The sequence below is a fragment of the Streptomyces aureocirculatus genome, assembly GCF_000720475.1.
In the GTDB taxonomy this organism is placed as follows: domain Bacteria; phylum Actinomycetota; class Actinomycetes; order Streptomycetales; family Streptomycetaceae; genus Streptomyces; species Streptomyces aureocirculatus.
In genome coordinates this window covers 57,407-115,077 of the sequence record NZ_JOAP01000016.1, presented here as the reverse complement: position 1 = coordinate 115,077, position 57,671 = coordinate 57,407, and the positions used below count along the sequence as shown (strand labels likewise).

Sequence of the window (57,671 nt, the reverse complement as noted above, 5' to 3'; positions counted from 1 at the left end):
ATCGGACCCTCAGGAGTTGTACGTGCTCTGCGCCCGCTCCAGACCATCGGTGACCAGGCACTCCACGGCGTCCGCCGCCCGGTCCACGAAGTAGTCGAGCTCCTTGCGCTCCGCGCCCGAGAAGTCCTTCAGGACGAAGTCGGCGACCTGCATCCGGCCCGGCGGACGGCCGATGCCGAAACGGACCCGGTGATAGTCCGGACCCATCGCCTTCGTCATGGACTTCAGACCGTTGTGACCGTTGTCGCCGCCACCGAGCTTCAGGCGCAGCGTGCCATGGTCGATGTCCAGCTCGTCATGGACCGCCACCACGTTCGCCGTCGGCACCTTGTAGAAATCGCGCAGCGCCGTGACCGGGCCGCCCGACAGATTCATGTACGACATGGGCTTGACGAGGACGACACGACGGCTGCCGGGACCCATCGGGCCGATCCGGCCCTCAAGGACCTGCGCCTGCGCCTTGCCCGCCCGCTTGAAGCTGCCGCCGATCCGCCCCGCGAGCAGATCCGCGACCATGAAGCCCACATTGTGCCGGTTCATGGCGTACCCCGGGCCGGGGTTGCCGAGGCCCACGATCAGCCAGGGGGCGCTGGGGTCCGTCGTCATCTGTGTGTCTCCTTCATGGCACCTTCATAGCGCAACCGCCGCCCAGCGCCTGGGCGCTGAGCGGCGGTCGGAACTGCGAGGAGTGTGCGGATCAGGCCTCGGCGGCCTCGTCGCCCTCACCCTCGGCGGGGGCCTCCTCGGCCTGCGCGGACAGGATCTGCAGAACGACGGTGTCGTCCTCCACGGTCAGGGAGACACCGGAAGGCAGCTTGATGTCCTTGGCGAGGACCGCGTCACCGGCGGTCAGGCCCGCGATGGAGACCGTCAGGGACTCCGGGATGTGGGTGGCCTCGGCCTCGACCGGGAGCGTGCTGAGGACGTGCTCCAGGAGGTTGGCGCCCGGGGCCAGCTCGCCCTCGGCGTGCACGGGGATCTCGACGTTGACCTTCTCGCCGCTGCGCACCAGAAGCAGGTCGACGTGCTTCAGGATGCCCTGACGGAGAGCGTCACGCTGCACGGCCTTCGGGATGGCGAGCTGGGTCTTGCCGTCGATGTCCAGGGAGATCAGGACGTTCGACGTACGCAGGGCCATGAGCAGGTCGTGGCCGGGCAGCGCGATGTGGACCGGGTCGGCACCGTGGCCGTACAGAACGCCGGGGACCTTGTCCTCACGGCGGATGCGGCGGGCGGCGCCCTTGCCGAACTCGGTACGGGTCTCGGCGACGAGCTTGACCTCAGACATGGAGCACTCCTCGTAGAAAAGGTGAACTGATGAAGTCACCCGGCCACGACTGGCCTGCTACGAAGAGCGCGTCGATAACGGACCGCCACACACCGCGCCCCTGCGGACACGAGTGCGGCCTCCCTCGCCGAGCAACTTCGACAGTCTACTCGGCGACGGAGGCCGCACCAAAAGGATCTTGCACCCGCTGCTTGCGCCGGTGCTTGCGCCGCTGCTTACGCGTAGTCGCCCTGCTCCTCGAAGAGGCTGGTCACCGAGCCGTCCTCGAAGATCTCCCGGACGGCGTTGGCGATCGTCGGCGCGATCGAGAGCACCGTGATCTTGTCGAGCTCCAGCTCGTTCGGCGTCGGCAGCGTGTTGGTGAACACGAACTCGCTGACCTTCGAATTCTTCAACCGGTCCGCCGCGGGACCCGAGAGCACACCGTGCGTGGCCGTCACGATGACATCCTCCGCACCGTGCGCGAACAGCGCGTCGGCAGCGGCGCAGATCGTGCCACCGGTGTCGATCATGTCGTCCACCAGGACACAGACCCGGCCCTCGACATTGCCGACGACCTCGTGCACGGTGACCTGATTGGCCACGTCCTTGTCACGCCGCTTGTGCACGATCGCCAGCGGAGCACCCAGACGGTCGCACCAGCGGTCGGCAACCCGCACCCGGCCCGCGTCCGGCGAGACGACCGTCAGCTTGTCCCGGTCGACCTTGGTGCCCACGTAGTCCGCGAGGATCGGCAGCGCGAAGAGATGGTCCACCGGACCGTCGAAGAAACCGACGATCTGGTCCGTGTGCAGATCCACCGTCACGATCCGGTCCGCACCCGCGGTCTGCATCAGGTCGGCCACCAGACGCGCCGAGATCGGCTCCCGGCCACGGTGCTTCTTGTCCTGACGGGCATAGCCGTAGAACGGCACGATCACCGTGATGCTCCGCGCCGAGGCCCGCTTCAACGCGTCGATCATGATGAGCTGTTCCATGATCCACTTGTTGATCGGAGCCGTGTGGCTCTGGATCAGGAAACAGTCGGCCCCGCGCGCCGACTCCTGATAACGCACATAGATCTCGCCGTTGGCGAAGTCGAAGGCCTTCGTCGGTACGACACCGATACCGAGCTGGTGCGCGACCTCCTCGGCAAGCTCGGGGTGGGCGCGGCCGGAGAAGAACATCATCTTCTTCTCGCCGGTCGTCTTGATCCCGCTCACAGCACAGTCTCCTCAGACGTGTTCCCTGGCCGCGAGAACTCTCGCGCCAACCAGCCGAAATTTCGTGCACCCATCAGGTTTCGTGCGCCTATCACGTTACGCGGTGTCTGGCGCACCTGTTTCCGGTCAGCTTTCGCCAACCGGCTTCCCGGCAGCCTCCGACGCCCCGGACGACGCCGCCTCGGCAGCCTTCGCCGCGGCACTCCCCGGACGCTTACGGGCCACCCAGCCCTCGATATTCCGCTGCTGGCCACGGGCGACGGCCAGCGAACCGGCCGGCACATCCTTGGTGATCACAGAGCCGGCAGCGGTGTAGGCACCGTCGCCAATCGTGACAGGAGCCACAAACATGTTGTCCGAACCCGTCTTGCAGTGCGACCCCACCGTCGTGTGGTGCTTGGCCTCACCGTCATAGTTCACGAACACACTCGCGGCACCGATATTGCTCTGCTCACCGATGGTCGCATCACCCACGTAACTCAGGTGCGGCACCTTCGTACCCGCACCGATCGTCGCGTTCTTCATCTCCACATACGTACCCGCCTTGGCCTGCACACCGAGCCGGGTGCCCGGCCGCAGATACGCGTACGGGCCGACACTCGCCCGCTCTCCCACCACGGCACCGTTCGCCACCGTGTTGTCGACCCGCGCACCCGCACCCACCTGCGTGTCCAGCAAGCGCGTGTTCGGCCCCACCTCACAGCCCTCACCCAGGTGCGTGGCGCCCTGGAGCTGAGTGCCCGGATGCACCACGGCGTCCCGCTCCACCGTCACGGTCGCGTCGATCCACGTGGAAGCCGGATCGACCACGGTGACCCCGGCCAGCATCGCCTCCGTGAGCAACCGGTCGTTCAGGACCCGGCGGGCCTCCGCCAGTTGCACCCGGTTGTTGATCCCGGCGATCTCCCGGTGGTCACCGGCCACACACGCACCGACCCGGTGCCCCGCCGCACGCAGAATGCCGAGGACATCCGTCAGATACTCCTCGCCCTGACTGTTGTCCGTACGCACCTTGCCGAGCGCTTCCGCCAGCAGCCGCCCGTCGAAGGCGAACACACCCGAGTTGATCTCCCGGACCGCACGCTGCGCGGCGGTCGCGTCCTTGTGCTCCACGATCGCGGTCACCGCGCCGGACGCGCCGTCCCGGATGATGCGGCCGTAACCCGTCGCGTCGGGCACCTCGGCGGTCAGGACCGTCACGGCGTTGCCGTCGGCCGAGTGCGTCTCCGCGAGCCCGGCCAGCGTCGCGCCGGTGAGCAGCGGGGTGTCGCCGCAGACCACGACGACCGTGCCGTCGATGCTCTCGGGCGTCCCGCCCAGCGCCTCAAGGCCCATGCGCACGGCGTGACCCGTGCCGTTCTGCTCGGCCTGGTAGGCGGTCAGGACCTCGGGGTCGATCGCGGCGAGGTGCGCCCTGACGCGCTCGCTCTCGTGCCCTACGACGGCGACGAGCCGCTGCGGCGAGAGCTCACGGGAAGCGGCGAGCACATGCCCGACGAGGGAACGGCCGCAGATCTCGTGCAGGACCTTCGGAGTGGCCGACTTCATACGGGTGCCCTCACCCGCTGCAAGGACGACGACGGCTGCCGGGCGATTGGCGCTCACAGGGGTGCCCTTCGGCTTCGGATGCTCTGGGGGTGGTCATCCGCAGGATACCGGGGCGTAGGGGGGCGGAAATGAGGGCGGGTCCCGACCGCGCGGTCAGGACCCGAACCTGAGCCTTGTGTGACGTGGCTCCCCTGCCAGGACTCGAACCTGGAACAAATCATCCAAAGTGACCCGTGTTGCCTATTACACCACAGGGGATAGCAAACGCCCCAAAACGGACAAACAATCAGTCCGTTGAGCTGGCGGCCTCTACTATGCCGCACCAAGCGCCCTCGATGCGACGGTACAAGTCGGCGCTCTGCCGCACTTTGATCACCAGGCAACCGCGATAGGTGTCCCCCACGTTCTTGCGGACGGTCTTCGGGTTGTGCTTCTTGATCGTGGTCTTGTTGAAGGCGGTGGCGTCCGCGCCGACGAGATCGGCCCAGTAGCGCTCGGCGCCCGTCACGTCGGCGGTTTCGTGGATCATCACGCAGAACCGCACGCGTCCCCGCTCCACTCCCATCAGGTCGAGCCAGGCGAGGAAGGCCTTGATCATGCCGGGGTCGCTGTTGACGAACGTGACGTTCTCCCGGCGGTCGTACGGCTTGTCCTTGCCGCCCTCGGCCCAGTAGAGGCCTACTCCCACCAGGAACAGCTCGCGCTTCGACATGTGCCCGACCTCCTGCCGGGCCGCCTCCTTCGTGCTTCGCCGCTCCTCGTCCCGCATCGCGGACTCGTGTTCCCAGCGCTTGCGAGCCGCCAGCCTGGCTTGCTCCGAGGGGTCCCGCCGCGGTGGCTTCGGCAGATCTCGGACCCACAGGGAGACCGAACTCCTGGAGCAGCCCAGCTCCATCTCGATCTGGTCGTACGTGAGCCCTTGGAGCCGCAACTCCCGTGCCCGCGCCCGCAGATCGTCCTTGGCGTTGGGCCGCCGCGTCCACTCCGGTGGCGGTTCGCCCTGGACCAGGCGTTGGAGGAGGTCGTTGTTGTAGACCTTCAGCTCGTCGCGGATCTGGCGCAGGCTGTGTCCCGCGCGCCGGAGCGCGACCGCCTGGTCGCGGAGGGTCTCGTAATCGGCGTACCGGCCGATGATCTCGGTCATACGGCCACCCTCGTCCGGAATGCGGACGTCCGGCTCGAATATGCGGGCGATTCACCTGTTCGAGGATTACTGGGCGGTTTCGCTGCCGCCGAGGCTCCGCGGGCCCCGCCGTTCCCTGGATCACGGAGCCCGAAACTCACCGGAAAAGGGAGCGCCGGCGCCCGTACGCTGGAAGGCATGACCACGACGGGGGACAGCGACACGGCGGCCGGGACCGGGCCGTGGTGGTGGGAGCGGCGGCGCAGTGCCGTCCTGGATGCGGGCCTCGGCCTGGCGTCCGCGGCGGAGTGCGGTGCCGAGGGCGTGCAGTTCGCCTCGGACGCGGGCATCCCGGCCGCCGTGGGTGTGGTCTTCGGGGTGCTCGCGGGGTCCACCCTGGTGCTGCGGCGCCGCTGGCCGATCGCGGTCGTGCTGTTCTCCGTCGCGATCACCCCGGCCCGGATGGGCATTCTGATGGCCATCGTCGGTCTCTACACCCTCGCCGCCTCCGAGCTGCCGCGCCGCATCATCGGCGCCCTCGCGGGCATGTCCCTGGTGGGCACGCTGATCGTCACGCTGGTCCGCGCCAACCAGGACATGGCCGACGGTGACGTGACGATAGGTGAGGGGTTCATACCGTTCATCGCCATCACCACCTCGCTCGGTGTCACCGCCCCGCCGGTCCTGCTGGGTCTGTACGTGGGGCAGCGGCGCCGTCTGATGGAGTCGTTGCGGGAGCGCGCCGACAGCCTGGAGCGTGAGCTGCAGTTGCTCGCCGAGCGGGCCGAGGAGCGTGCGGAGTGGGCGCGCGGCGAGGAGCGCACCCGTATCGCCCGGGACATGCATGACGTGGTGGCGCACCGGGTGAGTCTGATGGTGGTGCATGCGGCGGCGTTGCAGGCCGTGGCCCGCAAGGACCCGGAGAAGGCGGTGAAGAACGCGGCTCTGGTCGGGGACATGGGGCGGCAGGCGCTGACGGAGCTGCGGCAGATGCTGGGTGTGCTGCGGGCGGACGAGGCGCCGCCGAAGCCTGCTCCGGTGCCCGTTCCGGTGCCGCTTGCCGCTGTGGGTGAGGCCGCCGCGCAGGCCGCGTCGCGTGCCAGGTCCGTCGATGAGCCTGAGCCGGTGGACGGGCCGTGCCTGGCGGAGGTCGACGAGTTGGTGGGTCAGTCGCGGGCCGCGGGCATGGCTGTGGACCTGTCGGTGGAGGGCGAGACGCGGGCGTGCGCGGCCGATGTGGAGGAGACGGCGTACCGGGTGGTGCAGGAGGCGCTCACGAACGTCCACAAGCACGCGGCGGGTGCGAAGACGTTCGTGCGGCTCGCGTACCGCTCGGCCGAGATCGCCATGCAGGTGGAGAACGGGCCGCCGCCGGAGGCGGGTCCTGGAGACGCGCGGTTGCCGAGCGGGGGGAACGGCCTGGTGGGTATGAAGGAGCGGGTGACCGCCCTTGGCGGGGTGTTCGTGTCGGGTCCGACGGATGCGGGCGGTTTCAGGGTGTCGGCGGTGCTTCCGGCGGCCGTCGGGCAGTGATCTTCCTCACCGGACGCTGAAGTCTTCGCGTCGGCTCGTGGGGCTCAGCCCACAGGGGTCAGCCCGTAGTGGTCAGCCCGTAGTGGTCAGCCGTACCGGCTGGGTTCCCGCGACGAGGGTGGTGAGGGCCTGGTCGATGTGCTGGCCGAGGTACCAGTCGCCGCTGTGGTCGAGGCTGTACACGCGGCCCTCCACGTCGACGGCGAGCAGCGCCTGGGTCTCCGTCTCCTCGCCGATGGGGCAGACCTCGGTGCCGAGGGCCCGGCCCAGGTCGCCGAGGGTGCGGGCCAGGTGGAGTCCGTACATCGGGTCGAGGTGCAGGGTGGCGGGTGCGATCTGGCGGCCGGGTCCCTGGGGGGTGATGTGCAGTCCGCCGAACTCCGCCCAGGCCTCGACGGCGGCGGGGAACACGGAGTGCTCGTGGCCCGCGGGCGAGGTGTGCCTGCGCAGGACGTCGGCCCAGATCTCGGCCTGCTTGATGTCCCAGCGGCCGGGGCGCCAGCCGGCGGTGCGCAGGGCGGCGTCGACGGGGACGGGGAAGCGGGTGGAGTTCTCGGTGTGCATGGCTCGGCCCTCGTGGTGCGGGTGCGGATGGCGGCGGCCGGCGTGGTGGGCGCCGGGGGTCGTCAGGCGGCGGGCGGCCCGCGTCACGCGTCGGGGGTGGGTGGTTCGACGATACGGACCCCGAAGTGCGCGGTGAGGGCGGTGCAGGAGCGGCAGGGCCGGGCGAAGGCGCCGTGCAGGGGGTCGCCGTCCTCGCGGATGCGGCGGGTGGTGAGTTTGGCGTGCTTGAGGGCCTTGCGGGCCTCGCCGTTGGTCATGGGTTTGCGCGAGGCGCGTTTGGAGCGGGTGGCGTCGGCCGCGGCGATGTGCCGGGAGATGAGGACGGCTTCCGCGCACCGGCCTGTGAAGCGTTCGCGCTGGCCGCTGGTGAGGGTGTCGAGGAAGTCCTGTACGAGCGGGTGCAGCTCGGGGAGGTCCTCGCCGCGGCGCGGGGTGCCCGTGAGGGTGGTGCCGCGTACGGAGAGCGCGGCGGCGACGGTGGGCAGGATGCCGTCGCGGCGGTGGCGCAGGACGGGGGCGCCGACGGGTTCGCTGCTCCAGCCGACGCGTGGGTCGCCGGCTTCGGCGGTGGCGGTCCTGCCGGTGCCGGGTGCCGGGTGTGCGGCCGCCCGGCCGGTGGCGGGTGTGCCGGTGCTGCCGGGCATGCTGGTTCGTGCCGTATGCATGTGGTGTTTCCCTCCCCGTCCCCGCGGCGTCAGCCGCCGGTGCCGCGCCCCCGCGTTGCGGGAACAGATTGCCAAATGGGGCGCGTGGTGCGGAAGCTGGGGCTGTCCGACACGCCTGGCAGGGGTCCCGGTTTCGGCTCTGGGTGACGGTCCCGTGGCGGGTGGTCACGGAATCGGCGGCCCGGTGACCGGTGTCGTGCTTACGCATAGGCTGTCGCTGTCCGTGAACCTCACAGTGCCGCAGGGGGCAACCGCCATGACGACAGGTCGGCTCGGGGAGCAGGCCGCGCCGCCGAACGCGGCCTACGCAGGTCAGGTGGTGCACTTCCCTGACCCGGTCCGTGCCGCCCGGCATCCCAGAGGTGTGCGCGTCGACGGTGTGGGTTATCCGGACTTCTCGCCGTACGCGCGCGGGGCGGCGGAGATCGCGGCGCCGCCCGAGGGCTTCGGCGTGGACGAGCTGCGGCTCACGGACTACGTCTCGGCGAACGCGGCGCTCGCGGCGTCGGGGCACGAGCTGTGGGACACGATCCCGCCGGTGGCGACCCCGCACGGCTGGACCTGGCACCACGTGCCGAACAGCCGCCGTCTGGAGCTGGTCCCTGTGGAGGTCAAGGCGCTGCTGCGGCATCACGGCGGTATCGCCACCGCGCCCGTCGACCATGACAAGCGCGGCACCCGTCCGCTGCAGGAGACCCGTCCCGCGCACCTGGCCCTGCCGAAGGCGGCGGTGGCCGTCACGGAGAGCCAGGTCGTGGGCGTGGAGGAGGACTTGGGGTACCGGCTTCCGGGCGCCTACCGCTCCTTCCTGAAGGCGGCGGGCGGCTGCGCCCCGGTCGGTACGGCGCTCGACGCGGAGCTGGGCCTCCTGGTGGATCAGCCGTTCTTCACGGTCCGCGACGAGGCGGCCGTCAACGATCTGGTGTACGTCAACAAGTGCCTGCGCGACCATCTCACCAAGGACTATCTGGGCGTGGGTTTCGTCCAGGGTGGTCTGCTCGCCGTGAAGGTCAAGGGTGACCGGATCGGTTCGGTGTGGTTCTGCGCGTACGACGACGCGCGGGACGTGGACCCGTCCATGGCGCCCGCCGAGCGCGTCCGGCGGCTGCTGCTGCCGTGCGGCGACGACTTCGACGCGTTCCTGTCCCGGCTCGCGGGCAGCCCGCCGGAGCTGGAGACCGTGGCGAACCTGATGGTGGACGGCGGCTTCGCGCACGCCGTCCCGGTGGGAGTGTGAGCTGGCCGTGGTGACTTTCGCGCAGGCGCAGGAGCGCGCCGAGGAATGGATCAACGGCGAGGTGCCCGGGCCCGGGCACCGCGAGGTGCGGGTGCGGGAGTTCGAGCTCGGCTTCGTGGTGTGGGCGGAGGACCGCGAGGGTGGCCCCCGTTCGGACGGTGGCCACCAGCGGCTCGTCATCGCCCGGGACAGCGGCGAGGCGACGCTGTGGCCCGCGCTGCCGGTGGGTGAGGTGATTCGTCGGTACGAGGAGGAGTACGGGGTGCCGGACGCGGCGCCCGAACCGGCTCCCGCAGCGCCGCAGCGGATGGATCTGAACCAGACGTCGTTCCTGTTGACTCCGCCGGAGTGGTTGCAGGAGGCGGCGGACAAGCTGGGGATCCCGGACCGCAGGAACGCCGACTCGCCGTCCGGCGCGCCCGCAGCGCCTTCTGCTTCCGCAGCGCCTTCTGCGCCCGCCGCTCCTTCTGTGTCCGCTGCTTCCGCTGCTTCCGCTGAGCCCGCAGCTCCTTCTGCATCCGCCGCGTCCGCTGCTCCCTCCGGTCCGTCGGCTTCTTCGGCGGCGGCGGGTGCGTCCGGCGGTTCCGACCCGGCGGCCGTGTCCGAGCCGTACGGTGCCGCTGCCGCGTCCGGCTCGTCCGCGACGCCGACGCCCGCACCCGGGTCGGCTCCGGCCGCGCCCGCCGCTCCCGGCAGTGGCACGCCCTGGCCCGCTGCCGGTGCGCCCGGCGGTGCGTCGGTGGCGGGGGGCGCCGACGGTGGCCCGGCCGCGCCGAGCGTGCCCGCGTCGTCGACGCCGTGGGCCGGTACGGACACGAACACGGGCATCGACGACGAGGACGTCGCGGTGCCGCTGCCCGCGACGGTGTTCTCGCCGCCGCTGCGCCTCGACGGCGGGGGCGCCGCCGCGGACCACGACGACGAGCGGCCGCCCGCGGTGTCGCCGGAGGCCAAGACCGCGCTGATGTCGGGCGGCAGTCAGCTTCCGCGGACGGCGATCGCCCCGGCGTTGGACGAGCCGCAGGGGGGCGCGCAGGGTGCGCAGGGCGCGGATTCGCAGGGTGCGGGTGCGGGCGCGGGTGCGCAGGGTGCTGGCGCGCAGCTCCCGCCACCGGCCCCGGGAGCCGTGGTGAGCGGTCCCGGCGCCCCGCCGCCGCCTGCTGGTCAGGTGCCGGGTGGTCCTGCGGTGCCGCCGTCTGCTGGTCAGGCGCCGGGTGGCTCCGCCGTGCCGCCGCACGCCGCGCAGGTGCCGGGCGGTCCCGCCGTGCCGCCGCCGTCTGCTGGTCAGGTGCCGGGTGGTCCTGCGGTGCCGCCGTCTGCCGGTCAGGTGCCGGGTGGCCCCGCCGTGCCGCCGCCTGCTGGTCCGCCGGTCGGTGGTCCGAACACTCCGCCGCCGCCCGCCGGTTCGGCACCGGCCGGTTCCACGCCGCCGCCGGCGCCGACGTACGGCTATCCGCAGGGCGCGGCCGCTTCCGGCGCGGGTGCGCCCGGTACACACGGGGCGCCGGGTGCTCCTGGTGCTCCTGGTGCTCCGCAGCCTCCGGGTGCGCAGGGTGCCCCGGGGGCGCCCGCGGGTGGCTACGTACCGACCCAGCTCATGTCGCCCCTCGGCCCCGAGGGACAGCAGCCCGGCGCGCCCGCGGCACCTGGCGCACCGGGTGCGCCGCAGCCTCCGGGAGCCCCGGGTGTTCCGGGTGCCCCGGGTACGCCTCCGGGTGGCGTGCATCATGCGGCGACGATGCTGGCGGATCCGAGCCTGGGTGGCGGAGTGAAGCCGCCGGGCGCGCCCGCTGCCCCGCAGCCTCCCGGCCCGCCCGGTGCCCCGGGTGCCCCGGGGACGCCGCCGGGCGGTGTGCACCACGCGGCGACGATGTTCGCCGACCCGAGCCTGGGCGGGGGCCTGAAGCCGCCGGGTGCTCCTGGTGCGCCGGGTGCGCCTGGCGCCCCGCAGCCTCCCGGCCCTCCCGGCACGCCTGGCGCTCCGCAGCCTCCCGGAGCCCCCGGTGCTCCCGGCGCCCCGGGCCCGGGCGGCGTCCACCACGCCGCCACCATGCTCGCCGGACCGGCCGTCGGCGGCCCGGGTGCGCCTGTGCCGCCCGGCGCGCCCATGCCTCCGGGCGCCCCGGGTGCTCCGGGCGCCCCCGGTGTTCCCGGCGCCCCCGGCGGTCCGGGGGCCCCCGGCATGCCCCTGCCCGCCCCGGGCATGGGCCCGGGCCCGCTCCCCGGCCAGGCGTACGGCTATCCGCAGCCGCCGACCGGTCAGCCCACCGTGGGCCCCGGCTACCAGGCCGTGTTGCGCTACCGCGCGCCCGACGGTTCCGAGCAGCAGGTCATCCGGCGCTCGGCGCCCGGTACGCCGCACCCGGAGTGGCAGATCTTCCATGAGCTGCGCGGCCTGAACATCCCGCCGGACCAGGTTCTGGAGCTGCACACCGAGCTGGAGTCCTGCGAGCTGCCCGGCGCGTACTGCGCGCGGATGATCAGGGAGACCTGGCCGCAGGCGCGCATCACCTCGATCGCGCCGTACGGCAAGGACCACGCGTCGCGTCAGCAGGGCATGCACCAACTGCTCGCGCACCAGGGCGAGCTGCACCAGGTGGCCGACGGCCCGGCGCGGCCCGCGCCGGTGCGGGCGCCGCTGCCGCAGGTGCCGCCCGCGCCCGCGGTGCCGCCGGAGGGCGTGGCGCAGGAGCTCGCCGGGGCTTTCGGCCCCGGGGTGTTCCGGTTCGACCAGCGGTCGGTGTCCCGGCAGGGGGTGCCGGACGTGGTGGCGCACACGCTCGTCGTGGCGGGTCTGCCCGTCGACTTCGGTCCGTTCTTCTGGGCGCAGGCCCAGTTGGGGCGGCCGGTGCCGACGCTGGCGGAGATGGCGCAGGAGCGGGGTGTGCAGCCCGCGTCCGACGCCGGTTCGTACCTGGTCATGGGCAGCGACTTCGGGCGGGCGATCTGTGTCCAGTACGGCACGGCGAACATCGTCGCCGTGCCCGTCGAGGCCGGTCCCGGCGGTGCGCCGGTGCCGCCGCAGTTCGTGAACACCGGGCTGCCGGAGTTCGCGCGCTGCCTGGGCCTGCTCGGCCGGATGTGGCGGCTGCGCTACGGGCTCAACCAGGAGCAGGCGGGCCGCTGGACGGTCGACTTCCAGACGCAGCTCGCCGCGCTCGACCCGGCGGCCCTCGCGTCGCCGGAGAGCTGGTGGTCCGTACTGCTCGAGCAGATGTGGGACGGCCTGCTGTAGCCGGGTGGCGGCGCGCACCGCGCCGGCGCCGCGCGTCGGACGGTGCGGTATCCCGCGTACGGGGTACGGGGAACAGGTGAACGAGACCGTGCGTGGCCGTGCGATGCCGAGGGTGAGGCGTCCGACCCGGGGGACCGGGCGGGCGCCTCGCTTGTTCGCGTGCGCGTACGCCGGTCGCCCGCGGGGTGCCCTTCGGGGGTCGCTCAGGTCTTCGTCGTACTGCGGAACGACAACCCGATTCCGACTTCTGCCGCCAATTGACGCATCCTTGACCGGATGGGATGGGTGGAGTGTCGCGTTATGACCAGTTTCGCTTGATCCATCAAGATGTGCGCCAATCGCGTTGTACGCGGTCGGCGCGACGGCGAGAGTCTGTGTGGGCGAAAGAGGGGATCAAGGATGAGCGGCAGCGGTGTGTCGGTGTCACCTCATGGCTTCGTCGCCGTGCGCGGGCGTGGCTACCGTCCCGAACAGGTGGAGGCGTACGCCGACGCGTTGTCCCGGGACCGCGACGCGGCCTGGGAGCGGGCGGCGCGGCTCACGGTGCTCGCCAAGGAGATGGGCGTGGAGGCCGAGCGGCTGCGCGAGGTGGTCGCGCGGCTCGCTCCACAGACGTACGAGGAGTTGGGCGAGCGCGCGCAGCAGCTTCTCGCGCTGTGCGAGGAGGAGGTCGCCGCGGTGCGGGACGCGGCCGCCTCCTCGGCGCGCGGGGCCGAGGAGGCGGCGGCCGCCGAGGCCGCGGCCCTGCACGAGTCCGCGCGGGCGTATGCCGCCTCGGTGCGCGACGAGGCGGAGGGGTGGGCGCGGCGGCGACTCGGTGCGGCCGGGGCCGCCGCCGAGGAGTTGCGGGTGGCCGCCCGGACGGATGCCGAGGAGTGGTGCGGGGCGGCGCTCGCCGCGCTGCGGGAGATGCGGGAGCGCGCCGGTGCGCTCCTCGCCGACCAGGAGAAGGAGCACACCGAGCGCCGGGAGGCCGCCGAGCGGGAGATCGCCGAGCGGGAGGCGGCGGCACAGGCCCACGAGATGTCCCTCTTCGAGGCCGCCGCGGCGCGGCTCGCCGAGGCCGAGCGGGATCTCGCCCAGGCCAGGGAGTCCGCGCGGCACGGGCAGGAGGACGCCGAGGCGCGGGCGGCGGAGCTGCTCGCGCGGGCGCGGATGCGGGAGGAGCGGGTCGGGCGGGAGACGGATCGGGTGTTGCGGGAGCACGGGGAGCGGTGGGACGAGGTGCGGGCGCACATGGAGCATGTGCGGAGCAGTTTGTCCGCTTTGACCGGGCGGGGCGCCTCGAGCGGGGGGTCCGGCGCGGTGCCGGGTCCCTCCCCCGAGGGGGGCGCCTGAGTCCCTTCCCTCCAGAGGGAGGGGGTGGCGCAGCCCGCTGGGCCTATCGTCCCGGTGTGCCTGTTGTCGTTCGTCCGCGGGCCGTCGGCTTCGGCCCCGCCGCTTCGCGGCGGGATGCTTCCCACCCACCCACCCACCCACCCACCCGTTGCTGCCGGGTGCCGGGGTGGGTGGGGGGACTGCCCGAAGGGGACAGGGGCGGTCGTGCGGACCGCCAGGAGCGAGGGCCGAGGAGGGTACTTGCTGGTAGGGGAGGTGCGCGGGGTTTTCCCCGTACTGGTCAGTCGGTACGGGGTTCCTCGGGGGGTGTATGCGTCAACTGTGCTGTTTGGGGGGAGGGTTCGGGTGCGGGGTCAGGGGCCTCCTGGATGACGGGGAAGCGCCGCGGGGCCAGGAACACCAGGACAAGGAGGCAGACGACCGCCGCGCCCGCCGCCCCCAGGTACACCGCGTCGACGGCCGCGTCCACCGCGCGCCGCAGCTTGTCCGCGTCCGCCACCGAGTCCGGGTCGTCGAGCGCCTTGGCCACCGCGTCGAGCGAGCCCGACCCGCCGAGGCGCGCGCTGAGCACCCCGTTGGCCACCGCCCCGAACAGCGCGGCGCCGACGGTCTGCCCGATCTGGCGGCAGAACAGTACGGAGGCGGTGGTCGTGCCCCGCTCCGCCCACCCCACGGTCGACTGCACGCCGACGATCAGGGGGAGTTGGAAGAGCCCGAGCGCGGCGCCGAGCAGCAGCATGAGCAGCGCGGGCTGCCAGGCGGAGCCGGGGTAGGGCAGGAGGGGGAAGGCGAAGAGGACGCAGGCGGCGGCGCCGATGCCCAGCATCGCGGTGTCGCGGAAGCCGATGCGCCGGTAGACGTGCTGGCTGAGCGCCGCCGAGACGGGCCAGCTCAGCGTCATCACGGAGAGCACGAACCCGGCCGCCATCGGCGCCAGTCCCAGCACCGACTGGGCGTACGTGGGCAGGAAGACCGTGGGCGCCACCATCACCAGGCCGAGTGAGCCGAGGGCCAGGTTCACGGCGGCGATGGTGCGCCGCCGCCACACCCAGCCGGGTATGACCGGGTCCGCGGCGCGCCGCTCGACCACCACGACCACGGCGACGCACGCCAGCCCCGTAGCGAACAGGGCGAGAGACGGCGCCGACAGCCAGTCCCAGGCGACACCGCCCTGCACGAGCGCGGTGAGCAGCACACCGCCCGCGGCGAAGACGGCGAGCGCCCCGGGCCAGTCGATGCGTTTCCACACCCCTGCGCGGGTCTCCGGCGCCGGGGTGTCGCGCGCGGGTTCGTGGAGGTGGCGGACGATCAGCCACAGGGCGAGCGCGCCCACCGGCAGATTGATCAGGAAGATCCAGCGCCAGTCGGTGTACGCGGTGATCAGACCGCCCACCGCGGGGCCCGCGACCGCCGAAGTCGCCCACACGGTCGACAGCTTGGCCTGTATCTTCGGCCGCTCCTTGAGCGGGTACAGGTCGGCGGCGAGGGTCTGGACGGTGCCTTGCAGCGCGCCGCCGCCCAGGCCCTGTACGACGCGGAAGGCGATCAGGGCGGCCATGTTCCAGGCGAGGGCGCACAGGGCCGAGCCGAGCAGGAACAGGACGCAGCCGACGACCAGGACGGGTTTGCGGCCGAAGGTGTCGGAGAGTTTGCCGTACACCGGCAGGGTGACCGTCGCGGCGAGCAGATAGCCGGAGAACAGCCAGGAGAAGACGGAGAAGCCGCCGAGCGCGCCGACGATCTGCGGGACCGCCGTGGAGACGATGGTGGCGTCCAGGGCCGCGAGCGCCATGACGAGCATGAGCGCGGCGACGACGGCGCCGCGCCTGTCGGTGGCCTGTGCCATCCCCGGATTCCTTTCCCCCTGCACCTATTGCCTCGGGTCACTTTCTCACCGGGCGGGCTTCCGGGGGAGGGGTGAACTCCCGGAGGGAGACGAACTCTCGGGAGGGAGACGAACTCTCGGGAGAGAGACGAACTCTCGGGGGAGGGTGGAGGGCCTCTCGGCTGGTGGGGCGGGAGATCGCGTGTCGGGAGGGTGGAGCGACCCTGAGAAACGCTCCACCGGCGGGTGGAGAACCCCTAGGGGGACCTCCGTACTACGGACAGGGCGATGTTGGTACCGACGGATGACGAGACCCTCTGACCTGGTCCTTAGATTGGCTTTATGCCCGCAGGGTGGGGGCGGGGGCGCGGGGCGAGGAGACGAACCACAGTGCCGGGGGTGGGGTTTTCCCCAGCAAAAGACTGCGCTCTGCACCAGGGCGCCGGGACACCCCGGCGACCAGAATCTTCACTGTGAGCGAGCGGCGACGCGAACGGCATCGCACCGGGCTCATCTCATCACCGACATAGGAGACTTACCGTGACAACGGCTGTGACCACTCCCAGGCACGGGGGTACTGGAGGGCGTACGGCCGTGGCGGCTCGGGCACGCCAGGTCGTCAAGGCCTACGGCACCGGCGAGACCCGCGTCGTCGCCCTCGACCACATCGACGTGGACATCGCCCGCGGTCACTTCACCGCGATCATGGGCCCGTCCGGGTCGGGCAAGTCCACGCTCATGCACTGCCTCGCGGGCCTCGACAACGTCTCCTCCGGGCAGATCTATCTGGACGACACCGAGATCACCGGCCTGAAGGACAAGAAGCTCACGCAGTTGCGCCGGGACCGGATCGGCTTCATCTTCCAGGCGTTCAACCTGCTGCCGACGCTGAACGCCATCGAGAACATCACGCTCCCGATGGACATAGCGGGCCGCAAGCCCGACCGCGCCTGGCTCGACCAGGTCGTGGACACCGTCGGCCTCGCGGGACGCCTCAAGCACCGCCCGACCGAGCTGTCCGGCGGCCAGCAGCAGCGCGTCGCCGTGGCCCGTGCCCTCGCATCACGGCCGGAGATCATCTTCGGTGACGAGCCGACCGGGAACCTGGACTCCCGCGCCGGCGCCGAGGTCCTCGGCTTCCTGCGCCGCTCGGTGACCGAGCTGGGCCAGACCATCGTGATGGTCACCCACGACCCGGTGGCCGCCTCGTACGCGGACCGCGTGCTGTATCTGGCGGACGGCCGCATCGTCGACGAGATGTACAACCCCACCGCGGAGCAGGTCCTTGACCGCATGAAGCACTTCGACGCCCGGGGGCGCACGTCATGACCGTCCTCAAGACCTCGATGCGCAACTTCTTCGCACACAAGGGACGCATGGCGCTCTCCGCGGTCGCCGTGGTCCTCTCGGTGGCCTTCGTGTGCGGCACGCTCGTCTTCTCCGACACGATGACCACCACCTTCGACAAGCTCTTCGCGGCGACGTCCGCCGACGTCACGGTCAAGCCGAAGAACGCCCCCGAGGCCGACGACGACGGCCCGAAGAACGGCAAGCCCGAATCGCTGCCCGCCTCCGCGATCGCCCGGGTCGAGAAGGCCGCCGGGGTGAAGTCCGTCGAGGGCGGCGTCTCCAGCGACAGCGTCACGGTCGCCGACTCCAAGAACAAGAACATGGGCCCGACCAGCGGCGGCCCGACCCTCGCGGGCAACTGGACCAAGAACGAACTGCGGTCCATGGAGATCACCTCCGGACACGCCCCGCGCGGCCCCACCGAGGTGATGGTCGACGCCGACACCGCCGACAAGCACGACCTGAAGCTCGGCGAAGAGCTGCGCACCATCACCGCCAACGGCGACTTCAAGGCGAAGATCTCCGGCATCGCCACCTTCAAGGTGACCAACCCGGGCGCGGCCGTCTTCTACTACGACACCAAGACCGCCCAGCGTGAACTCATCGGCGCGAGCGGCCGGTTCACCCACCTGAGCGTCACCGCCGCGAACGGCGTCAGCGACGCACAGCTCAAGCAGAACGTCACCAGGACCCTGGCGGGCGACGCCGCCGCGTACAAGGTCAAGACGCAGAAGGAGAGCGCGGACGACGACCGCAAGTCCGTCGGCAGCTTCCTGGACGTCATGAAGTACGCGATGCTCGGCTTCGCCGGAATCGCCTTCCTGGTCGGCATCTTCCTGATCATCAACACCTTCTCCATGCTGGTGGCCCAGCGCACCCGCGAGATCGGCCTGATGCGCGCCATCGGCTCCAGCCGCAAGCAGGTCAACCGCTCGGTCCTGGTCGAGGCGCTGCTCCTGGGCGTCGTCGGCTCCGTCCTCGGCGTCGGCGCGGGCATCGGCCTCGCGGTCGGCCTGATGAAGCTGATGTCCGGCATGGGCATGGAACTGTCCACGAAGGACCTCACCATCGCCTGGACGACGCCCGTGGTGGGCCTCGCCCTCGGCATCATCGTCACCGTCCTCGCCGCGTATCTCCCGGCACGCCGGGCCGGCAAGATCTCCCCGATGGCCGCGCTGCGGGACGCGGGGACACCGGCCGACGGCAAGGCGGGCGCGGTGCGCGCGCTGTTCGGCCTGGTCCTCACCGGCGCCGGTGCCTTCGGGCTCTACACCGCGGGGCAGGCGGACAAGGCGAGCGAGGGCTCGCTGTTCCTGGGCGGCGGTGTCGTCCTGACCCTCATCGGCTTCGTGGTTATCGGACCGGTCCTGGCGTCCCTCGTCGTCCGGGTGATCAGCGCGGTGCTGCTGCGGGGCTTCGGGCCCGTCGGCCGCATGGCCGAGCGCAACGCGCTGCGCAACCCGCGCCGTACGGGTGCCACCGGCGCGGCCTTGATGATCGGCCTCGCCCTGGTCGCCTGCCTCTCCGTCGTCGGCTCCTCGATGGTCGCGTCGGCCACGGACGAGCTCGACAAGTCGGTGGGCGCGGACTTCATCGTGCAGCCCGCCGGTGACAGCGGAAAGCCCCTCACCCCGCAGTCTGTGCGGAATCTGCGGGACGCGCCGCACACCGGGCACGTCACCCGGGTGCGGGAGGTCCCGATGAAGATCACGACCCCGGCGGGCAGGACCGAGAGCGAATCGCTGGTCGCCACGGACCCGACGTACACGAAGGACCTGCGCCGCGAGGCGGTCTCCGGGAGCGTGGCCGGGGCCTACCGCGGGAACGCGATGGCGGTGGGCGAGGAGTTCGCCCGCAAGCACCACCTCAAGGTCGGCGACAAGCTGACGGTCGACTTCGACCACGGCAGGACGGTGAAGCTGAAGCTCGTGGCCGTCATGTCGGACGACACCGCGTTCGACAAGGGCGCGATGTACACGAGCATCGCCACGGCCGAGCGCTATGTGTCCGCGGGGCGGATGCCGCTGGACTCGATGCTGCTCGCCTCGGCGGACAAGGGGCAGGAGGACGCGGCGTACAAGGCGCTGAAGGCCGCCGTCGCCGAGGACCCCGCCGTGCAGGTCATGAACCAGGCCGACTTCAAGGACGACCTGAAGGACCAGGTCGGGCAGATGCTCAACATGGTCTACGGCCTTCTCGGCCTCGCCATCATCGTCGCCATCCTGGGCGTGGTGAACACACTGGCGCTCTCGGTGGTGGAGCGTACCCGCGAGATCGGCCTGATGCGGGCCATCGGCCTCTCCCGGCGGCAGTTGCGCCGCATGATCCGCATGGAGTCGGTGGTCATCGCCCTCTTCGGTGCCCTGCTCGGCCTCGGGCTCGGCATGGGCTGGGGCGCCACGGCCCAGAAGCTCCTCGCCCTCGAGGGCCTGAAGGTCCTGGAGATCCCGTGGCCGACGATCCTCACGGTGTTCGTGGGCTCGGCGTTCGTGGGCCTGTTCGCGGCACTGATACCCGCGTTCCGGGCGGGCCGGATGAACGTCCTGAACGCGATAGCGACGGAATAGTCCTCACCGGACGGGGGAACGGGGGAGGGCCGGGGCCAGGGGAACATTCCCCTGGCCCCGGCCCTCGTACAGGGGAACGTTCCCCTGTACCTGGCCCCGGCCCTGTACCTGGCCCCGGCCCTGTACCTGGCCCCGGCCCTGTACCTGGCCCCGGCCCTGTACCTGGCCCCGGCCCTGGCCCCGGCCCCGGCCCTGGCCCCGGCCCTGGCCCCGGCCCCGGCCCAGGCCCCGGCCCCGGCCCCGGGGGCTGCACCCCTCGCCCGCAGTCCGGCCTCGCCTCCGGACGCGCCGGACGGGCTGCACACGTGCCGGTGCGGCAGTGATCTCAGCCCGTCCGGCGTTTGAGGACGAGCCGCGGAGCGGCGACACGACCGCCCAGGGGCGGAGCTCCCCGCGCCGAGGGGCGCCCCGCGCAGAGAGGAGCCCCGCGCCGAGGGGCGCCCCGCGCAGAGAGGAGCCCCGCGCCGAGGGGCGCCCCGCATCGAGAGGCCCCCGCATCGAGAGGCCCCCCGCATCGAGGGGTGCCCCCGCACAGAGGGGTGCCCCCCGCATCGAGGGGTGCCCCCCGCCCCGCCGACGTACCCTGGGAGGCCCCCGGCCCGTCCCCCCACGAGTCGGGCCGTTCGCGTTGTCCGCATCGTTCTCTGCCCCGGACTGGATGCCTCTTCATGAGCCTGCACGGACTGCTGGACGCCGTCGTCAAGGACGCGGCCCTCACCGAAGCGGTGAAGGCCGCGTCGGACGGCAACCGGCACCACATCGACCTCGTCGGCCCCCCGGCCGCCCGCCCCTTCGCCGTGGCGGCCCTCGCCCGTGAGGCCCGCCGCACCGTGCTCGCGGTGACGGCCACGGGCCGCGAGGCCGAGGACCTTGCGGCGGCGCTGCGCACGATCCTGCCGCCCGAGGGGATCGTGGAGTACCCGTCGTGGGAGACGCTGCCGCACGAGCGCCTCTCCCCGCGCTCGGACACCGTCGGCCGCCGCCTCGCCGTGCTTCGGCGCCTGGCGCACCCCAGCGCGCCGGAGGCGGGGGACCCGGAGACGGGACGGGTCTCCGTGGTCGTGGCGCCGGTGCGTTCCGTGCTCCAGCCACAGGTCAAGGGGCTCGGCGACCTGGAACCCGTGGCGCTGCGCACGGGCGAGTCGGCCGATCTGAACGAGACCGTGGAGGCCCTGGCCGCGGCGGCGTACGCGCGGGTGGAGCTGGTGGAGAAACGCGGTGAGTTCGCCGTGCGCGGCGGCATCCTCGACGTCTTCCCGCCCACCGAGGAACACCCCTTGCGGGTGGAGTTCTGGGGCGACGACGTAGAGGAGATCCGCTACTTCAAGGTCGCCGACCAGCGGTCCCTGGAGGTCGCCGAACACGGCCTATGGGCGCCGCCGTGCCGCGAGCTGCTGCTCACCGAACAGGTGCGGGGCCGAGCCGCCGCCCTCGCCGAGCAGCACCCCGAGCTGGGCGAACTGCTCGGCAAGATCGCCGAGGGCATCGCGGTCGAGGGCATGGAGTCCCTCGCCCCGGTCCTCGTGGACGACATGGAGCTGCTGCTCGACGTGTTGCCGAAGGGGTCGATGGCGCTGGTCTGCGACCCGGAGCGGGTGCGTACGCGCGCTGCGGACCTGGTGGCGACAAGCCAGGAGTTCCTCCAGGCGAGCTGGGCCGCGACGGCCGGTGGCGGGGAAGCGCCGATCGATGTGGGCGCGGCCTCGCTGTGGGGCATCGCGGACGTCCGCGACCGGGCCCGGGAGCTCGGCGTGATGTGGTGGTCGGTGAGCCCCTTCGCCGCCGACGAGACCGCCGCGGACGGCGACGCGGACACCCTCAAGCTGGGCATGCACGCCCCGGAGACATACCGGGGAGACACCGCCAAGGCCCTCGCCGACACCAAGGGCTGGCTCGCCGACGGCTGGCGCACGGTGTACGTCACCGAGGGCCACGGCCCCGCGGCCCGCACCGCCGAGGTGCTCGGCGGCGAGGGCATCGCCGCCCGCCTCGACGCCGACCTCGACGAGCTGACCCCGTCCGTGGTGCACGTGGCGTGCGGCTGCATCGACTACGGCTTCGTCGACCCCGCCCTGAAGCTCGCCGTGCTCACCGAGACCGACCTCACAGGACAGAAGGCGGCCGGTAAGGACGGCACGCGGATGCCCGCCCGGCGCCGCAAGACCATCGACCCGCTCACCCTCGAAGCCGGCGACTACATCGTGCACGAGCAGCACGGCGTCGGCCGCTACATCGAGATGGTGCAGCGCACGGTGCAGGGCGCGACCCGCGAGTACCTGGTCGTGGAGTACGCCCCCGCCAAGCGCGGCCAGCCCGGCGACCGCCTCTACATCCCCACCGACCAACTGGAGCAGATCACCAAGTACGTGGGCGGCGAGGCCCCCACGCTGCACCGCCTCGGCGGCGCCGACTGGACGAAGACCAAGGCGCGCGCGAAGAAGGCCGTCAAGGAGATCGCCGCCGACCTGATCAAGCTGTACAGCGCCCGGATGGCGGCGCCCGGCCACGTCTTCGGCCCCGACACCCCCTGGCAGCGCGAGCTGGAGGACGCCTTCCCCTACGTGGAGACCCCCGATCAGCTCACCACCATCGCGGAGGTCAAGGAGGACATGGAGAAGTCGGTCCCGATGGACCGGCTGGTCTGCGGCGACGTCGGCTACGGCAAGACGGAGATCGCGGTCCGCGCGGCCTTCAAGGCGGTCCAGGACGGCAAGCAGGTCGCCGTCCTCGTCCCCACCACCCTCCTGGTGCAGCAGCACTTCGGTACGTTCTCCGAGCGCTACTCGCAGTTCCCCGTGAACGTGCGGGCGCTCAGCCGCTTCCAGAGCGACACCGAGGCCAAGGCGACCCTCGAAGGGCTGCGCGAGGGCTCCGTGGACGTCGTCATCGGCACCCACCGTCTGTTCTCCTCCGAGACCAAGTTCAAGGACCTCGGCCTGGTCATCGTCGACGAGGAGCAGCGGTTCGGCGTCGAGCACAAGGAGCAGTTGAAGAAGCTGCGCGCGAACGTCGACGTCCTGACGATGTCGGCGACCCCCATCCCCCGTACGCTCGAAATGGCCGTGACCGGCATCCGTGAGATGTCCACGATCACCACGCCCCCCGAGGAGCGGCATCCGGTCCTGACCTTCGTCGGGCCGTACGAGGAGCGGCAGATCGGCGCAGCGGTCCGCCGTGAACTCCTGCGCGAGGGCCAGGTCTTCTACATCCACAACCGCGTCGAGTCGATCGACCGCGCCGCTGCCCGGCTCCGCGAGATCATCCCCGAGGCGCGCATCGCGACCGCCCACGGCCAGATGTCCGAGCAGGCCCTGGAGCAGGTGGTCGTGGACTTCTGGGAGAGGAAGTTCGACGTGCTCGTCTCGACGACGATCGTCGAGTCCGGCATCGACATCTCCAACGCCAACACGCTCATCGTGGAGCGCGGCGACAACTTCGGCCTGAGCCAGTTGCACCAGCTCCGCGGCCGGGTGGGCCGTGGCCGCGACCGCGGCTATGCCTACTTCCTGTACCCGCCGGAGAAGCCGCTCACCGAGACCGCCCACGAGCGCCTTGCGACCATCGCCCAGCACACGGAGATGGGCGCGGGCATGTACGTGGCGATGAAGGACCTGGAGATCCGCGGCGCGGGCAACCTCCTCGGCGGCGAGCAGTCCGGGCACATCGCGGGCGTCGGCTTCGACCTCTACGTACGCATGGTGGGCGAGGCCGTGGCCGACTACCGCGCGTCCCTGGAAGGCGGCGTGGAGGAGGAGCCGCCCCTGGAGGTCAAGATCGAGCTGCCGGTGGACGCGCACGTCCCGCACGACTACGCCCCCGGGGAGCGGCTGCGGCTTCAGGCCTACCGCGCCATCGCCTCCGCGAACACGGAGGAGGACGTCAAGGCGGTCCGCGAGGAGCTCACCGACCGTTACGGCAAGCTGCCGGAGCCGGTGGAGAACCTCCTGCTCGTGGCGGGCCTGCGGATGCTGGCGCGCGCCTGCGGCGTCGGCGAGATCGTGCTCCAGGGCAGCAACATCAGGTTCGCCCCCGTGGAGTTGCGGGAGTCCCAGGAGCTGCGCCTCAAGCGGCTCTACCCCGGCGTCGTCATCAAGCCGACGGGCCGGCAGGTGCTCGTGCCGCGCCCGAAGACGGCGAAGGTCGGCGGCAAGCCGCTGGTCGGCCGGGAACTGCTCGGCTGGGTCGGGGAGCTGCTGGCTTCGGTGCTCGGGTCGTAGCCGGAAGCTGACCCGGTACCGCCTCAGGGAGTGCAGGCCGCCGCGATGGACAGGCCGTCCTCGTAGAGGTGGTGCCGGGTGATCCGGCCGTCCTCGACGGTCAGGCGCAGGGCGAAGGGGCCCGCGTAGGACTTGCCGGTGGCGCGTACGGTCCCCGACAGATGTCCCATGAGGACGGCGTCCGGTCCTTCGACCAGGAACGTGTCCACGGACGCCCGCGCGTCCTCCGCGACGGTGTGCCGGTTCAGGTCCGTGACCTGGGCGGCGCATTCGGCGGCGGTCGCGCGCGGGCGGATCCAGGGGCACGCCGGGTTCTCGGCGAGCAGCCAGTCGACGCGGTCCGCGAACAGCGCCGTGAGCCGCTCGGTGTCCCCGGCCATACGGGCGGCGAGGAAGGCCTGGACGGTGGCGCGGGTGGCCTGGGCTTCGGTCTCGGCCCCGAGTCCGGCTGCGGCTTCGGTCTCGGCCCCGAGTCCGGCTGCGGCTTCGGTCTCGGCCCCGAGTCCGGCTGCGGCTTGGGCCTCCGCCCCGAGTCCGGCTGCGGCTTGGGCCTCGGTGGGCCCGGTGGCGTTCATGGTGTCCATACCGGCAGCTTGCCGCGCGGGGGCGGGGCCGGTCGATTACGCCGCAGGTAACACCCGTCCGGGGGAGCGGCAGCCCCGGCCGCTACCGTAGGGGCCGGTCCTTGGCGGGCCGGTCTGGGGAGGGAAAGCTGTGAGGTTCGCGGGCACCGTGACGCGAGGACGGTCGGCGGCAGGACAGGCGGCGCGGGGACGGACGGCGGGGCGGCGCGCGGTCGCGGGCGTCGCGGCCGCGCTGGTCCTGCTCGGCGGAGTGTCGGGCTGCAAGAGCGACGACGAAGGCAGGGACGGCGCCCGCGACGGCGGTGACGCGGGCGGGACCCCTGGCTCCGGCGCGCGGGGCGGAGCCGCGCTCGCCGCCGTGGACTCACTCACCGTCAAGGGCCGTGCCCCCAAGACCGGTTACGACCGCGCGCGGTTCGGCAGCCCCTGGGCCGACACCGACTCCAACGGGTGCGGTACCCGGGACGACATACTCAAACGGGACCTGGACGGCGTGAAGTTCCGCGGCGGCGACTGCACGGTGGTGTCGGGCACCCTCGCCCCCGACCCGTACACCGGCAAGGACGTGACGTTCACGCGCGGCCGCAGCCGGGTCGACGTCGACCATGTCGTGGCCCTCTCCGACGCCTGGCAGAAGGGCGCGGGCGGCTGGCGTCCTGGCAAGCGCATCGCCCTGGCCAACGACCCCCTCAACCTCCTCGCCGTCGACGCGGGACCCAACCGCGGCAAGGGCGACGGCGACACGGCGACGTGGCTGCCCGCGAACAAGTCCTACCGGTGCGCCTACGTCGCGCGGCAGGTCGCCGTGAAGAAGAAGTACGGGCTGTGGGTGACCGGCGCCGAGCGGGACGCGATGCGCCGGGTGCTCTCGCGCTGCCCGCAGGAGAAGCTGCCGGGCGGCGGCAACCCGACCGAGGCACCGGGACGCTTCCGGGCGCGGTGAGGCACCGCGCCCCACGTCTCACGGCGGGGACCGGTGGCGGGCACGACGGCGCGGTGGCGCGACTGGACGGGGCTGCCGTTCGACGCGGAGGGCCTCGTCGAGGTGCCCGGCGCCCTGGTGCCGGTGCACTGCGAGCCCGCGCGCGGCTACGCGGTGTACGTGGAACCGAATGTGTGGGTGCGGCACGTGCTGTGACGCGCGCCGCGAGGGCGGATACGTGACGGCGGACGCGTGACTGCGGATGCGTGACTGCGGATGCGTGACGGCGGATACGTGACGGCGGACGCGTGACGGCGGATGCGTGACGGCGCGCGTGTGACCAGTACGGCAACGGTTCGGTACAACCCGGGACCGGTCGTGCCGGTCGGCCTATACGCTCGTACCGCATTCGTTCGTTCGTCGGCCGTACGCCGCCGGGGCCCGCCCACAGGTGCCGCTCCCGCGGAGGCGTACGGCCGCGTCAGGTATCAGGAGCAGCCATGCACGGCCACGGCTACGGGCCCGGGGGCCCTTCCGCCCACACCGGCGGGTCGTATGTGACGCTGCGCGTGATGTTCGTGGTGCTCGCCGTCGTGACGTGCGGCTTCCTCGCGTGGGCCGCGATGCTGCGGCTCGCCCTGGTGACGCGCAAGACCCGGGACTGGGTGCTCCTCGCGGTCGTCGTCGCCCTGGAGGCCACCGCCGTCGTCCTCGTCGCGCTCGACCCGGGCGACGAGGAGTTCACCGGGTCCGGCAACACGGGCATGGCGATCCTCGTCTCCACGCTCGTCCCCGTGATCGCCTACTACCTGACCATGGACATCCGGCACTTCTCCCGCGTCGCGCAGCCGGTTCGGGCGGCGGCGTTCGCACCGACGCAGGCCCCGCCCCCGTACCAGCAGACGCAGTTCGGTGGCGGCTACGTACCGCAGCAGCCCCAGCCCCAGCCCCAGCAGCCGCCGCCCCAGCCGTCGTACGGCTATCCGGCACAGCCCGCGCCCGCGCCCGCGCCCGCGCCCGCTCCCGCCCGCATCGACCAGGTCCGTGCCGAACTCGACGAGCTGAGCGACTACCTGCGCAAGCAGGAAGGCGGCACCTGACCGTGGCCGCCGGAACGGGGGGCACGGACCACCGCGTGGTCGCCGGGCGGTACGAGCTGTCGACGCTGCTCGGCCAGGGCGGCATGGGCCAGGTCTGGACGGCCTACGACCAGCGCCTCGACCGGCGGGTCGCGGTCAAGCTGCTGCGCCCGGACAGGGTCGCGGGCCCGGCGGGCCAGGGCCGGACCGAGGAGCTGCGCCGCCGCTTCGCCCGCGAGTGCCGCGTCACCGCGCAGGTCGACCACCCCGGCCTCGTCACGGTGCACGACGCGGGCAGCGACGGCGACGACCTGTACCTCGTCATGGGTTACGTCGACGGGGCCGACCTCGGCGACCACCTCGCCGAACACCGCCCCTACCCCTGGCAGTGGGCGGTCGCCGTCGCCGCCCAGTTGTGCGCCGTGCTCTCCGCGGTGCACGCCGTGCCGATCGTGCACCGCGACCTGAAGCCGCGGAACGTGATGGTGAAGCAGGACGGCACGGTCACCGTCCTCGACCTCGGCATCGCCTCGGTCATGGACACCGACACCACCCGCCTCACCCACACCGGCTCCCCGATCGGCAGCCCCTCGTACATGGCGCCCGAGCAGGCCATGGGCGGCGCCGTCGGCCCGTACACGGACCTGTACGCGCTCGGCGTCGTCCTGCACGAACTCCTCAGCGGCGACGTGCCGTTCGCCGGCTCGACCGCGCTCGGCGTGCTGCACCGCCATCTGTACGAGCCGCCGCTGCCCCTGCGCAGACTGCGGCCCGAAGTCCCCGACGCCCTCGAATCCCTGGTCCTGCGGCTGCTCGCCAAGGACCCGCAGCACCGGCCCGCCAGCGCCCAGGACGTGTACGAGGAGCTCGCGCCGCTACTGCCGGGGCGCGCCGTGCCCACCGGCCGCCCCCTGGACCCGACCCGCCCGTTCCTGCGCCCGGCCGCGCCCTGGCCCGACCGCGCCGCGACGCCCGCCCCGCAGCCCCGGCCGCCCGGGGCCGGGCAGGGTGTCGCCGCCGCCGTCGACGAGGTCAAGCGGCTGCTCGGCGAGGGCCGCATCACGCAGGCCGTGGACATCCTCGGCGCGATCCTGCCGGACGCCGCCGCGCAGCACGGCGAGCACTCACCCGTCGTCCGCACCCTGCGCAAGCAGTACGCGGCCACGCTCATGGACGACGGCCAGTACCGCCGTGCCCTGCCCGAGCTGCGCCGCCTCGCCGACCAGCGCGCCGCCGAGTCGGGCCACGCCGACCCGCAGTCGCTTCAGTTCCGCTACGAGGCCGCGCAATGCCTGGAGCAGCTCGGCGATCCGGCCGCCGCGCTCGCCGAGTACCGGACGCTGCTCCCCTATTACGAGAACCAGTACGCCACCGCCGACATTCGCCAGTCCCTGGAGATCCGGCGCCGCATCGGCCAGCTCCTGCTCGCCCTCGGCGACCGCCCGGCCGCCCACGACATCCTGGGGCGCCTCGTCCTCGACGCCGAGCGGGTGCACGGCGTCGGCCACCCCTTCCCGGCGGAGATCCGGCGCACACTGCACTGGCTGGGGCAGGTGCGGGGGTAGGGCGTGTCCGACAATTCCCGTCTGCCACGCGAGGCCATGCGCGCTGACAGGCCCTGGGCACCCGCAGTGCCCGAACTGCTCGCGAATCGTTGGTCGAATGGGTGGCCGAGCCGACCACCACTGCCTACCATCGATCACCGCAAGACTTTGTGCAGCGAAGCACAATCTCTCCACCGGGAGGTCCACTTGCACCGCCGCAGCAGTCGTCGTCGCTCCGCGCTCATCCTCTCCGCAGCCGCCCTCGTCGCGGCCCCGCTCCTGACCGGCTGCGGCAACGACGCGCATCCCGGCGCCGCGGCCGTCGTCGGCGACCAGCGCATCACGGTCGCCCAACTGGAGAACAGGGTGAACGAGGTGCGCTCCGCGCAGCGGGCCGCCCTCCCCGACGACACGCAGTACGGGCAGGTCATCGCCAAGAGCGGCGGCCTGGCCCGCAGCACGCTGCACACGATGGTGCTCGACAAGGTCCTGCACCGGGCGGCGCGGGACGCCGACGTGCGCGTCACGCGCAGGGAGATCCAGACCATGCGGGCGGGCCTGGAGGAGCAGGCGGGTGGCCCCAAGGCCCTGGAGACGGAGTGGCTGCAGCGCTACAGCGTCGCGCCGGGCCGCCTCGACGACAGCATCCGCACGGAGATCGAGGCGCAGAAGATCGCCCGCGCGCTCGGCGCCGACATGAACTCCCCGGAGGGCCAGAACACCTTCTGGGCGGCCATGTCCAAGGCCTCCAAGAAGCTCGATGTCGACCTGAACCCGCGGTACGGCACCTGGGACGTCAAGGCGAGCAAGCGCGCGGACCTGAAGACCCCCTGGGTCCGGGAGGTCTCCCCGGACGGGACGGCGCCCCCCACCCAGGCGTGAGCGAGACGCCCCCAAGGGGCGCGGGGAACTGCGCGCGCGACCACGTCCAAGCCGCGGACGCGTCTGCGAGGCGATGAGGCAGACGCGTCTGCGGCGTCTCCCGGGCCGGGCGCGCAGTTCCCCCGCCCCTGACGGGGCGGGCGCGCAGTTCCCGCGCCCCTGACGGGGCGGGTGCGCTTCCCGGCGGGGTGCGGGGGTGGGCTACGTTCGAGGGGTGAACGAGATCGAGACCGCCGCCGAGACCACCGTCGGGCCCGCCGCCGAGACCGGCGGGGACGGCGTGGGCCGTGTCGTCCTGCTCACCACCAGCCACCGGGTCGCGCCCGGCCTGCTGTCCTGGCCCGCCTGGCAGGCGCTGCACGGCGCGGACGAGGTCGTGTGCGCCGACGCCACGCACCCCCAGTTGCCGTATCTGCGGGAAGCGGGCGTCGACGTCAAGCAGGCCGCGCCCACCGCGGAGGAGCTGGTGCGCGCCTGCGCCGGGGGCCGCACGGTGCTCGTCGTCGCCACCGCCGACGGCGACCGCCGCCTCACCGACGGCCTGGCCCGCCTCGCGGGCGCCGGCCGGGTCCCGATGCCCGACCTGGAACTGCTCCCCGGGTCGTACGACCTGCCGGGCGCCCGCCTCCTCGACCTGGTCCAGGTCATGGACCGCATCCGCACCGAATGCCCCTGGTCCTCGCGCCAGACCCACCAGGGCCTCGCGAAGTACGCCATCGAGGAGGCGTACGAACTCGTCGAGGCCATCGAGACCATCGAGACCACCGAGGACGGTGCCACGGACGAGCTGTGCGAGGAGCTGGGCGACGTGCTGCTCCAGGTGGTCTTCCACGCACGCATCGCGGAGGAGGCCGAGGACGGTGCCGCCTTCTCCGTGGACGACGTCGCCGCCGGTATCGTCGACAAGCTCGTCCACCGCCATCCGCACGTCTTCGGTGAGGACACCGCGTCCACCCCCGAGGAGGTCAAGGAGCACTGGCTGCGCACCAAGGCGCAGGAGAAGCAGCGCACCTCCGTCACCGAAGGCATCCCCCTCGGCCAGCCGGGCCTGGCCCTCGCCGCCAAGCTGGCGTCCCGCGTCCGCACGGCGGGCCTCGACGTCCCCCTGCCCACGGGCGGCGGCGTCGGGTACGACCTGTTGGCGATGGCCGTCCGCGCGGAGGCCGAGGGCACGGACCCGGAGGCGGCGCTGCGGGCGGCGGCCCGGGCCTACCGGGACGCGGTACGCGAGGCCGAGGCGCCCGGGGCTTAGTACGGTTGCCCCGGGGGATTCGGGGCGCACTCGCGGCACCGAACCCGGCCGTGTGGAGCGGGAGTTGCGGGAGTTGCGGCCCGAGGAGGCGACGGTGTACTGCCCGATGTGCCAGGCCCAACTGGAGGAGGGCGTCCGCTTCTGCATGGACTGCGGGTGCGACATGAGCGTACGGGTGTCCACGCCCGTACCGGCCGGACCGCGCCCGTACGACGAGCCGTACCGGGCGGCCCCGCCCGCCGAGCACCCGTCCGCCGCGGCTCCGCCCGCCGAGCACCCGTCCGCCGCGGCTCCGCCCGCCGAGCACCCGTCCGCCGCGGCTCCGCCCGCCGAGCAGCCGTCCGCCGCGGCCCCGCCCGCCGAGCACCCGTCCGCCGCGGCTCCGCCCGCCGAGGACCCGTCCGCCGCGGCTCCGCCCGCCGAGGACCCGTCCGCCGCGGCTCCGCCCGCCGAGCAGCCGTCCGCCGCGGCCCCGTCCGGCGTGCCCCCGCGGCCCCCGACGCGGAACGATGTCTCCGACAGCTCGGTGGGCGCGGTGATCCAGGCCGGAACCATCGCGGGCGACGTCACCGTCCACACCACCCTCGCCCACGGCCAGGCCCCGGCCGACAGTTGGCCCCGCGTCGGCCAACTGCGGCGCCTCTGGTTCGGCGTGCGTCCCACGAGCCACTTCGGGGACGAGCCGAGCCTCACGCCCTACGTGGAGCGTGACTGTGACGAAGAGCTCCACTCCCTCGTCGTACGGGGTCTGCACGAGGGCGGCCTTGTCGTCGTCACCGGCGGGCCGCTGTCCGGCAAGACGATGACGGCGGCCTGGGCGGCGCTGAGCGCGGGCACCGACCCCGAGCCCCGTGTGCACGCCCCGCACCCCGGGGCGGACCTGCGGGGCATCGCCTCCGGCGAGCACGGCCGTGCCGGCCACCGCATCCTCTGGCTCGACGAGTTGGAGGACCACCTCGGCCCCCAGGGCCTCACCGCGGCGCTCCTCTTCCGGCTCACCCAGGAGCGTGTGCTCGTCCTCGCCACCATGCGCGACACGGCGTACGACGAGCACCGCTTCGGCGGCGGCCCCGCAGCCCGGGTCCTGAGCGGCGCCCGCACCGTCGAGCTGTCCCGCCGCTGGAGCGCCACCGAACTGGCGCGGCTCGCAGGTGCCGAGGACCCTCGCCTCACGGCCGCCGCGAAGTGGCGCGGCGGCCGCGGGGTCACCGAGTACCTCGCCCTGGGGCCGGAGCTGTGGGACGAGTGGCGCAGGGCCCGGCGCCCGCGGAGGCACCCGACCGGTCACTTCCTGGTGCGCGCCGCCATCGACCTCGCCCGCTGCGGGATCGAGGAGGACATCCCGCTCCCCGTGCTGTGCGCGGTCCTGGAGGGCTACGGCGAGCAGGAGGCCTCCGTCCGCGAGGAGCAACGGCACGAGTCGTTCGAGGACGCCCTGACCTGGGCCACCCGGCTTCGGTACGAGGCGACCGGGCTGCTCGTCCCCGGAGCGGAGGCGGACACCTACCGCGCCTACGGCTCCCTCGTCGCGGACGCCGTCCGGTCCGGTGAGCTCGGGCAGGTACCGGTCCCGGTGTGGATCCACGGGTCCGCGACGGCCGCCGGGTACGGTCTTGACGTCGCACCCGTGGTCGCCGCGTGCCGTGCCGCCCTCGCGCCCCGCGCCGCCGAGGGCGACGTCGAGGCGTACCTCCTGCTCGGCTGGGTCACGGCGGCCGCGGGCGATGTGTCGGAGGCGGAGGGCTGGTACCGCAGGGCCGCCGACCGGGGCCACACCCTGGCTTGCAACGAACTGGGCCACATCCTCGCGGGCCGGGGCGCGGCCATGGAGGCGGCCGGATATCTGGAGCGGGCCGCCGCGGCGGGACGGACGGACGCCTACGTCACGCTGGGCAAGCTGTACCGCGACCGCGCCCGGCACTGGTTCACCGCGGGCGCGGAGGCGGGGGACCCGGACGCGGCGTTCCACCTGGCCGAGCTGGTACTGCGGCCCGGCCGCGTGGAAAAGTCCGCCCGCTGGTACCGCGAGGCAGCCGAAACCGGCCACCGCAACGCGGCCTTCGCCCTGAACGTCCTGCGGGTCGGCATGACCTTGCCCCCGGAACAGGGGGACGAGCCGCCGCCGGACACGGACGCGCAGGGCCTGGGGGAGCGCGGGTAGCCCGCCCACGGGCTTCACCGGAGCGCGAGGAGCGGCACCCCCCGCCCCGCCTCACGGTGCCGAGCGGCACCCCGGCCCCCGGCCCGCCTTACGGCGAGGAGCGGCACCCCGGCCCGCCTTACGGCGAGGAGCGGCACCCGCACCCCGGCCCGCCTTACGGCGAGGAGCGGCACCCGCACCCCGGCCCGCCTCACGGCGAGGAGCGGCACCCCGGCCCCCGCCTCACGGCGAGGAACGGCACCCCTGCCCCCGCCTCACGGCGAGGAGCCGCACCCCCGCCCCCGCCTCACGGCGAGGAGCCGCCCCGGACCGATACCGTCAACGCATGCACGACCAGCCGCCCCCCGCCTGCCCCCACACCACCCCCGCCCCGCCTAAGGCCCCCGCGCCCGACCTCTTCACCTGGGAGTTCGCCACCGACCCCTACCCGGCCTACGCCTGGCTGCGGGAGCACGCTCCCGTGCACAGGACCGAGTTGCCCAGCGGTGTCGAGGCCTGGCTGGTGACGCGGTACGCGGACGCGCGGGAGGCGCTGGCCGATCAGCGGCTGAGCAAGAATCCGGCGCACCACGACGAGCCCGCGCACGCGAAGGGCAGGACCGGGATCCCGGGCGAGCGCAAGGCCGAGCTGATGACGCATCTGCTCAACATCGACCCGCCGGACCACACCCGCCTGCGCCGCCTGGTGTCGAAGGCGTTCACCCCGCGCCGGGTGGCCGCGTTCGCGCCGCGCGTGCAGGAGCTGACGGACCAGCTCATCGACTCGTTTCTCGACAAGCACGGTGCGGAGCGGGGCGAAGCCGACCTCATCCACGATTTCGCGTTCCCGCTCCCCATCTTCGCCATCTGCGACCTGCTCGGCGTACCCCGAGAGGACCAGGACGACTTCCGGGACTGGGCGGGCATGATGATCCGGCACGGGGGAGGGCCCAGGGGCGGCGTCGCGCGCTCGGTGAAGAAGATGCGCGGCTATCTCGCCGAGCTCATCCACCGCAAGCGGGCAGACCCCGGCGACGACCTGATCTCCGGCCTGATCCGCGCCTCCGACCACGGTGAGCACCTCACCGAGAACGAGGCCGCCGCCATGGCCTTCATCCTGCTGTTCGCCGGGTTCGAGACGACCGTGAACCTCATCGGCAACGGCACCTTCGCGCTGCTCACCCACCCCGAGCAGCGGGACCGACTGCAACGGTCCCTGGCGGCCGGGGAGAGCGCCCTCCTGGAGACGGGCGTCGAGGAACTGCTCCGCTTCGACGGGCCCGTCGAACTCGCCACCTGGCGCTTCGCCACCGAGCCGCTGCGCATCGGCGGCCAGGACATCTCCGCGGGCGACCCGGTCCTCGTCGTTCTCGCCGCCGCCGACCGCGATCCCGCCCGCTTCGCGGAGCCCGACCTCCTCGATCTGTCCCGGCGCGACAATCAGCACCTCGGATACGGCCACGGCATCCACTACTGCCTCGGCGCCCCCCTCGCCCGCCTGGAGGCCCAGACGGCCCTTGCGACTCTGCTGCGCCGGTTGCCGGACCTGCAACTCGGCGTCAAGCCCGGGGAGTTGCGGTGGCGCGGCGGGCTCATCATGCGTGGCCTGCGGACCCTGCCGGTACGGTTCACGCCGCCCGCGGCGGGCGGCCGGTCCGGCAGTTGACTGACGGTCTGTCAAGACTGTGACTTTCACGTGATCTGCGCTGCATCGACTTGTGACTGACGTTCGACTGCGGCTACTTTCACGACGACTCGGCACCCCAGTGCACCATGTGCCGCAGCCACCCCTGTCGTCACTCGAAAGGCACGTGCATGCTTTCCGGTCAAGGCCGTCACCGCCGCCCCCGCCAAGCCCCGGCGATCGTCGTCGCGGCCGGCGTCACCGGATCCGCCATCGCGATCCCGCTGCTCGGCGCCACGGGCGCGAGCGCCGCGGAAGCCACGACGTGGGACAAGGTCGCGGAGTGCGAGAGCGGCAGCGCCTGGAGCGCCAAGGGCGACGGGTACTACGGCGGGCTGCAGATGACGCAGGAGACCTGGGAGAACCACGGCGGCCTCGCCTACGCGCCGAGCGCCGACGAGGCAAGCCGCTCCCAGCAGATAGCCGTCGCCGAAGGGGTCCTTGCCGACCAGGGCCCCGCCGCCTGGCCGAACTGCGGCCCGGCCGCGGGCCTCAGCAAGGACGGCGCGGCCGCCGACGTCGACCCGGGCCTGCCGGTGGCACCGAGCAAGCCCGCCGGCTCGGCGGGCGAGGAAGAGGAGGACCGGGGCACCGGTGACTCCTCCGGCTCCAAGGGCTCCGCCGGTCCGGGAGACAAGGATCACGCCGACGGCAGGAGCGGCGAGGACGCCTCGGACGAGGCAACCGGCAAGCACCGCAAGCCCGGCACCGGCGACACGACCGGCGAGGACGGCACCTCGGGGCCGAGCGGCGAGAAGAAGGACGAGGAAGGCCGGCAGGGCCGGAAGGGCGGCGAGGACGGGCAGGAGGCCGCTCGGGACGGCAAGTCCGAGGGCCGTGACACCACTTCGCCCGGCTCCGACGGCGACTCCGGCGCCGGTACCGCGCCTTCGGGCTCCGGAGACTCCGAGGAGTCCCCCGAGTCCTCGGAGGGCACCTCGGGGCGCCACCGCGGTTCGAACGCGGACGGCGAGTCCGACGCGGGCTCCGCGGGGCGGCACGCCTCACGCGGGGGGGAGCGTGGTTCGCACGGCTCCGGCAGTCCCAGCGACACCTACACGGTCCGCTCCGGCGACAACCTCTCGCGCATCGCGGACCGGCACGGCCTTGACGGCGGCTGGTCCTCCCTCTACGCGGAGAACAAGAAGACCGTCGGCGCCGACCCGGACCTCATCCTCCCCGGTCAGGAGCTTGAGCTGAAGGAGAAGCAGGCCGCGGACGCGGACCGGAAGTAGCCGCGACACGCCCGGAACTGACGGGTAGTTCGCGGTGAATGTCCGGTTTAAAGGCGGTGAGGGGCAAGTGAGAGATGGGTCTCAGAAGCCCTGATCGTCTTTGAAATTCCGCGGATTGCCCGTCTACGGTCGTGATCGCTCGCCACAGCGGGCCCCGCCGGTCGGTACGCCGAATCCTGCCAACGGCCGGACGGGAACAGTCGTCGCTTCGTGCGCCGAAGGCAGGAGCGGGGGACCCAAGGTAAGCGCCGGGCCCGTCCGCACCGCAGCGAGCAAGCAAGCGCCGCGGGACGGACAGGAACGGCTAGGGGTGAAGTCGCACGCAAGTCGTGCGGCCGGGCACTCACCCGCCCGAACCCGACAGCTCACCTCGCAGGCGTCGGTGAGGGGATCCATCCATGCTGTTTTCCAGCAAGGGCAAGCACCGCCGTCCGTCCAAGGCCACTCGCGCCGCCACCGTCGTCGGTGTCACCGGCGCCGCTGTCGCCGCCCCGCTGATGGCGGCGGGCACCGCCGGCGCCGCCACCGCCGACCAGTGGGACCGCGTCGCGCAGTGCGAGGCCGGCGGCAACTGGTCCATCAACACGGGCAACGGCTACTACGGCGGCCTGCAGTTCTCGGCCTCCACCTGGGCCGCGTACGGCGGCACGCAGTACGCCTCCACGGCCGACAAGGCCTCCAAGTCCCAGCAGATCGCGATCGGCGAGAAGGTCCTCGCGGGCCAGGGCAAGGGTGCCTGGCCGAGCTGCGGCGTGGGCCTGACCGGTGCCTCGTACAACGGCGGCGGTGGCGGTGGCGAGCAGTCGCAGCCGCAGCACCAGACCCAGCAGGCCAAGCCCCAGCAGCAGGTCAAGCCGCAGCAGCAGCCGCGCCAGCAGGCGCAGCCCCAGCAGCAGGCACAGCCGAAGCCGCAGAGCGCCCCGCAGGCCGCCCCGCGGACCGAGTCGAAGAAGACCGTCGAGACCCCGACCGGCAAGGTCGTGAAGAAGGGCGACGGCGAGTACAAGGTCAAGAAGGGCGACACGCTCTCCAAGATCGCCGACTCGCACGAGGTCAAGGGCGGCTGGCAGAAGGTCTACAAGCTGAACGGCGACGTCATCGACGACGCCGACTTCATCTACCCCGGCCAGCAGCTCCACCTGAGCTGACCCAGGCCCCCCGCCCTGTCAGGACCGGGCGCCTCGCTCCGGTCCCGCGGAGCGCCCCCCGTCCCCACGGTCTCCCTCGCCCCGGTGCGCGTATCCCCCGTACGCACCGGGGCGAGGTGCTGCGCGGGCACCGCGGGCGGCCGCGCGGCCGGTCCTCACGGAGCCCTGGGCTGGTCCTCGCGGAGCCCCGGGCTACGCCTTGGGCGAAGCTACTGGCCAGTAGAGGCCTGGCTTCCGTCCTGATTGCCAGGGAAATGGGCCGTCGGCCGTCCCACGGGCCGGGCGGTCGGCTGGCCGAAGCTCCCGGGCCCGTTAGGCTCAGGAGACGCAGGGCCGATGAAGACCATGCAAGCCATGCGCAAGCCCGCGCCCACAGTGGTGCACGCCATGCGCCCCTAGCGTCACATCCCAGAAGGAGATGCTCGTGCCGTCCATCGACGTCGTCGTAGCCCGGGAAATCCTGGACTCCCGAGGCAACCCCACGGTCGAGGTCGAGGTCGGCCTCGACGACGGGTCCACCGGCCGCGCCGCGGTTCCGTCCGGCGCCTCCACCGGCGCCTTCGAGGCCATCGAACTGCGTGACGGAGACGCCAACCGCTACGGCGGCAAGGGCGTGGAGAAGGCCGTTCTCGCCGTCATCGAGCAGATCGGCCCGGAGCTCGTCGGCTACGACGCCACCGAGCAGCGCCTGATCGACCAGGCGATGTTCGACCTCGACGCCACCGACAACAAGGCCTCGCTCGGCGCGAACGCCATCCTCGGTGTCTCCCTCGCCGTCGCGCACGCCGCGTCCGAGGCCTCCGACCTCCCCCTCTTCCGCTACCTGGGCGGCCCGAACGCGCACCTGCTGCCCGTTCCGATGATGAACATCCTGAACGGCGGGTCCCACGCGGACTCCAACGTCGACATCCAGGAGTTCATGATCGCCCCGATCGGCGCGGAGTCCTTCTCCGAGGCGCTGCGCTGGGGCGCCGAGGTCTACCACACGCTGAAGAAGGTCCTGAAGACCAAGGGCCTGTCCACCGGCCTCGGCGACGAGGGCGGCTTCGCGCCGAACCTGGAGTCGAACCGCGCCGCGCTCGACCTCATCGTCGAGGCCATCAAGCAGGCCGGTTACGTCCCCGGCGAGCAGATCGCGCTCGCGCTCGACGTCGCCGCGTCGGAGTTCTACAAGGACGGCGTCTACGAGTTCGAGGGCAAGACCCGCTCGGCCGCCGAGATGACCGAGTACTACGCCGAGCTGGTCGCCGCGTACCCGCTGGTCTCCATCGAGGACCCGCTGTACGAGGACGACTGGGACGGCTGGCAGATCATCACCGAGAAGCTGGGCGAGCAGGTCCAGATCGTCGGCGACGACCTGTTCGTCACCAACCCGGAGCGCCTGCAGCGCGGCATCGACGACGGCGCCGCCAACGCCCTCCTGGTGAAGGTCAACCAGATCGGTTCGCTGACCGAGACCCTGGACGCCGTCGAGCTCGCCCAGCGCAACGGCTTCAAGTGCATGATGTCGCACCGCTCCGGCGAGACCGAGGACGTCACCATCGCCGACCTCGCCGTCGCCGTGAACTGCGGCCAGATCAAGACCGGCGCCCCGGCCCGCTCGGACCGCGTCGCCAAGTACAACCAGCTCCTCCGCATCGAGGAGATCCTCGACGACGCGGCGGTGTACGCGGGCCGCAGCGCGTTCCCCCGCTTCAAGGGTTAAGGCGCCAAGCCCTAGCCAGTCGTACGTACGTCCCCGTACCCGGTCCCGTACCGTGTGCGGGGACGTACGCGCGTACTGGGGAGGCGAGACACATGGCCGGGAAAGTCCGGGACAAGGACCGGTTCTCCACGGCGACCCGGCTGCGGCTGTTCGGCGAGCAGACGGCCGAGCGCGTCTACCGCTCGCAGACCAAGCGCCAGGCGCGCCGCTCCCGGCTGACCGGCCGGGCCGCGCTGCTCGTCCTCGTCGTCTGCACGCTGGTGGTGGCGCTCGCGTATCCGATGCGGCAGTACGTGTCGCAGCGCACCGAGATCGCCGAGCAGCGGCAGAAGCAGGCCGAGCACCGGGACAACGTCGAGCGCCTTCGCGACGAGAAGGCCCGCTGGCAGGACGACGCGTACGCCGAGCAGCGCATCCGGGACCGGCTGCACTACGTACTGCCGGGTGAGACCGGGTTCACCGTCATCGACCCCGCGGCCGACGACGACCACCGGGGCGACGACGGCGCGGCCGACCGCCCCTGGTACGCCAACGTCCTGGAGGGCGTCGACAAGGCCGACCGGGCCGAGTGACCCGTCGCGGGCCGAAGCAGCACGGAACGAACCGCATCGGCGGCACCGAACCAACGGCAGCGCGCCGAAGCAGCACCGAACGAACCGCATCGGCGGCACCGAACAGACCGCATCGAACAAACCGCACCGAACGAACCGAAAGACAGGCATGGAAACGCCCCCGCCCCAGACCGAGTCCACCGTGCCGACGGACGCAGACATCGCCGCGTTCCAGGAGCAGCTCGGGCGCCCGCCGCGCGGCCTTCGCGCCATCGCGCACCGCTGCCCCTGCGGCAACCCGGACGTGGTCGAGACGGCGCCGCGGCTGCCCGACGGCACGCCGTTCCCGACGACGTACTACCTGAGCTGCCCGCGGGCCGCGTCGGCGATCGGCACCCTGGAAGCCAACGGCGTCATGAAGGAGATGACGGAGCGTCTGGCGACGGACCCCGAACTCGCCGCCGCCTACCGGGCCGCGCACGAGGACTATCTCGCGCGCCGCGACGCCATCGAGGTCCTGGAGAACTTCCCCTCGGCCGGGGGCATGCCCGACCGCGTGAAGTGCCTGCACGTCCTGGTCGCCCACTCCCTGGCCGCGGGCCCCGGCGTGAACCCCCTCGGCGACGAGGCCATCGCCATGCTCCCGGAGTGGTGGCGCAAGGGCCCGTGCGTGAGCACCGCCCCGGGTGCCGGGGACCGATAGGCCGACGCCCGCCCGCGGTGCCGAGCACAGTGACGACAAGGAGAACGATGACCCGCGTGGCCGCCATCGACTGTGGCACCAACTCGATCCGTCTGCTGGTGGCGGACGCCGACCCGGCGACCGGTGAACTCGTCGACCTCGACCGCCGCATGCAGATCGTGCGCCTCGGACAGGGCGTCGACAAGACGGGCCGCCTCGCCCCCGAGGCCCTGGAGCGCACCTTCGCGGCCTGCCGCGACTACGCGGCCGTCATCAAGGAGCACGGCGCGGAACGCCTCAGCTTCGTCGCCACCTCCGCCTCCCGGGACGCCGAGAACCGCGACGATTTCGTACGCGGGGTCCTCGACATCCTCGGCGTCGAACCGGAGGTGATCAGCGGCGACCAGGAGGCCGAGTTCTCCTTCACCGGCGCGACGAAGGAGCTCACGGGCCGCGCCGACCTGCCGCGCCCGTATCTCGTGGTGGACATCGGCGGCGGCTCCACGGAGTTCGTCGTCGGCGACGACCACGCGCGCGCCGCCCGCTCCGTGGACGTCGGCTGCGTGCGGATGACCGAGCGGCACCTCGTGCACGACGGCGTCGTCGCCGACCCGCCCACCGCGGCGCAGATCGCCGCCATCCGCGCGGACGTGGAGGCGGCGCTCGACCTCGCGGAGCGGACGGTCCCCCTGCGCGAGGCCCGCACCCTGGTGGGCCTCGCGGGTTCGGTCACCACGGTGGCCGGGATCGCACTCGGCCTCGACGCCTACGACTCGGCCGCGATCCACCACTCCCGCATCCCCTACGAGCGGGTGGCGGAGATCGCCGACCGCTTGGCGCGCTCCACGCACGCCGAGCGCGCGGCGATCCCCGTGATGCACCCGGGCCGCGTCGACGTGATCACCGCGGGCGCCCTGGTACTCCTCGCGATCATGGAGCGGACGGGTGCCGGCGAGGTCGTGGTGAGCGAGCACGACATCCTTGACGGGATCGCTCATTTCACGGCGAGCGAGGCGCGTTGAGGGGCGGTGCCCGGCGGCGCCGGTGTCGGGCGGGGTGTCACAGGTTGCGGTAGCCGTCCCGCCGGTCGCCCACCTTGACGACGAGGATGACGAGTTCACCGTCATTGATCTGGTAGGCGACCCGGTGGCTTCCGACCCGGAGCCGGTAGAGCCCCGACGGGCCGGTGAGTTTCTTGACGTCGGCATCCTGGCGGTAGGGGTCGTCGCCGAGTGCGGTCAGCGCGGCCAGGATGCGCATGGCGTCGGGCCGACTGATCGCCCTGAGTTGCCGTTGCGCCGCCGCGGTGAACCGAAAGGCGTACTTCACGCCGCCTCGCCGTCCTGCTCGGTGAACAGGTCCGCCAGCAGTTCCGCCATCGTCACGGTGGCGCCGCCCGCTGCCAGGACCGCTTCGGCCTCACGCGCCAACAGCACGTCGGCCGCTTCCCTGAAGCGGCCCATCGGCTGAGCACCGCGCAGGACGTTTGAGCGGCCGAAAGGCGGGGTGGAAGACCCCTCGGGCACCCCCCGGCGGGAAAGTTCGTGAAGTTCTTCACAAGGAAATCGGCCCAGTTGGGCGCGGTTTTACTGACTTGGGGCCGCCCGGGAGCGATCAGGCCCGTGCGGGGTGGGTCCGTCGAACGTTCATGGCGCGTTACCGGCGTATGAACAGGGGGCTGGTCCACCGGGGCCGGGAGCCAGGAGCGGCAGCTCACGAGGGGTTGACAACGACTCGTGAGGCACCGTGGTTCCCCCGGGGCGCCATGACCTCCGTCACGTGGGCGGCGAAGTGTAGCAGAGGCCCCGCCCATGCTTGTGAAGGGGCGCACGAGCGACCCCCGCCGAGGGGGTGGATACTCGATGGCATGAGCACCACGGAGCGTCCCAGGATCCTCGTAGTAGGCGGTGGGTACGTAGGCCTGTACGCAGCTCGACGCATTCTGAAGAAGATGCGCTACGGAGAGGCGACCGTCACGGTTGTCGACCCGCGCTCGTACATGACGTACCAGCCCTTCCTCCCCGAAGCCGCGGCCGGCAGCATCTCGCCTCGGCACGTCGTCGTCCCGCTGCGACGCGTGCTGCCCAAGGCGGAAGTCCTCACCGGCCGGGTCACCACCATCGACCAGGACCGCAAGGTCGCCACGATCGCGCCGCTCGTCGGCGAGGCGTACGAGCTGCCCTTCGACTACCTGGTCATCGCGATGGGCGCGGTCTCCCGCACCTTCCCGATCCCCGGCCTCGCCGAGCAGGGCATCGGTATGAAGGGCATCGAGGAGGCCATCGGCCTGCGCAACCACGTGCTTGAGCAGCTCGACAAGGCCGACTCCACGACGGACGAGGACGTCCGCCGCAAGGCGCTGACCTTCGTCTTCGTCGGCGGTGGCTTCGCCGGTGCCGAGACCATCGGTGAGGTCGAGGACATGGCCCGCGACGCGGCCAAGTACTACAAGAGCGTCAAGCGCGAGGACATGCGCTTCGTCCTCGTCGACGTCGCCGACAAGATCCTCCCCGAGGTCGGTCCCAAGCTCGGTGCCTACGGCAAGGAGCACCTGGAGGGCCGTGGCGTCGAGGTCTACCTCAAGACCGGCATGGACTCCTGCGTGGACGGCCACGTGGTCCTGAACAACGGCCTCGAGGTCGACTCCAACACCATCGTGTGGACCGCGGGCGTCAAGCCGAACCCGGCCCTCACGCGCTTCGGTCTGCCGCTCGGTCCCCGCGGCCACGTGGACACCCAGACGACGCTTCAGGTGCAGGGCACGGACTACATCTGGGCCGCGGGCGACAACGCCCAGGTCCCGGACCTCGTCGGCCGCAAGGCGGGCAACGAGAACGCCTGGTGCCCGCCCAACGCCCAGCACGCGCTGCGCCAGGCCAAGGTCCTCGGCGACAACGTGATCTCCGGCATGCGGGGCTTCCCGCAGAAGGAGTACAGCCACGCCAACAAGGGCGCGGTCGCGGGCCTCGGCCTGCACAAGGGCGTCGCGATGATCGTCATGGGCAAGATGAAGATCAAGCTCAAGGGCCGTCTCGCCTGGTACATGCACCGCGCGTACCACGGCATGGCGATGCCGACGTTCAACCGCAAGATCCGCGTCTTCGCGGACTGGACGCTCGGCATGTTCCTCAAGCGCGAGGTCGTCTCCCTCGGCGCGATGGAGACTCCGCGCGAGGAGTTCTACGAGGCCGCGAAGCCGGCCCCGAAGCCCGCCGCCGCCAAGGCCGCTCCGGCCGAGGAGAAGACCGGCGCGAAGGCCAAGGCCTCCTGACCAGGTGTCCTGACCAAGGCCTCCTGGCGGCCTGAGCCGCAGCACCACCCGCAGTACCTGCACCACCCGCAGTACCGGCAATACCCGCAGTACCCGCAGTACACCGAAAGGGCCCCCGCCATCCGTGGTGCGGGGGCCCTTTCTGCGTTTCCCCCACCCTCTTGGTGCTCACTACATGTATTTTGCCCATTCATGACGGGACAACGGGACTGCGCACGCCGGTCGTTGGTGTTTACGTGGTGTCGGATCGTTCCGTTCCGGGATGTGATCACGGAGGTGTGCGCCATGCAGGATGCCGCACTGCGGCTGAAGAATCTCGCCGAGCAGCTCACGGGAGCCGAGCTGCCCATTCGAGTCCGCGCCTGGGACGGTTCTGAGACCGGCCCGCCCGGCGCGCCCACCCTCGTCGTCCGCCATCGCCGCGCCCTGCGCCGACTGCTGTGGAAGCCGGGGGAGCTGGGTCTCGCACGGGCATGGGTGGCGGGGGACATCGATGTCGACGGCGATCTGTACGCGGTGCTCGACCTGCTCGCCGAGTACATCTGGGAGCGCGACGAGGACGCCAGGAGCCTCCCCGACAGCCTGCGCGACCCGCAGGTCAGAGCTGCGGCCCGGTCCCTGCTGCGGCTCGCCGCGCCCTTCGTGCCGCCGCCCGCGCCCCGCGAGGAGATGCGCAGGCAGAGCAGGCTGCACCGGCACACCAGGGGCAGCGACAAGAAGGCCGTCAGCCACCACTACGACGTCGGCAACGACTTCTACGAGCTGGTCCTCGGCCCGTCGATGGTCTACTCGTGCGCGTACTGGGAGTCCCCGGACTCGACCCTGGAGGACGCACAGCGCGACAAGCTCGAACTCATCGCCCGCAAGCTGGGCCTGCGTCCCGGCATGCGGCTGCTCGACGTCGGCTGCGGCTGGGGTTCCATGGCCGTGCACGCCGCCCGCGAGCACGGCGTGAGCGTGGTCGGCGTCACGCTCTCCCAGGAGCAGGCGGCGTACGCCAGGAAGCGCGTCGCCCAGGAAGGGCTCACCGACCGCGTCGAGATCCGCGTACAGGACTACCGCGACGTGCGGGACGGCCCCTACGACGCGATCTCCTCCATCGGCATGGCCGAACACGTCGGCTCCGAGCGGTACCTGGAGTACGCGGGTGACCTGTACGCCCTCCTGAAGCCCGGCGGGCGCCTCCTGAACCACCAGATCGCGCGCCGCCCGCAGGCCGACGAGTCCGCGTACACGGTCGACGAGTTCATCGACGCCTACGTATTCCCCGACGGCGAACTCGCCCCCCTCGGCACCACCGTCGGCCTCCTGGAACGCGCGGGCTTCGAGGTCCGCGACGTGGAGTCCATCCGCGAGCACTACGCCCACACCCTGCGCCACTGGGTCGCCAACCTGGAGGCCCACTGGCCCGAGGGCATCCGCCTCACCGGCCCCGGCCGCGCCCGCATCTGGCGCCTCTACATGGCCGCCTGCGCCCTGGCCTTCGAACACAACCGCATAGGCGTCAACCAGATCCTGGCGATCCGCACCCCGGAATCCGGATCCTCGGGCCTGCCACTGCGCCCCCGCGTATGGACCGAACGCACACAGCCGAGCCCACACCGGCCGAATTCCAGCCCGTACGGCGACAATTCCAGCCCGTCCGGCGTTTGAGGACGAGCCGCGAAGCGGCGACAGGGGGGCAAGGGGCGCAGCCCCATAAGAAGGGGGCCCCGGGACGCACCAGCACCCCGGGACCCCCGCTCAGCCCAGCGCAAGCGTCACTCGGACTTGATGGCCTGCAAAGGATTGAGCCGAGCCGCGCTCCGCGCGGGCCAAACGGCGGCCAGCACACCGACCACCGCCGCGATGGCGAGGAAGATCACGATCCGGCCCACGGGGACCTCCATCGTGTACGTCTTCACGGTGCCGGAGATGCTGTTACCGGCGATCCACCCGAGGAAGAGGCCGAGCCCGACGCCGAGCACCGCGCCGAACAGCGAGATGACGACCGACTCAAGACGCACCATCTGCTTGATCTTCGCGCGGTCCAGGCCGATCGCGCGGAGCATGCCGATCTCGTGCTTCCGCTCGAAGACGGACATCGCCAGGGTGTTGATGACACCGAGGACGGCGACGAGGATCGCCATGGCGAGCAGGCCGTACAGCATGTTCAGGAGCATGTTGATGGCGCCGCCGACCTCGTTGCTGATGTCGGCCTTGTCCTGGATCTTGATGGCGGGATTGTCGCCGAGCGCCTTCACGACGGCGTCCTCGGCCTTCTCGGAGGTGCCGCCCTTCATCTTCAGGAGGACCTGCTGGTCGACGACCTTCGACATGTGCGGAGTGACGTTGGCGGTCGGCGTGAACAGACCGTTGATCATCTCGTTCTGCTGGTAGACGCCGACGACCTTCAGCCGCTCGGTCCTGTCGTCGTCGTCGAACTTCACCGGGACGGTGTCACCGGTCTTGATGCCCTGGTCGTCGGCGAGTTCCTTGTCGATCAGGGCCGCCTTGCCCTTCAGGCCGGCCATGGAGCCGCTGGTGAAGTCGAGGCCGACGAGCTTGGCGAAGGACTTCGGGTCGACGCCGGTGATCTGGGTGGAGCTGCCGTCGGCCTCGCCGTCCTCGGTGCGCATCGCGGAGCTGGCCTCGACCTCGGGCAGTCGCGCCAGCTTGTCGTGGACCTTGGGGGTCAGCGGCTGGAAGTTCGCCATGGACAGGGCGTAGTCGGCCTTCAGGGAGTCGGTCGCCATCTTGTTGATGGCGTTGCCCATGGAGACGGCGACGACGGTCATGGCGGTGATGAGGGTCAGACCGATCATCAGGGCCGAGGCGGTGGACGCGGTGCGGCGCGGGTTGCGGACCGAGTTCAGACGGGCCAGCTTGCCGGTGACGCCGAACGGCTTCAGGAGCGGTCCCGCGGCGGCGATGAAGGGGCGGGAGAGCAGCGGCGTCAGGACGATGACGCCGACGAGGATCACCGCGGCGCCCCCGGACTTCACGTAGTTGTCCTTCATGAACATCATGCCCACGCCGAGGGCCACGATCAGCGAGCCGATGGTGTTGCGGACGACCAGGCCGCGCGTCGTGGGCGAGGCGTGCACGCTGTTCATCGCGGCGACCGGCGGGATCTTCGCGGCCCTGCGCCCTGGCAGCCAGGCGGCGAGCATGGTCACGACCACGCCGATGAGCAGCGCCGTGACGATCGTCGTCGGGCCGATGACGAGGGGCCCGTCGGGCAGCGAGGCGCCGCCCGCGTTCATCAGGGACTCCAGGCCGACGGCCACGCCGATGCCGAGCGCGAAGCCCGCGACGGCGGCGATCAGGCCGACGATGAACGCCTCGATGAGCACGGAGCGGGTGACCTGACGGCGGGAGGCGCCGACGGCGCGCATCAGGGCGAGTTCCTTGGTGCGCTGGGCGACCAGCATCGTGAAGGTGTTGGCGATGATGAAGATGCCGACGAACAGGGCGATACCGGCGAAGATCAGCAGCACCTGGCTCATCGAGCTGGTGTTCTGCTCGATCATGCGGTCCTGCTCGTCCTTGAGCGCGGCACCGGTCTCCGCCTCGGCGTCCTTGGGCAGGATCTTCTCGACGGACGCCTTCAGGGCGCCCTCCGAGGTGCCAGCGGCGGCCTTCACGTCGATCTCGTCGTACGCCATGTTCTTCTTGCCGAGGGCCTTGCGCGCCGTGTCGTTGTCGAACACGACCAGGCTGCCGCCCGCGATCACGCTGCCGTCGTCGGTGTCGAAGACGCCGCTGACCTTGGCGGTGTGCACCGGTCCGTCGGTGGAGTAGCGGACCGTGTCGCCCACCTTGTAGCCCGTGCGGTCGGCGGTGCGGCTGTCCAGGGCGATGTCGCGGGGCGACTTGGGGGCGGCGCCGTCGGTGAAGTCGTAGCGCGGGTCCTTGCCGTCCTTGCCCGGGAAGAAGTTGGCGCCGGTGGTGCCCCACTCGCCGCCGACCAGCTTGCCGTCCTTGTCGGCGAGCGCGGTGAAGCCGGAGACGCTGCCGAGCGCGGACTCGGCGCCGGGCAGCTTCTTGGCCTTGGCGAGCAGCCCGTCCGTCAGCGGCGGCCGCTTGCCCTCGCCGTCGTCGGAGCCGCCGTCCGGCTTGATGGCGACCGAGACGTGGTCGAAGCTCTTGGCCGACTTGTTCTTGTAGGCGGAGCCGAAGGTATCGGTGAAGACCAGAGTGCCGGAGACGAACGCGACGCCGAGCATGACGGCGAGCACGGTCATCAACAACCTGGCCTTGTGCGCAAGCACATTGCGCAAGGCGGTACGGAACATGGGTGTCAGTCCAGGGTGAGGGTCGGGCGAGATCTAGTGGGCCCGGGTGAAGGCGCCCCAAAGGGGCGCGGGGAACTGCGCGACCAGCCACAACCGACCCGGTGGACCCGGGAGGTGCTCAGCCGAAGCGGCGCAGGGGGGCTGCCGATTAGCCGTAGCGGCGCAGGGGGGAGCCGCCCACAACGGGGCCGACCAGCGCTAGCTGGTCCGGCCCTTCGCGTCGAAGTCCTTCATCCGATCAAGAACCCCCTCAGCCGTAGGCTGGTGCATCTCGTCCACGATCCGCCCGTCGGCGAGGAAGATCACGCGGTCCGCGTACGAGGCGGCCACCGGGTCGTGGGTGACCATCACGACGGTCTGGCCCAGCTCACGCACCGAGTTGCGCAGGAAGCCGAGGACCTCGGCGCCCGAGCGCGAGTCCAGGTTCCCGGTCGGCTCGTCACCGAAGATGATCTCAGGCCGCGACGCGAGCGCGCGGGCCACGGCGACGCGCTGCTGCTGGCCGCCGGACAGCTCGGTGGGCCGGTGCGAGAGGCGGTCCGCGAGGCCCACCATGGAGATGACCTGCTCCAGCCACTGCTTGTCGGGCTTGCGGCCCGCGATGTCCATGGGCAGCGTGATGTTCTCCAGGGCGGTCAGCGTCGGCAGCAGGTTGAACGCCTGGAAGATGAAGCCGATCTTGTCCCGGCGGAGCTTGGTGAGCTGCTTGTCCTTGAGGCTGGACAGCTCGGTCTCGCCGATGCGCACGGAGCCGCCGCTGAAGCTGTCCAGGCCCGCCACACAGTGCATCAGGGTGGACTTGCCGGAGCCGGAGGGACCCATGATCGCGGTGAACTCGCCCTGTCCGAAGTCGACGGAGACCTGGTCGAGCGCGACGACCTGGGTCTCACCCTGACCGTAGACCTTGGACAGATCCGTGGCACGCGCGGCCACGGTGGTGGCCCGGGCGGCGAAGGAAGTGGTGGTGGTCACGGGACGGTGCTCCTGTCGGGACGACGAGTGGGGACGTACTCCATCGTCGCCGTGAAAGAGCCCCGTGGAGTCAGCCGCTGTTCCGGTTCTGGGGGCGACTCGGGTCGGACTCGGTGGGGCCATGTCATACCTGGGGATGAGGTGGCGCCCTACGCGAAGTAGGGGGCAGCCCCCTGCCCCACCGCCTGCCCCGAGCTTCCCCCCGGGCGCGGACGTCTCGCCCGGGACGGCTAAATCCCGTCAATTCCCTCACCTGCGAGGGGCCCGGCCCGCAAGGCCCATGGCAAGTACCACCGGCGCGTACCAGGTGCTGATGCACCCTCAGACGTCAATAAAATAAGACAACGTCGGGCTGTTGTTCCGCTGTTCGGGGGATGCCTCCCGATAGGGTCGAAGCCTTGATGCGGAGCCCACGGCCTGCCCGGATGGTGGAATGCAGACACGGCGAGCTTAAACCTCGCTGCCCCTAGCGGGCGTACCGGTTCAAGTCCGGTTCCGGGCACCTCCGCCGCCCTGTTTCCCCGTACGAGCCGTTCATCGACCATTCAACCAATGGCGGCTCAACTCCCTTCGGGAACGGCGCTCTTGATGATCGCGAAGGGTGCGCCCCACGGGTCCGTCAGCATGGCGAACCGGCCGATGCCCTCGGCGTCGGAGGGCGGAATGAGCGCGGCGCCCCCGGCCTCCACGGCCCGCACGTACACCGCGTCGCAGTCGGCCACCTCGAAGTAGGGATGCCACTCCGGCCGCGAGCCCTCCGCCAGATTCTCCTCGGGCAGCGTGAGGAGACCGCCGTGGCTGTGCTCCTCGCCGCCGCCCGCCGGGGTCAGCACGGTGTACGTCAGCTCGGGGCTCATCCGGACGTCCGTGAACTGCCAGGAGAACACCGCGTGGTAGAACGCCTTCGCTGCGTCGGCATCCGTGGTGTACAGCTCGGTCCAGGTCAGTGAGTTGGGTGCGCTCACGAGCTGTACGCCCTTGATGTCGGCGGGCTGCCAGACGGCGAAGTCCGCGCCCGCCGGGTCGGTGAACTGGCCCATGCGGCCGAAGCCGAACACATCGTCCGGCGGCATCCGGACGCTGCCGCCCGCCTGCTCGACGGACTTGGCGGTGGCGTCCGCGTCCGCCGTGTGGAAGTACAGCGTCCAGGCGGCGGACGCGCCCTCCTCGGTCAGCGGGCCGATCCCGGCCACGGTCTTGTCGTCCTGGAGGAAGAAGCCGTACCCGCCGTCAGGTCCGGCCGACTGGTAGTGCCAGCCGAAGACAGCGGTGTAGAAGGACACCGCGGCATCGGCGTCCGGAGCACCCAGGTCCAGCCAGTTCGGAACGCCCGGGACGAAGTCGGTGGAAAGCATGGTCCTGCCCTGCCCTTCAAAGGTCGGCGGCCGGGTCCGCCGCGCCGTGGCGAGGGCGGGCCGAGGTCCGTGCCGGGCCCGGGCTCGGCGCCCGGACCCTGGTGTTCGTGCGCCTTTCTCAGCATGGCAGCAGCCACTGACAACCGCGCCCGCGCGTGCGGGCGCCCCGTTGACACCCGGCCGGAGCGGCTCGACACTCCCCTGAATGCGGACGACTGTCGCGATCATCGGAGCCGGGCCCGCGGGTCTGCTGCTCGCCCGTCTCCTGGACGGAGCGGGCATCGAGTCCGTCGTCCTGGAGAGCCGCGACCGCGCCCACGTGGAGCGGCGCCAGCGCGCCGGGATCCTGGAGCAGGGGACGGCGGACGCCCTGCGCGCGGCCGGTGCGGGGGCCCGCATGGACCGTGAGGGCCTGCGGCACACCGGCATCGAGCTGCGCTTCGACCGGCGCAGGCACCGTGTCGACCTCCCCTCGCTCACCGGCGGCCGCTCGGTGCTCGCCTACGCCCAGACCGAGGTGTGCAAGGACCTGATCGCCCTCCGGTTCCGCACCGGCGGCCCACTGCTCTTCGGCGCCCGGGCCCTGGCCGTCGAGGACGCCGACACCGACCGGCCCCGGGTGCGCTACCGCCACGGGGGCCGCGAGGAGGTCCTGGAATGCTCCTACGTCGCCGGGTGCGACGGCTACTGGGGGGTCTCGCGCGCCGCGGTGCCGCCCGCGCTCACCCGGACCTACGAGCGCGCGTGGCCCTACGCCTGGCTGGGGGTCCTCGCCGACGCGCCGCCCTCGCACCACGAGCTGGTGTACGCCCGCCACGACCGCGGCTTCGCCCTGTTGAGCATGCGCCCACCGGGCAGCGGGGCCGCCGGCGCACCCATCTCCCGCCTCTACCTTCAGGTGCCCCCGGGCACCGACGCCGCCTCCTGGAGCGACGCGGACATCTGGGACGAGCTGGACCGGCGGGTGGAGACCGACGGCGGGCGGCGGCTCGCGCGCGGGGCGATCACGGCTAAAGCCGTCACCCCGATGCGCTCCTACGTACACGAGCCGATGCGGCACGGCCGGCTCTTCCTCGCCGGGGACGCCGCCCACATCGTGCCGCCCACGGGCGCCAAGGGCCTCAACCTCGCCGTCGGCGACGTCGTCACCCTCGCCCGCGCCATCGTCACGCACCGTGACACGGGCGACCCGGCGGGGATCGACGCCTACTCGGCGGACTGTCTGCGCCGCGTCTGGCAGGCCGAGCACTTCTCGTACGCGATGACGGACCTGTTGCACCGCGACCCCGACGCGAGCCCCTTCGACGACCGCCTCCGCCGTGCTCGCCTCGACCGGATCGCCACCTGCCGGGCGGCCGAGACCGATCTGGCCGAGGGCTACACCGGGGTTCCGTTCCGCTGCGACGCCTGAGCCGGGGAGGAACACAGGGGCCGCGGCGCGCGTTATTTCCACAGATGGGGAAAGATCCTCCCTGAGCACTAGGGCCGGATCTTTGCCAGCCCATTACTCTTGTACCAAAGCCACGCACGGTGGCCATGGAGGAGTGAGATGAGGAGCAGTAACCCGGTCTTCTCGCGACGGGGGTTCAGCCGCGACAACGGCTATGCGGGCTTCAACGCGCAGCCGCAGGCCGGGGGAGCCGCCGTCGGGACGCAGCAGGCCAATCCGTACGCGCAGGGCAACCCGTACGCGGGCGCGGGCCAGCAGGCCCCCACCAACCCCTACGCCAACAACCCGTACGCCCAGCAGGACCTGCAGGGCGCCCCGCCGCAGACCCCGGTGACCACCGGCCGTATGACGATGGACGACGTCGTCATGCGTACGGCCACCACGCTCGGCACGCTCGTCGTGACGGCGGCGCTCGCCTGGGCACTGCTCCCGGTGGACGACGCCAACATCAGCAAGTCGTACGGCATCGCGATCGGCGCCGGTCTGATCGCGATGATCCTCGGCTTCGTGCAGGCCTTCAAGCGCAAGGCGTCGCCGCCGCTGATCCTGGCGTATGCCGCCCTTGAGGGTGTCTTCCTCGGTGTCGTCTCCAGCGTCGTCGACAACCGCATCGCGAGCGGCGCGGCCATGCAGGCGGTGCTCGGCACGATGGCCGTCTTCCTCGGCGTCCTCGTGGCGTACAAGGCGGGCTGGATCCGCGTCAACCGCCGTTTCTACGGCTTCGTGATGGCGGCCGCCCTCGGCTTCATCCTGCTGATGGGCGTGAACCTGCTGTTCGCGGCCTTCGGCGGCGGTGACGGTCTCGGCTTCCGCAGCGGTGGCCTCGGCATCATGTTCGGCGTCATCGGCATTCTGCTCGGTGCCTGCTTCCTGGCCCTGGACTTCAAGCAGGTCGAGGACGGCATCGCGTACGGCGCCCCGCGCGAGGAGGCCTGGCTCGCCGCCTTCGGTCTCACGATGACGCTGGTGTGGATCTACATGGAGTTCCTGCGGATCATCGCGATCCTGCAGGGCAACGACTGACGGCCGCCCCCGGGCGGCTGACGTCCCGAGCACGGCCGAAGGGCCCGCGGAATCCATTCCGCGGGCCCTTCGCCGTCGCTGGGGTATGTCTGGATCTCTGCGGGGGAACGGGGGTCGGGGTCAGAGCAGCTTGCGTGCGGCACGACGGAGGTCGTACTCGTGGATGATCGCTTTGGCGTGGCCGTACGCGAGGTCGTGTTCGCCGCGGAGCCAGCTCACCTTCTCCTCGAAGCGGAAGAGAGAGGGGCCCTCGTCGACGGTGCGGAGCCAGTCCGACACTTCTCGACCTGTGCAATGGGGGATGCGAGCGAGCAGATTGCGGTGGGTCTCCTGGGAGAAGACTTGGGACATCGGCGCCTCCGGACGCGTTCGATGTGGTCCGTCCTTCACGACACCGTGCCTGAGCGTTCGGGTATTGGCAACAGTCCCGGCTCGGCGCGTAGGGTCGCACAGTGCTCGATACGACGCCTTTGATCACGGCAGTTGACCGTTTCGCGGACCGGCTGCGCGCCGCCCCGCAGTCCCGCCTTCAGCGCGGCGCGGCGGCCGCGGCGCTGGCGCTCGCCAGGGATCTGGCGGTGCGTGCGCAGGAGCGGGAGGACCCGGCAGCGGAACCGCACCGGATGCCCGACGCGGGCATGTTCGCCGCCGCCGACCAGATCACCGTCGCGGGGCGGGACTTGGCGGTCGTACTGCGCGACGAGAGCGATCTCGCGGAGGCGGTGCGCCTGGTGGAGGAGGCGGTGGGGCGGGCCGGGGTCTGACCGGCGCGCGTCCGCGAGAGCGGCGCCGGTTTAGGCGCACTAAACAGAGGCGATGACTCGGTCCGCCAGTATGTAGATGTTCTCGCTTCCGCACGCGAACGTCAGGGCGTACGCGCCCGAGATGCCGGAGCCGCCGAGCAGGACCGGCGCCTTGCCGTCGCGCAGGGCGGCGGCGAGCAGCTCCGCGGTCTCGCGGTGGCCGGGGGTCATGCACAGCGTGGTGCCGTCCGTGAAGACGTAGACGTCCAGGGTGCCGAGCGGGCCCGGGCGGACGTCGGCGAGCGCGGTGCGGGCGTCGGCGAGCTCCTCCAGGCAGGCCACGGTGCGCTCGTGGTCGCCGTGCCCGGTGGACTGCACGGGGACGAAGTCGGGGTGGGAGGGGTGGCGGCGGCGGGCGGCGGCCAGCTCCGGGGAGTCCGTGGCGAACTCGTCCAGGGCGCCGCCCTGGTCGGTGAACGGCTCGACGACCGGCTCCAGGCTCTCGGACTCGAGGCCCGCGAGATCCGCCTGGCGCGGCAGGAACAGTTCGTCCGCCATGCCGTCGGGCAGCCCGCTCAGGAGCGAGGGCGTGTCGGCGATGTCCCGCGCCTCCTGGGCGGCCCAGAACGCGCGCGCCTCGGCGAGCTCGCGCTCCCGCTCCTCGGCGAGGGCCTCGGCGACCGCCGTGCGTATCTCCTCGGTGTCCACCGCGGTGCGGGCGGCGGGTACGGAGGCGCGACCGGCGGCCACGCCCCGGCTCTCGGCGAGTTCGGTGCGCAGGTCGGTGATCTGCTTCCGCAGGCCCCGCACGGAGTGCAGGGCGGCGGCGCCCGCGGCCGTGGCAGCGGCCGCGGAGAGCAGCAAGGCAAGATGCGTGGCGCTCACTGACGTACTCCCGGTTTCAAGTCGACCCCCGACTTCCTACATCAGCTTGAAGCCTGCACCATCCCGCTGTCAGTGCATTACGTCACGAACCGGACAGGACTTTCGGCCTGGTGTTTACCCGCCGGACCATGCTGACCTGGCCAAACGCACGGCATCCTGGGGATTGTCACATCCTGGGGGAGATTGGGTCACGAATGAGTGGCGGGGCCTGAGCGGCCGCGGTGTCCCGAGGTGTGAGACGGGCGGCCACTCAGGGTGCCGGGTGGGGCACTGGCCGGGTCAGCTCAGGCGCTCGATGACCATCGCCATGCCCTGACCTCCGCCGACGCACATCGTCTCCAGGCCGAACTGCTTGTCGTGGAACTGGAGGCCGTTGATCAGCGTGCCCGTGATGCGGGCGCCGGTCATGCCGAAGGGGTGGCCGACGGCGATGGCGCCGCCGTTGACGTTCAGCTTCTCCAGCGGGATGCCGAGGTCCCGGTAGGAGGGGATCACCTGGGCGGCGAAGGCCTCGTTGATCTCGGCGAGGTCGATGTCGTCGATGGTGAGTCCGGCGCGCTTCAGGGCCTGCTTGCTGGCCTCGACCGGGCCGTATCCCATGATCTCCGGGGAGAGCCCCGAGACACCGGTCGAGACGATCCGGGCCAGCGGGGTCAGGCCGAGCTCGCGGGCCTTGGTGTCGCTCATGATCACCAGGGCGGCCGCGCCGTCGTTGAGGGGGCAGCAGTTGCCCGCCGTGACCAGGCCGTCGGGGCGGAAGACGGGCTTGAGGCCCGCGACGCCCTCCATCGTGACGCCCGCGCGGGGGCCGTCGTCCTTGCTGACGACGGTGCCGTCGGGGGTGGTGACCGGGGTGATCTCGCGCTCCCAGAAGCCGTTCTTCAGGGCTTCCTCGGCGAGGTTCTGCGAGCGGACGCCGAACTCGTCCATGTCCTGGCGGGTGATGCCCTTCAGGCGGGCGAGGTTCTCGGCGGTCTGGCCCATCGCGATGTACGGGTCGGGCAGCAGGCCGTCCTCACGCGGGTCGTGCCAGTCGGCGCCCTCGGACCCGGCGACGGCGACGGTGCGGGCCTCGGCGTCGGCGAACAGGGGGTTGTGGGTGTCGGGCAGGCCGTCGCTCGAACCCTTGCCGAAGCGCGAGACCATCTCGACGCCGGCCGAGATGAAGACATCGCCCTCGCCCGCCTTGATGGCGTGCAGGGCCATGCGGGACGTCTGCAGCGACGAGGAGCAGTAGCGCGTGACGGTGCAGCCGGGCAGGTGGTCCATGCCCATCTGCACGGCCACGATCCGGCCGAGGTTGTGGCCCTGCTCGCCGCCGGGCAGGCCGCAGCCGAGCATCAGGTCGTCGATGTCCTTCGGGTCGAGCTCCGGCACCTTGGCCAGGGCGGCCTGGATGATCGTGGCGGTCAGGTCGTCCGGGCGCAGCTCCTTCAGGGAGCCCTTGCCCGCACGGCCGATGGGGGAACGGGCGGCGGAGACGATCACGGCTTCGGGCATCACGGGCTCCTACTGGCGGGGGCGCCCTCGGCAGGGCGGGACTCCCTGGAAGTTACCTGCCCGTAACGGCGTCGGTCACCGGGTGGGAGCTGTGACGCGGGCCGCATTTCTAAGCGGATGCTCAGGGCCGGGGGGGGGCGGGGCTCTCTGCCCGGGGTCCGTGCCCCCCAAGGGGCGCGGGGAACCGCGCGCTCAGCGCGCGAAAAGCCGCAGACGCGTCTGCGTGCTCGCTCGGCAGATGCGTCTGCGGGTCTGCTCTGGCTGAGCGCGCAGTTCCCCGCGCCCCTTGAGGGGGGCACGGGCACGGTGGCCGACGGCGCTGCGCAGGGCCCGGCTCAGATGATCGGTGCCCGGTCCGGCTCCTGGATGCGCCGCCGGCGGCGGCGCTTGAGCAGGGCCCACGGCCCCCTGGGGCCCGTGGGCATGGCGCCGGTGACCTCCGTGCCGCCCTCCGCCGCCGCCTGGGCCGCCGCCCGGGCCACGGGCAGGAACCCCTCGCGCCGGGAGACATCCGGACGATCCTCTTCCGGCCACAGGCCGAGCGCCGCGCACAGCGTGGGCAGCAGGGCCATCGCCGCGGTGGCGTACCCCTCCGCTGAGGGGTGGTAGTTGTCGGGTCCGAACAACTCCCGGGGGTTCGCCAGGAACTCCGGCGCGAGCAGGTCGCCGAGCGACACCGTACGGCCGCCCTGCTCCACCACGCCGATCGTCTGGGCGGCGGCGAGCTGCCGCGAAACGCGCCGGGCGAGCCATCGCAGCGGCTGGTAGACGGGCTCGATGGTGCCGAGGTCGGGACACGTCCCTACCACCACCTCCGCCCCCGCGGTCCGCAGCCTGCGCACCGCCGCGGACAGCATCCGCACCGACCGTGTCGGGGGCATCCGGTGCGTGACGTCGTTCGCCCCGATCATCACCACGCACACATCGGGCACCCAGCCTGTCTCGTCGGACAGGACCAACGACACCTGCCGCTCCAGGTCGTCCGACATCGCCCCGGGCTGCGCCACCACCCGCACGTCCACCGGCCGCTCCGCCACCGCGGCGAGCCCGGAGGCGAGCAGCGCCGCCGGGGTCTGCTGGACCCGGCGCACGCCCTGCCCCGCGGCCGTGGAGTCGCCGAGCACCGCGAACCGCAGCGGCTCGCCGCCGTCCGAGCGGTCCGCGAGCGGCGCGCCGTAGCGCCCGTCCGCCCGTGGCGGCGCCCCGAAACCGCCGTTCCCGACCGACCGCTTGGCCAACTGCACCTCGGCGAGGACGAGCCCTACCGTGGCCGCGCCGAGCAGCCCGATGCTTCCGCCGCCGTACGCCGCACCCGCGGCGATGCGCCGCGCCACCCTCGCCCTCGACACCCCGTGGTCACCTCAGCAAAGTCGTCCTGAGCCGTACATCGTCGTCCTGAGCCGTACAAGCGGGCGCACATCCGGCGTACACCCCGTACACCCACTCATTGCCCCGTCGGACGGGGCGGCCAATCGCAACGGGAGGTGAACCGACGAGATGGAGCCGTAGTCTGACCGCACCCATATATCTCGTACGACGTCCCTTCCCGGGACATCCACGACATCGCAGCCCGGAGACACGGAGACAACGGTGCATTTCCACGACTCGATGATCAGCCTCGTCGGCAACACCCCGCTGGTGCGGCTCAACAACGTGACCAAGGGCCTCAAGGCCACGGTCCTTGCCAAGGTCGAGTACTTCAACCCGGGCGGCTCCGTGAAGGACCGCATCGCGCTGCGCATGATCGAAGCCGCCGAGGAGAGCGGCGCGCTCGTCCCCGGCGGCACGATCGTCGAGCCGACCAGCGGCAACACCGGCGTCGGCCTTGCCATCGTGGCCCAGCAGAAGGGCTACAAGTGCGTCTTCGTCTGCCCGGACAAGGTGTCCACGGACAAGATCAATGTGCTGCGCGCGTACGGCGCCGAGGTGGTCGTCTGTCCGACCGCCGTCGACCCCGAGCACCCGGACTCGTACTACAACGTCTCCGACCGGCTCGTACGGGAGATCCCCGACGCCTGGAAGCCGGATCAGTACTCCAACCCCAACAACCCCTTGTCGCACTATCACTCCACCGGCCCCGAGCTGTGGGCGCAGACGGAGGGCCGGATCACCCACTTCGTCACCGGTATCGGCACCGGTGGCACGATCTCCGGGACCGGCGGGTATCTGAAGGAGATCTCCGGCGGCAAGGTCACCGTCGTCGGGGCCGACCCGGAGGGGTCGGTGTACTCCGGGGGGTCCGGACGGCCGTACCTCGTCGAGGGCGTCGGTGAGGACTTCTGGCCGACGGCCTACGACCGGAACATCACGGACGACATCGTCGCGGTCTCGGACAAGGACTCCTTCCAGATGACCCGCCGCCTCGCCAAGGAGGAGGGGCTGCTCGTCGGCGGGTCCTGCGGCATGGCGGTCGTCGCGGCGCTGCGGGTGGCCGAGGGGCTCGGGCCCGACGACGTGGTCGTCGTCCTGCTGCCGGACTCCGGCCGCGGCTACATGAGCAAGATCTTCAGCGACGAGTGGATGAACGACTACGGCTTCCTGGAGGAGGCCGGTGACCAGCCGCGCGTCGGTGACGTGCTGCGCCGCAAGGAGGGTGGCGAGCTGCCTTCCCTGGTCCACATGCACCCCGAGGAGACCGTCGGCGAGGCCATCGAGGTCCTTCGGGAGTACGGCGTCTCGCAGATGCCCATCGTGAAGCCGGGCGCCGGGCACCCCGACGTCATGGCCGCCGAGGTCATCGGCTCCGTCGTGGAGCGGGAGCTGCTCGACGCCCTCTTCACCCAGCGGGCCTCGCTCGGCGACCCCCTGGAGAAGCACATGTCCGACCCGCTGCCGCAGGTCGGCTCCGGGGAGCCCGTGGGGGACCTGATGTCCGTGCTCGGCGGCGCCGACGCGGCGATCGTCCTGGTCGAGGGCAAGCCCACCGGGGTGGTGAGCCGTCAGGACCTGCTGGCGTTCCTGGCCGCGCAGCAGGGAGGGGCCCCGCAGGCGGGGCGCTGACGCTGCGTTGGCCCCCGGGGCGGGTGCGGGGGAACTCCCGGGAGTGGGACTTCCTGTACGGGGGGCTTGGCGGAGGTGGGGCCCCGTAAGGGAAC

At 71.7% G+C, this 57,671-nt stretch carries 42 protein-coding genes, 2 tRNA genes, 3 pseudogenes and 1 riboswitch; of the genes and pseudogenes, 28 read left to right on the top strand and 19 right to left on the bottom strand.

Going from position 1 to position 57,671, the window contains the following annotated elements:
• Positions 1-9: 9 nt before the first annotated feature.
• The 6 genes from pth to IG78_RS0116595 all read right to left on the bottom strand — a co-directional run bounded on the left by pth (position 10) and on the right by IG78_RS0116595 (position 5,182).
• Positions 10-606: an aminoacyl-tRNA hydrolase gene (gene pth, locus IG78_RS0116620; protein WP_030563801.1), complete on the bottom strand. Its 597-nt coding sequence runs from the start codon at positions 604-606 to the stop codon at positions 10-12.
• Positions 607-697: 91 nt separating this feature from the next.
• Positions 698-1,288: a 50S ribosomal protein L25/general stress protein Ctc gene (locus tag IG78_RS0116615; protein ID WP_030563799.1), complete on the bottom strand. Its 591-nt coding sequence runs from the start codon at positions 1,286-1,288 to the stop codon at positions 698-700.
• A 215-nt stretch (positions 1,289-1,503) separates the two neighbouring features.
• Entirely contained in the window at positions 1,504-2,490 is a 987-nt protein-coding gene (locus IG78_RS0116610) for a ribose-phosphate diphosphokinase (RefSeq protein WP_030563797.1), read from the bottom strand.
• 126 nt (positions 2,491-2,616) lie between these two features.
• A complete protein-coding gene (glmU, locus tag IG78_RS0116605) occupies positions 2,617-4,095 on the bottom strand; it encodes a bifunctional UDP-N-acetylglucosamine diphosphorylase/glucosamine-1-phosphate N-acetyltransferase GlmU (protein WP_030563795.1) in 1,479 nt (492 codons plus the stop codon).
• A gap of 126 nt (positions 4,096-4,221) precedes the next feature.
• Positions 4,222-4,296 (bottom strand) — tRNA-Gln (locus IG78_RS0116600).
• Positions 4,297-4,324: 28 nt separating this feature from the next.
• Positions 4,325-5,182 carry a hypothetical protein gene (locus IG78_RS0116595; RefSeq protein ID WP_030563793.1) on the bottom strand — a complete coding sequence of 286 codons (858 nt, stop codon included), beginning with the start codon at positions 5,180-5,182 and terminating at the stop codon, positions 4,325-4,327.
• Between the two features lie 177 nt (positions 5,183-5,359).
• Between IG78_RS0116595 and IG78_RS0116590 the strand changes: the two genes are divergently transcribed.
• Entirely contained in the window at positions 5,360-6,694 is a 1,335-nt protein-coding gene (locus tag IG78_RS0116590) for a sensor histidine kinase (RefSeq protein ID WP_030563791.1), read from the top strand.
• Positions 6,695-6,766: 72 nt separating this feature from the next.
• Here IG78_RS0116590 and IG78_RS0116585 read toward each other — a convergent pair whose 3' ends face one another.
• Together IG78_RS0116585 and IG78_RS0116580 are read right to left on the bottom strand one after the other, a co-directional pair.
• Positions 6,767-7,258 carry an SUKH-3 domain-containing protein gene (locus tag IG78_RS0116585; protein WP_030563790.1) on the bottom strand — a complete coding sequence of 164 codons (492 nt, stop codon included), beginning with the start codon at positions 7,256-7,258 and terminating at the stop codon, positions 6,767-6,769.
• Positions 7,259-7,341: 83 nt separating this feature from the next.
• A complete protein-coding gene (locus IG78_RS0116580) occupies positions 7,342-7,923 on the bottom strand; it encodes a YwqJ-related putative deaminase (protein ID WP_030563788.1) in 582 nt (193 codons plus the stop codon).
• 256 nt (positions 7,924-8,179) lie between these two features.
• Between IG78_RS0116580 and IG78_RS0116575 the strand changes: the two genes are divergently transcribed.
• From IG78_RS0116575 to IG78_RS0116565, 3 genes are all read left to right on the top strand, one after another.
• Positions 8,180-9,160 carry an SMI1/KNR4 family protein gene (locus tag IG78_RS0116575; protein ID WP_030563786.1) on the top strand — a complete coding sequence of 327 codons (981 nt, stop codon included), beginning with the start codon at positions 8,180-8,182 and terminating at the stop codon, positions 9,158-9,160.
• Between the two features lie 7 nt (positions 9,161-9,167).
• Positions 9,168-12,395, top strand: coding sequence for an SUKH-4 family immunity protein (locus IG78_RS45800; RefSeq protein WP_078965179.1), 3,228 nt, complete (start codon positions 9,168-9,170; stop codon positions 12,393-12,395).
• Between the two features lie 399 nt (positions 12,396-12,794).
• On the top strand, positions 12,795-13,733 hold the full coding sequence (locus tag IG78_RS0116565) for a hypothetical protein (protein ID WP_030563781.1): 939 nt from the start codon (positions 12,795-12,797) through the stop codon (positions 13,731-13,733).
• A 280-nt stretch (positions 13,734-14,013) separates the two neighbouring features.
• Here the strand turns inward: IG78_RS0116565 and IG78_RS0116560 are convergent, their stop codons facing one another.
• Complete coding sequence (locus tag IG78_RS0116560) at positions 14,014-15,579, bottom strand: MFS transporter (protein ID WP_078965177.1); 1,566 nt, start codon at positions 15,577-15,579, stop codon at positions 14,014-14,016.
• A 519-nt stretch (positions 15,580-16,098) separates the two neighbouring features.
• Between IG78_RS0116560 and IG78_RS0116555 the strand changes: the two genes are divergently transcribed.
• From IG78_RS0116555 to mfd, 3 genes are all read left to right on the top strand, one after another.
• Entirely contained in the window at positions 16,099-16,887 is a 789-nt protein-coding gene (locus IG78_RS0116555; protein ID WP_030563777.1) for an ABC transporter ATP-binding protein, read from the top strand.
• Positions 16,884-19,475, top strand: a complete 2,592-nt coding sequence (locus IG78_RS0116550; RefSeq protein ID WP_030563775.1) for an ABC transporter permease — start codon at positions 16,884-16,886, stop codon at positions 19,473-19,475. Before IG78_RS0116555 ends, IG78_RS0116550 begins: the two co-directional genes overlap by 4 nt.
• 668 nt (positions 19,476-20,143) lie before the next feature.
• Complete coding sequence (gene mfd, locus IG78_RS0116545; RefSeq protein ID WP_030563773.1) at positions 20,144-23,692, top strand: transcription-repair coupling factor; 3,549 nt, start codon at positions 20,144-20,146, stop codon at positions 23,690-23,692.
• A 23-nt stretch (positions 23,693-23,715) separates the two neighbouring features.
• Here mfd and IG78_RS51360 read toward each other — a convergent pair.
• Positions 23,716-24,111 (bottom strand): annotated as a pseudogene (locus tag IG78_RS51360) (nuclear transport factor 2 family protein); the annotation flags it as partial.
• 397 nt (positions 24,112-24,508) lie between these two features.
• On the opposite strand from IG78_RS51360, the gene IG78_RS0116535 reads away from it, so the two are divergent.
• From IG78_RS0116535 to IG78_RS0116465, 14 genes and pseudogenes are all read left to right on the top strand, one after another.
• Positions 24,509-25,219 (top strand): HNH endonuclease family protein, encoded by a 711-nt coding sequence (locus IG78_RS0116535; RefSeq protein WP_030563769.1) that lies wholly within the window; start codon positions 24,509-24,511, stop codon positions 25,217-25,219.
• 33 nt (positions 25,220-25,252) lie between these two features.
• Positions 25,253-25,414 (top strand): annotated as a pseudogene (locus IG78_RS45790) (N-acetyltransferase); the annotation flags it as partial.
• Positions 25,415-25,698: 284 nt separating this feature from the next.
• The gene (locus IG78_RS0116525; protein WP_030563767.1) at positions 25,699-26,298 is read left to right on the top strand and encodes a hypothetical protein; all 600 of its coding nucleotides are present in this window, start codon (positions 25,699-25,701) and stop codon (positions 26,296-26,298) included.
• The gene (locus tag IG78_RS0116520; RefSeq protein WP_030563809.1) at positions 26,295-27,842 is read left to right on the top strand and encodes a serine/threonine-protein kinase; all 1,548 of its coding nucleotides are present in this window, start codon (positions 26,295-26,297) and stop codon (positions 27,840-27,842) included. The genes IG78_RS0116525 and IG78_RS0116520 overlap by 4 nt, the downstream gene beginning before the upstream one ends.
• A 186-nt stretch (positions 27,843-28,028) precedes the next feature.
• On the top strand, positions 28,029-28,703 hold the full coding sequence (locus IG78_RS0116515) for a SurA N-terminal domain-containing protein (RefSeq protein ID WP_030563765.1): 675 nt from the start codon (positions 28,029-28,031) through the stop codon (positions 28,701-28,703).
• Positions 28,704-28,926: 223 nt separating this feature from the next.
• A complete protein-coding gene (locus IG78_RS0116510) occupies positions 28,927-29,955 on the top strand; it encodes a nucleoside triphosphate pyrophosphohydrolase (RefSeq protein WP_199813271.1) in 1,029 nt (342 codons plus the stop codon).
• 52 nt (positions 29,956-30,007) lie between these two features.
• Positions 30,008-32,116 carry a hypothetical protein gene (locus tag IG78_RS0116505; RefSeq protein WP_051852696.1) on the top strand — a complete coding sequence of 703 codons (2,109 nt, stop codon included), beginning with the start codon at positions 30,008-30,010 and terminating at the stop codon, positions 32,114-32,116.
• A 325-nt stretch (positions 32,117-32,441) separates the two neighbouring features.
• Positions 32,442-33,761 carry a cytochrome P450 family protein gene (locus tag IG78_RS0116495; protein WP_030563757.1) on the top strand — a complete coding sequence of 440 codons (1,320 nt, stop codon included), beginning with the start codon at positions 32,442-32,444 and terminating at the stop codon, positions 33,759-33,761.
• A 149-nt stretch (positions 33,762-33,910) separates the two neighbouring features.
• Positions 33,911-35,014, top strand: a complete 1,104-nt coding sequence (locus tag IG78_RS0116490) for a transglycosylase family protein (RefSeq protein WP_030563755.1) — start codon at positions 33,911-33,913, stop codon at positions 35,012-35,014.
• A gap of 203 nt (positions 35,015-35,217) precedes the next feature.
• Positions 35,218-35,408: riboswitch (cyclic di-AMP (ydaO/yuaA leader) on the top strand.
• Between the two features lie 4 nt (positions 35,409-35,412).
• Positions 35,413-36,162 (top strand): LysM peptidoglycan-binding domain-containing protein, encoded by a 750-nt coding sequence (locus IG78_RS0116485; RefSeq protein WP_030563753.1) that lies wholly within the window; start codon positions 35,413-35,415, stop codon positions 36,160-36,162.
• Between the two features lie 418 nt (positions 36,163-36,580).
• Entirely contained in the window at positions 36,581-37,867 is a 1,287-nt protein-coding gene (eno, locus tag IG78_RS0116480) for a phosphopyruvate hydratase (protein WP_030563751.1), read from the top strand.
• Positions 37,868-37,959: 92 nt separating this feature from the next.
• Positions 37,960-38,439, top strand: a complete 480-nt coding sequence (locus IG78_RS0116475; RefSeq protein ID WP_030563749.1) for an FtsB family cell division protein — start codon at positions 37,960-37,962, stop codon at positions 38,437-38,439.
• Between the two features lie 148 nt (positions 38,440-38,587).
• The gene (locus tag IG78_RS0116470; protein ID WP_030563747.1) at positions 38,588-39,121 is read left to right on the top strand and encodes a DUF501 domain-containing protein; all 534 of its coding nucleotides are present in this window, start codon (positions 38,588-38,590) and stop codon (positions 39,119-39,121) included.
• 47 nt (positions 39,122-39,168) lie between these two features.
• Entirely contained in the window at positions 39,169-40,122 is a 954-nt protein-coding gene (locus tag IG78_RS0116465; RefSeq protein ID WP_030563745.1) for a Ppx/GppA phosphatase family protein, read from the top strand.
• Between the two features lie 37 nt (positions 40,123-40,159).
• On the opposite strand, the gene IG78_RS0116460 is transcribed toward IG78_RS0116465, so the two are convergent.
• The gene (locus IG78_RS0116460) at positions 40,160-40,429 is read right to left on the bottom strand and encodes a type II toxin-antitoxin system RelE family toxin (RefSeq protein WP_030563743.1); all 270 of its coding nucleotides are present in this window, start codon (positions 40,427-40,429) and stop codon (positions 40,160-40,162) included.
• Positions 40,426-40,548: pseudogene (locus IG78_RS0116455) on the bottom strand (type II toxin-antitoxin system Phd/YefM family antitoxin); the annotation flags it as partial. The pseudogene IG78_RS0116455 and the gene IG78_RS0116460, both read right to left, overlap by 4 nt.
• A 419-nt stretch (positions 40,549-40,967) precedes the next feature.
• Between IG78_RS0116455 and IG78_RS0116450 the strand changes: the two are divergent.
• Both IG78_RS0116450 and IG78_RS0116445 read left to right on the top strand, forming a co-directional pair.
• A complete protein-coding gene (locus IG78_RS0116450) occupies positions 40,968-42,371 on the top strand; it encodes an NAD(P)/FAD-dependent oxidoreductase (RefSeq protein WP_051852695.1) in 1,404 nt (467 codons plus the stop codon).
• 285 nt (positions 42,372-42,656) lie between these two features.
• Positions 42,657-44,024 carry an SAM-dependent methyltransferase gene (locus IG78_RS0116445; protein ID WP_078965175.1) on the top strand — a complete coding sequence of 456 codons (1,368 nt, stop codon included), beginning with the start codon at positions 42,657-42,659 and terminating at the stop codon, positions 44,022-44,024.
• 107 nt (positions 44,025-44,131) lie between these two features.
• On the opposite strand, the gene IG78_RS0116440 is transcribed toward IG78_RS0116445, so the two are convergent.
• Positions 44,132-46,648 carry an ABC transporter permease gene (locus IG78_RS0116440; RefSeq protein ID WP_030563735.1) on the bottom strand — a complete coding sequence of 839 codons (2,517 nt, stop codon included), beginning with the start codon at positions 46,646-46,648 and terminating at the stop codon, positions 44,132-44,134.
• 198 nt (positions 46,649-46,846) lie between these two features.
• Positions 46,847-47,620 carry an ABC transporter ATP-binding protein gene (locus IG78_RS0116435; RefSeq protein WP_030563733.1) on the bottom strand — a complete coding sequence of 258 codons (774 nt, stop codon included), beginning with the start codon at positions 47,618-47,620 and terminating at the stop codon, positions 46,847-46,849.
• Between the two features lie 419 nt (positions 47,621-48,039).
• Between IG78_RS0116435 and IG78_RS0116430 the strand changes: the two genes are divergently transcribed.
• Positions 48,040-48,122: transfer RNA gene (locus IG78_RS0116430), tRNA-Leu, on the top strand.
• A gap of 58 nt (positions 48,123-48,180) precedes the next feature.
• Here the strand turns inward: IG78_RS0116430 and IG78_RS0116425 are convergent.
• Positions 48,181-48,975: a VOC family protein gene (locus tag IG78_RS0116425; RefSeq protein WP_030563731.1), complete on the bottom strand. Its 795-nt coding sequence runs from the start codon at positions 48,973-48,975 to the stop codon at positions 48,181-48,183.
• Between the two features lie 205 nt (positions 48,976-49,180).
• On the opposite strand from IG78_RS0116425, the gene IG78_RS0116420 reads away from it, so the two are divergent.
• Both IG78_RS0116420 and IG78_RS0116415 read left to right on the top strand, forming a co-directional pair.
• Positions 49,181-50,386: a 4-hydroxybenzoate 3-monooxygenase gene (locus IG78_RS0116420; RefSeq protein ID WP_030563729.1), complete on the top strand. Its 1,206-nt coding sequence runs from the start codon at positions 49,181-49,183 to the stop codon at positions 50,384-50,386.
• 138 nt (positions 50,387-50,524) lie between these two features.
• The gene (locus IG78_RS0116415) at positions 50,525-51,448 is read left to right on the top strand and encodes a Bax inhibitor-1/YccA family protein (protein ID WP_030563727.1); all 924 of its coding nucleotides are present in this window, start codon (positions 50,525-50,527) and stop codon (positions 51,446-51,448) included.
• A 120-nt stretch (positions 51,449-51,568) separates the two neighbouring features.
• Here IG78_RS0116415 and IG78_RS0116410 read toward each other — a convergent pair whose 3' ends face one another.
• Positions 51,569-51,799 (bottom strand): DUF4287 domain-containing protein, encoded by a 231-nt coding sequence (locus IG78_RS0116410; protein WP_030563726.1) that lies wholly within the window; start codon positions 51,797-51,799, stop codon positions 51,569-51,571.
• A 101-nt stretch (positions 51,800-51,900) separates the two neighbouring features.
• On the opposite strand from IG78_RS0116410, the gene IG78_RS0116405 reads away from it, so the two are divergent.
• Complete coding sequence (locus IG78_RS0116405; RefSeq protein WP_030563724.1) at positions 51,901-52,212, top strand: hypothetical protein; 312 nt, start codon at positions 51,901-51,903, stop codon at positions 52,210-52,212.
• Positions 52,213-52,251: 39 nt separating this feature from the next.
• Here the strand turns inward: IG78_RS0116405 and IG78_RS0116400 are convergent, their stop codons facing one another.
• The 3 genes from IG78_RS0116400 to IG78_RS0116390 all read right to left on the bottom strand — a co-directional run bounded on the left by IG78_RS0116400 (position 52,252) and on the right by IG78_RS0116390 (position 55,910).
• Positions 52,252-53,076 carry a hypothetical protein gene (locus IG78_RS0116400; protein WP_030563722.1) on the bottom strand — a complete coding sequence of 275 codons (825 nt, stop codon included), beginning with the start codon at positions 53,074-53,076 and terminating at the stop codon, positions 52,252-52,254.
• A gap of 279 nt (positions 53,077-53,355) precedes the next feature.
• Positions 53,356-54,576 carry an acetyl-CoA C-acetyltransferase gene (locus IG78_RS0116395; RefSeq protein WP_030563720.1) on the bottom strand — a complete coding sequence of 407 codons (1,221 nt, stop codon included), beginning with the start codon at positions 54,574-54,576 and terminating at the stop codon, positions 53,356-53,358.
• A 335-nt stretch (positions 54,577-54,911) separates the two neighbouring features.
• The gene (locus IG78_RS0116390) at positions 54,912-55,910 is read right to left on the bottom strand and encodes an SGNH/GDSL hydrolase family protein (protein ID WP_030563718.1); all 999 of its coding nucleotides are present in this window, start codon (positions 55,908-55,910) and stop codon (positions 54,912-54,914) included.
• Positions 55,911-56,166: 256 nt separating this feature from the next.
• Between IG78_RS0116390 and IG78_RS0116385 the strand changes: the two genes are divergently transcribed.
• A complete protein-coding gene (locus IG78_RS0116385; protein WP_030563716.1) occupies positions 56,167-57,576 on the top strand; it encodes a cystathionine beta-synthase in 1,410 nt (469 codons plus the stop codon).
• Positions 57,577-57,671 lie beyond the last annotated feature (95 nt).

Bases quoted from the DNA above. Each gene is read 5' to 3' on its own strand.
- IG78_RS0116575 (WP_030563786.1), top strand. From the start codon at position 8,180: ATGACGACAGGTCGGCTCGGGGAGCAGGCCGCGCCGCCGAACGCGGCC.
- IG78_RS0116490 (WP_030563755.1), top strand. From the start codon at position 33,911: ATGCTTTCCGGTCAAGGCCGTCACCGCCGCCCCCGCCAAGCCCCGGCG.
- IG78_RS0116580 (WP_030563788.1), bottom strand. From the start codon at position 7,923: ATGCATACGGCACGAACCAGCATGCCCGGCAGCACCGGCACACCCGCC.
- IG78_RS0116415 (WP_030563727.1), top strand. From the start codon at position 50,525: ATGAGGAGCAGTAACCCGGTCTTCTCGCGACGGGGGTTCAGCCGCGAC.
- IG78_RS0116560 (WP_078965177.1), bottom strand. From the start codon at position 15,579: ATGGCACAGGCCACCGACAGGCGCGGCGCCGTCGTCGCCGCGCTCATG.
- IG78_RS0116485 (WP_030563753.1), top strand. From the start codon at position 35,413: ATGCTGTTTTCCAGCAAGGGCAAGCACCGCCGTCCGTCCAAGGCCACT.
- IG78_RS0116615 (WP_030563799.1), bottom strand. From the start codon at position 1,288: ATGTCTGAGGTCAAGCTCGTCGCCGAGACCCGTACCGAGTTCGGCAAG.
- IG78_RS0116410 (WP_030563726.1), bottom strand. From the start codon at position 51,799: ATGTCCCAAGTCTTCTCCCAGGAGACCCACCGCAATCTGCTCGCTCGC.
- IG78_RS0116450 (WP_051852695.1), top strand. From the start codon at position 40,968: ATGAGCACCACGGAGCGTCCCAGGATCCTCGTAGTAGGCGGTGGGTAC.
- IG78_RS0116395 (WP_030563720.1), bottom strand. From the start codon at position 54,576: ATGCCCGAAGCCGTGATCGTCTCCGCCGCCCGTTCCCCCATCGGCCGT.
- IG78_RS0116445 (WP_078965175.1), top strand. From the start codon at position 42,657: ATGCAGGATGCCGCACTGCGGCTGAAGAATCTCGCCGAGCAGCTCACG.
- pth (WP_030563801.1), bottom strand. From the start codon at position 606: ATGACGACGGACCCCAGCGCCCCCTGGCTGATCGTGGGCCTCGGCAAC.
- mfd (WP_030563773.1), top strand. From the start codon at position 20,144: ATGAGCCTGCACGGACTGCTGGACGCCGTCGTCAAGGACGCGGCCCTC.
- IG78_RS0116525 (WP_030563767.1), top strand. From the start codon at position 25,699: ATGCACGGCCACGGCTACGGGCCCGGGGGCCCTTCCGCCCACACCGGC.
- IG78_RS0116595 (WP_030563793.1), bottom strand. From the start codon at position 5,182: ATGACCGAGATCATCGGCCGGTACGCCGATTACGAGACCCTCCGCGAC.
- IG78_RS0116475 (WP_030563749.1), top strand. From the start codon at position 37,960: ATGGCCGGGAAAGTCCGGGACAAGGACCGGTTCTCCACGGCGACCCGG.
- IG78_RS0116465 (WP_030563745.1), top strand. From the start codon at position 39,169: ATGACCCGCGTGGCCGCCATCGACTGTGGCACCAACTCGATCCGTCTG.
- eno (WP_030563751.1), top strand. From the start codon at position 36,581: ATGCTCGTGCCGTCCATCGACGTCGTCGTAGCCCGGGAAATCCTGGAC.
- IG78_RS0116440 (WP_030563735.1), bottom strand. From the start codon at position 46,648: ATGTTCCGTACCGCCTTGCGCAATGTGCTTGCGCACAAGGCCAGGTTG.
- IG78_RS0116585 (WP_030563790.1), bottom strand. From the start codon at position 7,258: ATGCACACCGAGAACTCCACCCGCTTCCCCGTCCCCGTCGACGCCGCC.
- IG78_RS0116565 (WP_030563781.1), top strand. From the start codon at position 12,795: ATGAGCGGCAGCGGTGTGTCGGTGTCACCTCATGGCTTCGTCGCCGTG.
- IG78_RS0116425 (WP_030563731.1), bottom strand. From the start codon at position 48,975: ATGCTTTCCACCGACTTCGTCCCGGGCGTTCCGAACTGGCTGGACCTG.
- IG78_RS0116420 (WP_030563729.1), top strand. From the start codon at position 49,181: ATGCGGACGACTGTCGCGATCATCGGAGCCGGGCCCGCGGGTCTGCTG.
- IG78_RS0116470 (WP_030563747.1), top strand. From the start codon at position 38,588: ATGGAAACGCCCCCGCCCCAGACCGAGTCCACCGTGCCGACGGACGCA.
- IG78_RS0116590 (WP_030563791.1), top strand. From the start codon at position 5,360: ATGACCACGACGGGGGACAGCGACACGGCGGCCGGGACCGGGCCGTGG.
- IG78_RS0116495 (WP_030563757.1), top strand. From the start codon at position 32,442: ATGCACGACCAGCCGCCCCCCGCCTGCCCCCACACCACCCCCGCCCCG.
- IG78_RS0116550 (WP_030563775.1), top strand. From the start codon at position 16,884: ATGACCGTCCTCAAGACCTCGATGCGCAACTTCTTCGCACACAAGGGA.